The following is a 43,449-nucleotide window of genomic DNA, read 5'->3' on the forward strand; positions in this document are numbered from 1 at the left end:
TTGAAAATCACCCTTATGAGATTATGGCGTATTGGATTTTTGTGAGTTTAACCATTTCCGCATCAACCACGGTATGTATTTTGCAGGCAAATAAAATTGGGGACTGCGCTAAATCAGCCGCAAATATCATGCCAAAGCTCCGGAGTGGTAGCGGCTGTTTTGGTGTTCCAAAGTTAAAACGAAACTTACCTTATTTCAAAAACAAGTGAAAAAATTTCCGGTAAATTTTGTTACATTTGCGTAAGGCACAAGCTTGCTTTTTTTGGTGTGGTTTGCCATGACCGTATCAACCTTGCCGAAATGCTTGAGAATGCCGAAAACCACTACTTTGCCTGCCGCACTTTTTTACGCTTGCTGCCGAAGCAGTTCTCATCCAACCCTGCTGAGCCCTCAAAAAACTGATCTGTTTCCCAAGCTACATGATGGCTGATAATGAGACGGTTTGTGTAGTCAATAAAAAAGAATAGCCGTATTGGGCCGACTATCTAGAATGCCGGCAGCCGCATGTGCGGTGGCCTCCGGTACAAAATATCCAAGTCATTTTCTTGGATACTCTTTTGTTATCGTATGTTATATTCATTTTCGCAACCTGTCGCGATTGCCGATCTGCGTTCTCTCATTTAAATGAGATGCATGCAGACTTCAGTTATGCAAAATTTGGCCGATGTTCTGCTTTTGGTTTGGGTCGGTAGCCTAGACTTACACTTTTTTCGGTAATTTCATCATATTTATTTTTATTGAGTTAGTCGGGACGCTTCCTGGTGGGCGGCTGAGATACCCGTGAACCTGATACGGCAAATACCGGCGTAGGAAACTATAAATGGCAACCATTTTTTTGCAGCCGCGGCAACCGAGGCCGTCTGAAACGGCATGGGGTGCGGCTGTTTGTTTTCCTGCTCTGTTTTGGCAACAGCAAGGTTGCGAAGGAGTGGGGCTGTGTTGTTTTGTTATTTGACCAAAGATATAATAAAACTTACTTATCCCCAAATGGATGGAAGAAAATTTAATACAAAGGATTTATATTCAAACCTAAATTATTTTCTTACTATTGTTATCATTATTCTAATGAATTTGTTTGTAAAACATATGAAAAGTATAGGAGATAATATTGAAGCGAAAATTGAAACCCATTGAGATAAATATACAAGAGTCTCTGAGCTAAATGGAATTCAGCCAGATGGTGGTGGATACTATGGAATAGTGGACTTGAAACAATGTTACTAGTGAAATAAAGTGAACGGGCAGATTGCCCGTTTTATTTTTAAAGGCCGCTTTTGAGGGATTCGATGGCGGTGTCAATGAGTTTCTTTTCGGCACTGGGTTGGAGTCGGCCCGCTCCATTGATGGGTAAGCAGGGGTGTGTCGGAATGTTTACAGATTTTACTTTACGGAATCCTCCACCTGCAGCGGAAAAACTCAATATGGTTTCTTTTCGGCTTCGATTTTACCGCCGAAGTAGTGGATGGTGGCATATTTTTTACTACTGCCGATACGGGCAAAGTCGTTTCCGATCTGGGTGCTGATGCCGGCGGCGATCCGGCCGGATAATTGCAGGGTTTTGCCGCCGTTGTCGGCAACACGCCGGCTTCTCTTCCATTTTTGCCCACCCCAGCTTTCACTCTCAAAGTTGTCTTCCGTGAGTGAGACCATTTCGGTAGCGATGGCACGCATCACGGGGCGGGTGTCGGAGGCGTTTTTTCGGCAATCGGTCGGGGGGCGTGTTCGAATTCGCGGCCATCTAAACTGATCTCAAGCATTTTGTCCTGCTTGCCCCGGCATGACCCTCCGACCGCCTGCCGGCGTTTCGTTTTGCATGAATCCCTCAAATCTGAAGGCCGGTTGGGGCAATATGGGCAATCGGTAATACGGCCGAACCTGATGCGGGTATGGCTTGGTTAGCGGGTTTAAAATCGATGGCGGCTCTACGCGCCGGTTTGCCAAAAGCCCCGTCAGACCAATCAAAGTCAGAAGCTGCTGCTTTTTTCGGTTAACACCAAATTCAGCTATGTTTACCCTTTCGGTAAATCCAACCCCCAAGCCAGCGCGGCTTTGGGCAGGCGGTTTTGGAACATTTGTCTGCTGCCGGCTCTTTCATGGCGGTACGGGCGATGTCGGGGTGGGCGGCCCGGGCTTTTTCGGCAGCCACCCGCGTCATGCGGCTGAGCATGGCTTTTCCCTGATTGGCATTGAAGCCGGCGTTGGGGGCAACGAAGGTGCTGTTGATGCGGATGACGGTGCGTTGGGCATAGCGCGCTTCGCCGGTGTATTCGTTAGTGCCGATATCGGCTGTCGTTTCGAGTTTGGGGCTCGGCAGCACTTTGGCCGCACCGCGCGCTTCGGAGAGCGGTTTGACGCGGCAGCGGTAGTCGAGCGGCGGGTAAAGGGTGTGCCACACGGGGTCGGTGGCGGCATACACCTTGCCGTGCAGCAGGCGGTGGCTTTCGCGGGTGCACTCATCGTTTATGGCCACATACTCCCAATACGGGTGGGTGTCGGTGCTCTTCATCATTGTCGCCCCGCCTTTCCGACAAGTCGAATTTGATATTCTCTACGGCGAAGGCATCAGTTGGGAAGGCGAACTTGTGGATTTGGGCGTGAAATACGGCATCGTTGAAAAATCCGGCACATGGCATGCCTACAACGGCGCCAAAATCGGCCAAGATAAAGACAATGTGCGCGTGTGGCTGAAAGAAAACCCCACAGTGGTCGATGAAGTCGATGCCGCAGTCTGCACTAAAGCGGGCATCAACGTTCGGCATAGCGGTGGCCATGTAGGCCGACTGCATATTGGTTAAGTAGATGGTTTTGAGCCGGTGCGGGCTGCCGAGCGTGGCCGTCTGAAAGCCGCACAGCAGCGGCTCAACGGTGTCTATATCGAAAACGAGCCCTGGGAAAAATGCTTCAAACGCTACGACCGCGAGCATATCTTCTTCTATGCCGACCCGCCGTATTGGCAGCTTGCAGGCTATGACCGCGCCTTGATTGGGCGCAGTATGAGCGGCGGGCCAAAGTGATGGCGGAGAGTAAAGGCAAAGTTATGCTCTCCATCAACGACCACCCGGATATTCTCGAGCTGTTTAAGGATTTCAGCATCACCCGTTTGGAGCTGGCGTATTCGGTCGGCCGCGACAAAACGCAAAAGACCAGCGGCGAGCTGGTCATCTGCAATGACTGAACGGGGTAAAATTCCCGATATCGGGAATTTTGCCTTACCGGGCGACCAAAACCGCAATCAAGCCGTGCAGGTATGGTGTGGTTTGCGGCAGGCCGGTTTCCCGGGCAAGGCGGCGATCGAAAGTCCATGCGGCTCCACTTGCCGGTTTCTGCCGTTACCGCTTCTTGACGGCTCAAGCCGTTGTGCAGGCCGTTTAAAACATCATCTGCAAAATGACGGCCGTGGCGGCTGTCCAAAAACAAAGCCACGTCTTCAGCGTGTTCGCGGGTAGCTTTGCAAATTTCGCTCACGGCCAGTTTCCAAAACTCCTGCGGGGCGTGATGCAGGCCGATGGTGCCGAAAAAGCCGTAGTCTTCATTTTGAGGGGCGGGGATAATCATGATGTTTTTCCTTCGGTGTTTGTTTATTCGATAAACACATGATGCCGTACTCTGCAAAAAGAGCCCAGCAATCCCAGCACGTAGTTTCGGATGATACAAAAAATCCTGCCTTTGTGTGGCAGGATTTGAAACAATGTTGCACGGTGTGAAACAAAATCAAAAACGCTTTATCTCAAAAATCGAGCCGATTTATCGCGGCTTCAAGAGAGACAGGCAGGTAATATGCCCCTATTTTCAATGGATCGGCTATCGTTTGATAAATTTTCATGTGCAGGTGGTTTTCAGGCGGCTTTTTTCAGGCGGACTTGGGCTCATGGGCGTGGTATGGAGGCCGTCTGTAATTAAACGATGGGGGCGGATATCTGCCGGTTTTAATGCAGGCTGTCGTAGATTTTTTCGGCGAGTGCGCGGCTGATGCCTTCTACTTGCGCGAGATCTTCTACGCTGGCGGCGGTGATACCGCGCAGGCCGCCGAAACGGGTGAGCAGGGCTTGGCGGCGTTTGCTGCCGATGCCGGGAATGCCGCTCAATGAGGAGGTGATGCGGGCTTTTTCGCGTTTTTTGCGGTGGCCGGTGATGGCGAAGCGGTGGGCTTCATCGCGCACGGTCTGTAAAAGATGCAGGGCGGGGCTGTGGGGCGGAAGGCGGAAGGTGCGGCCGGAAAAGGGCAGAATCAGTTCTTCCAGGCCGGCTTTGCGTTCAATGCCTTTGGCGATGCCGACCAGCGGAATGGTCAGCCCCAATTCTTCCCACACTGCTACTGCTACGTTGATTTGGCCTTTGCCGCCATCGATTAACACAGCATCGGGCCATTTGACGCTTTCGCCGTTGGCTTGGGCTTCGGCCATTTTGCTGTAGCGGCGGGTGAGCACTTCGCGCATGGCGGCGTAGTCGTCGCCTGCTTTGGCGGTGGTGATGTTGTAGCGGCGGTATTGGGAGGGTTGGATGTTGTTTTCATCGTATACCACGCAGGAGGCAACGGTGGCTTCGCCCTGGGTGTGGCTGATGTCGAAGCATTCGAGCCTTTGTAGGCCGTCTGAATCGATTTCGAGTATGTGCGCGAGTGCTTCGGTGCGGTTTTGCCGGCTGCTGTGTTGCAGGTGGTGTTGGTTGATGGCGATGCGGGCGTTTTGCTCGGCCATTTTCAGCCACACTTTGCGCTCTCCTATGGTTTTGGTGATGAATTGAATTTGTCTGCCGTGTTCTTGGTTTAAGGCCGTCTGAAGCACTTGGGGCAGGGGAAAGTTGCTGATGATGACATCGGGCTTGCTTTTTCCTAAATAATGTTGTGCGATAAAGGCTTCGGCGTAGTCTTGGCCGTTGGGTTCGGGGTCGTGGCGCACATCGGGAAAGAAGCTTTTGTCGCCCACGTGCCGCCCGCCGCGTATGCTCACCCAATGGATGCACACGCTGCCGCCCTCCACGGCCAGTGCCAGCAGGTCGATATCGTTGGGGCTGTCGGGGTTTTTGCTGTCGATAAACTGTCGGCTCTGCACCAGGCCGAGTGCTTGAATCTGATCGCGGTAGCGGGCGGCTTCTTCAAAGTCGAGCCGTTCGGCAGCCTGCTGCATTTTATGGTGCAAAACTTGGGTGAGCTCGCCGGTTTTGCCGTTGAGAAAGGTTACGGCTTCGCGCACGCAGGCCTGATAGTCTTCTCGACTGATGTGGCCGGCGCAGGGGCCGGAGCAGCGGCGGATTTGGTAAAGCAGGCAGGCGCGGTCGCGGTGTTCGAACACGCTGTCTTCACAGGTGCGCAGACGGAATACTTTCTGCAACACCTGTATGCTGTCGCGCACGGCGTAACCGTTGGGGTAGGGGCCGAAATATTGGTTGGTTTTTTTGAGCGTGCCGCGGTAATAGGCCATCTGCGGGAAGGCGTGGCCGCTGAGCATGAGGTAGGGGTAGGATTTGTCGTCGCGGAACAGAATATTGTATTTGGGCGAGAGGGCTTTGATTAAATTATTTTCGAGAATCAGCGCCTCGGCTTCGGAGCGGGTAACGGTGGTTTCGATGGTGCAAACTTGCTTCACCATCAGCGTAATGCGCGGCGAATGGCCGCTTTTTTGAAAATAGCCCGAAACGCGCCGTTTCAGATTGACGGCTTTGCCCACATAAAGCACCCGGGCGTTTTTATCGAGCATACGGTATACGCCCGGCAGGTTGGGCAGGTTTTTCAGAAAAATATCCAGATCAAAGGTTGCAGACACGGCGGAACAATCGGGTTTTCAGACGGCCGGATTATAGTGGATTCAATGAATTTTCGGTATCAGGCAGCAAGCCGGAGACACTGCAAACAGTACGGAACCGATTCTGTTGCCGCTTTAGCGGTTTACAAAATCGTTCTCTTTGAGTTAAGGTGCAGCAACGCTGTAACGGGGTAAGTAGATTCGCTATATGCGGGAAAAGGCTGCGGTCGGTGCTGTCTCGGCCGCCTCAGTGTTTCAATGTCAGCACCAGCACGCCCGCCGTTACCAGCCCCAAACCCAGCCATGCTTGGGCGGATGGGCGTTCGTCTAAAAACACCGCCGCCATCAGCGCCGCCAGCACCAGGCTGAATTTGTCCGCCGGCGCCACCTGCGAAGCATTGCCCAACTGTAAAGCCTTGAAATAGGCCAGCCACGATGCGCTCGCGGTCAGGCCGGACAACACCAGAAACAGCCGGTTTTTACCCGTGAATCCGGCCGCATTCTGCCATTTTCCCGTGTAGCTCAAAAAAGCCGCCAGCGCGGCGATAATCACCAATGTGCGGATAAAGGTGGCGAAGTCCGAATCGATGCCTTGCAGGCCTGCTTTGGCGAAAATTGCCGTGAGCGCGGCAAAACAGGCCAAAGCCAATGCCCAGTAAAACCATGAATAAGCCATTGCGGCACCTTTTGTGAAAACAGGGTAAAACCCGATAAAAGCGATACGGCACGGCCCTTTTGCCGTGCCATAGTGAATTTGTAACCATCAGCACAAGGCGGCGTGGAGCGGGCAATATAAGCGGCACGGTGTATTTTCAAGCGGATTGGAACGGGCGGTATTTATGCCGTTGCTGCGGTTTAGTTTATTGTGTTTCACCGTGCCGGCGGCGTTTCAGACGGCCTGAAGGGCAGATGGGCGGCAAAAATTGCAGTATAGCAAGCGCGCTGCGGCAAGGCCGTCTGAAAGTTTTGTCTGCAAGCGGGCATTATTTCGCCGTTACACCTATTATAATAATAACGCTGTTTCATTGTTTACAGGAAAGTCAGGAGCGCACCATGAGTTACAAAACCGATGCTGAAATCGCCCAATCCGCCACCATGCGGCCGATAGTCGAAATCGCTGCCAAAATCGGCCTGAAGCCCGAGCAAATCGAGCCGTACGGCCATTATAAAGCCAAAATCAACCCTGCCGACACCGCCGCACTGCCGCCCAAACAAGGCAGGCTGGTGCTGGTTACCGCCATCAACCCCACGCCGGCCGGCGAAGGCAAAACCACCGTTACCATCGGCTTGGCCGATGCACTCAACCGCATCGGCAAACAAACCATTATCGCCCTGCGGGAGCCTTCGCTGGGGCCTGTGTTCGGCGTGAAAGGCGGTGCGGCGGGCGGCGGCTATGCGCAAGTGCTGCCGATGGAAGACATCAACCTGCATTTCACCGGCGATTTTCACGCCATCGGCGCGGCCAATAATCTGTTGGCGGCCATGCTCGACAACCATATCTATCAGGGCAATGCGCTCGATATCGACCCCAAGCGCGTATTGTGGCGGCGCGCGGTTGATATGAACGACCGCCAGTTGCGCAATATTATCGGCGGCATGGGCAAGCCGGTTGACGGGGTGATGCGCCCAGACGGTTTCGACATCACCGTAGCCTCCGAAGTGATGGCGGTGTTCTGTCTGGCCAAAGATTTGGCCGACCTTAAACAGCGTTTGGGCAATATTTTGGTTGCCTACGCCAAAGACGGCAGCCCCGTTTATGCGCGCGATCTCAAAGCCCACGGCGCGATGGCGGCCTTGCTGAAAGATGCCGTCAAACCCAATCTGGTGCAAACCATCGAGGGCACGCCCGCGCTGGTGCATGGCGGCCCCTTTGCCAATATCGCACACGGCTGCAATTCGGTGATTGCCACCCGCACTGCCCGCCACCTCGGCGATTACACCGTAACCGAAGCAGGCTTCGGCGCGGATTTGGGCGCTGAAAAGTTCTGCGACATCAAATGCCGCCTTGCCGGTTTGAAACCCGATGCCGCCGTGGTGGTGGCCACCGTGCGCGCGCTCAAATACAACGGCGGCGCCGAACGCGCCAAACTGGGCGAAGAAAACCTGGGTGCGCTGGAGAAGGGCCTGCCCAACCTGCTCAAACACATCGACAATCTGAAAAACGTGTTCGGCCTGCCGGTGGTGGTGGCACTCAACCGTTTCGTGTCCGACACCGATGCCGAGCTGAAAATGATTCAGACGGCCTGTGCGCAGCAGGGTGTGGAAGTGTCGCTGACCGAAGTGTGGGGCAGGGGCGGGGCAGGCGGCGAAGATTTGGCGCGCAAAGTGGTGGAAGCAGTCGAAACCCGGCCCAACCATTTTCAGTTTGCCTACGATACCGGGCTGCCGGTTCAGGAAAAAATCCGCACCGTTGCGCAGAAGGTTTACGGTGCCGCCGGTGTCGAATTCAGTGCCGAAGCCGCTGCCGAAATCGCTTCGCTCGAAAAACTGGGCTTGGACAAACTGCCTGTGTGTATGGCCAAAACCCAATATTCACTCAGCGATGATGCCAAACTTTTGGGCAGACCCGAAGGCTTCACCATCCATGTGCGCGGCATCACCGTGTCGGCCGGTGCAGGCTTTATCGTTGCCCTGTGCGGCAATATGATGAAAATGCCCGGCCTGCCCAAAGCGCCTGCTGCCGAAAAAATCGATGTGGACGAAAACGGCGTGATTCACGGCCTGTTTTAAACCATCGGATTGCATTGCTTGAAAATCAGGCCGTCTGAAAAACAGTTTTCAGACGGCCTGTTTATTATCCCGATAAAATCAGATGGTAAAATAGATTGAATTGAATAAAGGCAAAGATTGGGCTGCAGAAAACATTGCCGAACGTTTGAAAATCACACAGTCTTGCCCTGCTTGGTAGGGGCTGTGTTGTTTGCATCCCGCCGCGTTGTAATGATGGTGAGCGGTGGCTGTCAGCATGCCTATCCGCTTTATATTTATTCCGCTACGGCATTGCGACAGTTTGCGGTTTTTTATAGAAAAATAAATGCAAACCGGGATAGGTTTTAGAGCGTCTCTTTTCATTTCCGTTACAGCATTGCTGCGTTTTAGTTCAAAGAGCGATTGTGCAAGCCACTGAAGCGGCAACAGAGTTGGTTCCATACTGTCTGCGGTTTTGCCTTGTGCCGAAATGAAGGGGTTCACGATAGCCGGGGTTTTTGGGCCGCTTTTTGTTTCGGGGTGGGTAAAAGTTTCAGGCCGTCTGAAAAATAATCCCGCCCCGTGCAGGCAGACGCGGCCTGTGCAGCGTTGTTAGCGCATTTGCTGAAACAGCTGCCCCTGCACATCTTCCAACCGCATGCCGGGGTGCACGCCGTGGCGTTTGAAGCAGCCCCGGTGCATTTCAAGCACATAGGCAACGGGCTTGGTTGAGCAGTGGTTTTGCCCGCTAAACGGCTGCATATCGGCCAAATTGACGATGGTGCCGTCTGCCGCCACAAAAGCCGCCGTTAAAGGCAGGGGTGTGTTCTTCATCCAAAAGCATTGTATGGCCGTTTGCGGAAAAACAAACAGCATACCTTCATCGGCAGGCATGTCTGTGCGGTGCATCAGACCGGTTTGGCGCCGGTGGTAGGTGCTTGCCAGCTGCCCTCCATGTAGGCTTTGCCGGCCTGCAAGCGGGTGTGCGGCAAATTTTTTGCGGCACGACTGTGGCAACCGCTTGCGCCCGGGCAGGCGGCGGCTACTGCTGCAGAGGCCAGCATGCAGGCGGCAAGCCCTGCGATGCGTGCATAGCCCTCCGGGGTTTGGAGGAACAGGCTTTGCAGGTTTTTGTATACATGGGAAGCTGCCCGTCTCTATCTTGAATGCAATATGTACCGAACAGCGGCTGAAAGCTTCCTGCACAGCCGGCAGCCGCACGGTTGGGGGTGGGGGGATTATAAGAGCCTGTTTGCTGTTTCGGTGCAGGTTTGCGGCGTTTGGCAACGCTATGTTACGGAGCCGCTTTTTGCTGTTTGGCCGATTCGGCTTTGCGGCGCGCGCACGGTGTGTCGCAATCGCAGACTTTTTCCATGCCGAGTGCGGAAATGCCGCCGCAACTGCCTTTGATTTCGCGGCGAGTGAATATGTAGCCCAGTGCCATGCCGAGAATCACCAGCAGAAAAAAGCAGAAGGTGATGAAGAAGATTGTCATGGTGTGATCCTTTTTGTGGGGGCTTTGTTATGGCCTTTGCAGGCGGCTATTTTACTATTTCTTTGAAAGCGGGGGACATTTCGGTTTTAAAACCATCGGCGGTTTTGATGATCAGAAACACCGCCCAACGGTTTTTTTCGGCAATGGCCAGCGCTTTTTCTTCGCCTAACACAAAAAGGCCGGTGGCGAGGCCGTCGGCGGTAACGGCGTTGTCGGCCACCACGCTCACCGAGGCCAGATGATGGCGGACGGGCTGTTTGCTTTCGGGGTCGATGATGTGCGAAAGCCGCTTGCCCGCTGCGTCGGTGCGGAAGTTGCGGTAGTCGCCCGAGGTGGCAAGCGAGCGGTTGTTTAACGGCACAATAATTTGCGCGGCCTGCTGCCGGGCAAACTGCGGCTGCTCGATGCCCACGCTCCAAGCTTTGTTGTTTTGATTTCTGCCTCTGGCGCGCAATTCTCCGCCGATTTCGACCAGATAGTTTTCGATGCCGGCGTTATCGAGATACTGCGCCAGTTTGTCCACGGCGAAGCCTTTGGCAATGGCAGACAAGTCCAGATAACCCCCATCGGCCTGTTTGCTTAAATAGGCGTTGTTTTCAGACGGCCTGTTGGTTTCCAGCCGGATTTTGTCTATGCCCACCTGCTGTTTTGCGGTGCTGATTTGTTGGGCAGTCGGCGCACGGATCACGCTTTTGTCCGGCCCGAATCCCCACAGATTCACCAGCGGGCCGATGGTTACATCGAGGCCGCCTTCGGTGAGGGCGTGCAGGCGCAATGCTTCCTTAACCACGGTGGCAAAGTCGGCGGAAACCGCCATGCCTTCGCCGGCTTTGAGGCGGTTGAAGCGGCTGATTTCGGAGCCGGCCAAATAGGTGGACATCTGCCGGTTGATTTCCTGCAGAATCTTGTTGCAGCCGGCTTGGATTTGTTGCGGGTCGGGCAGAGGCCCTTTGGAATCGGCAAGGTATTTGACCGTGTAGGTGGTGCCCATGGTTTCTCCGCTCACGGTGGCTGTTGTTGGTGCCGGTGCCCCGCCGCAGGCGGAAAGGGCACCCAGCGTAACCAGCAGCCCGAGCAGCCGGAGAATAGATTTTTTGGTATGGCAAAGCATGGTGGTTTCTTTAAGGTAGAAAAATGATACAGGCCGTCTGAAATATTTTCAGACGGCCTGATAGGTTTGCTGCCGTATGGCAACTTTAGCCGCCGAAGTCGTCTAACAAGATGTTTTCGTCTTCCACGCCTAAATCTTTCAGCATTTTAATCACTGAGGCATTCATAATCGGCGGGCCGCACATATAGAATTCGCAGTCTTCCGGGGCTTCGTGGTTTTTGAGGTAGTTTTCATAAATCACGTTGTGGATAAAGCCGGTGTAGCCGTCCCAATCATCGCCGGGTTGCGGGTCGGAAAGGGCAACGTGCCATTGGAAGTTGTCGTTTTCGGCTTGCAGCGTGTTGAAATCTTCCACATAAAACATTTCGCGTTTGGAGCGGGCACCATACCAAAAACTGATTTTACGCTTGGATTTCAAACGTTTGAGCTGGTCGAAAATATGCGAGCGCATCGGAGCCATGCCCGCGCCACCGCCGATAAACACCATTTCGGCATCGGTGTCTTTGGCGAAAAATTCGCCGAAGGGGCCGGAAATAATCACTTTGTCGCCGGGTTTGAGCGACCAGATATAAGACGACATTTGGCCGGGCGGCACATCGGGGTTGTTGGGCGGCGGGGTGGCAATCCGCACATTGAGCATGATGATGCCTTTTTCTTCGGGATAGGAAGCCATCGAATAGGCGCGGACAATCGGCTCGTTTACTTTGGAAACATAGCGCCACAGGTTGAATTTGTTCCAATCTTCGTGATATTGCTCGGGAATGTCGAAGTCTTTATAGGCCACAGTGTGCGGTTCGGCTTCGATTTGGATATAGCCGCCGGCGCGGAAGGGCACTTCTTCGCCTTCGGGAATCGCCAGTTTCAGCTCTTTGATGAAAGTGGCCGTGTTGTCGTTGGAAATAACGGTGCATTCCCATTTTTTCACGCCGAACACTTCCTCGGGCAGGGCGATGTCCATATCGCTCTTCACATTGACCTGGCACGACAGCCGGCAGCCTTCTTTGGCTTCGCGCTTGCTGATATGGGAAAGTTCGGTGGGGAGAATGTCGCCGCCTCCGCTTTTGACCACCACTTTGCATTGACCGCAGGAACCGCCTCCGCCGCATGCGGACGACACGAAAATGCCTTTGCCCGACAGCGCGCCCAGCAGTTTGCCGCCGGCTGGAACAGTGATGGTTTTGTCATCTTCACCGTTGATGGTGATGGTGATGTCGCCCGAGCTCACCAGTTTGGATTTGGCCAGCAGAATCATCACGGCCAAGGCCAAAATGATGACGGTGAACATCACGATGCCTAAAATGATTTCCATGCGCGCCGCTCCTTATAACTGTATGCCGGAAAATGACAGGAAACCCAAAGCCATCAGGCCGGCGCTGATAAACGTGATGCCGAGTCCGCGCAGCCCTTTGGGCACATCGGCGTATTTCAGTTTTTCGGTGATGCCGGCCAGCGCCACAATCGCCAGCATCCAGCCCAAGCCCGCGCCGGTGCCGTAAACGATGGATTCGGTGAAGTTGTAGTCGCGCTGAACCATAAACGACACGCCGCCGAAAATGGCGCAGTTTACCGTAATCAGCGGCAGAAAAATCCCCAACGCGTTATAGAGTGCGGGAAAGTATTTGTCCAAAACCATTTCCAAAATCTGCACAATGGCGGCAATCACGCCGATAAAGGTGATAAAGCGCAGAAAGGTTAGGTCTACACCCGGCATGAGGGCACCGTCTTTCAGCACCAGTGAATAGACCAATTGGTTGGCCGGCACCGAAATCGCCAGCACCACGGTAACGGCTACGCCCAAACCGAAAGCGGTGGAGATTTTTTTGGATACGGCTAAAAACGTACACATGCCCAAGAAAAAGGAGAGCGCCATATTTTCGATAAATATGGATTTCACAAAAATGCTCAGATAGTGTTCCATGAATTATTCCTCCGCCTGTTCGGGTTTCCAAGTGCGCAGACCCCAGATAATGAAGGCGATGATAAAGAATGCGCTGGGTGCAAGCAGAAACAGGCCGTTGGCCTGATACCAGCCGCCGTCTTGAACGGTTTGCATGATGGTGGTGCCGAACAGCTTGCCCGAACCTACCAGCTCGCGGATAACGGCCACAATCACCAAAATCACGCCGTAGCCGAAGCCGTTGCCCAAGCCGTCAATCAGGCTTTCGAGCGGCGGCTCTTTCATGGCGAAGGCTTCGGCGCGCCCCATCACGATGCAGTTGGTGATAATCAGGCCGACAAACACCGACAGCTGTTTGGACAATTCATAGGCAAAAGCCTGCAACACTTGGTCGACCAGCGTAACCAGCGAAGCGATAATGGCCATCTGAACGATGATGCGCACGCTGTTGGGAATGTAGTTGCGGATGAGTGAAATGAAAAAGCTCGAAAAACCGGTTACCAACGCTACTGAAATTGCCATTACCACGGCGGTTTCCAGCTTGGTGGTTACGGCCAGCGCGGAACATACGCCGAGAATCTGTAAGGCAATCGGGTTGTTTTTCACAACCGGAGAAAACATGAGTTCTTTCAAACGTTTTGTATCAGCCATGATTATTCTCCTGCTTTGATTTTAGCCAGATAGGGGCCGAAGCCGTTTTGACCGAACCAATAATGAAACGAACCCTGCACGCCTTTGGTGGTCATGGTGGCGCCGGAGAGACCGTCCACACCGTGTTCTTTGTCGGAAGAGGCACCTTTGCCGATGCGGATGGCGACACCGCCCTGATCGTTATACAGTTTTTTGCCTGCAAAATGCTTTTGCCACAGCGGATTGGCAATTTCGCCGCCCAAGCCTGCGGTTTCGCCCTGCTCGTAATAGGTGAGGCCGTTAATGGTGTTGCCGTCCGGGCGGACTGCAACAAAGCCGTACATCACCGACCATAAACCGCTGCCATGCATGGGCAGGACGATTTGGCCGGTTTTGCCGGAATCGTCTTTAATCAAATACACTTCGGCGTATTTGGCGCGGGTTTGAATGCCTGCCGAATCTTCTTCGGGCTTGATTTTTATACTGTGCTGCGGATCTTTGGCGGCGGCGCGGGCATCGAAATCTTTCATGCCTTCTACATACTCGCCGGTAGCCAAATCTACGATGCGCGGCTCGACACGCTCGGCATACACTTTAGGCACATCGAGGCCGTCTGAAAGCAGGCCGGCGGCGCCCAAAATATTTCTCTGTTTGTCGAGCAGCTTTTTCTCGTTTTGGGCGGGTTTCAAACCCACCGCGGCACCTGCCACGATAACCGAACACAGCAGGCTGACGGCAACCACCACCGCCAGCGTGCCGCCGAAGCTGTCTTTATCAAACTTGGCCATTGCGGATCCTCCTGCGTTTGATATTTGCCTGGGCAACAAAATAATCCAAAATCGGCGCGAACAGGTTGGCAAACAGAATAGCCAACATCATGCCTTCGGGATAGGCGGGGTTGACCACGCGGATCAAAACGCACATCATGCCGATAAGGCCGCCGTACCACCATTTGCCGGCATTGGTAAACGAAGCGGAAACCGGGTCGGTGGCCATAAACAGCATACCGATGGCAAAGCCGCCCAATACCATATGCCAATACCACGGCATAGAAAACATCGGGTTGGTGTCTGAGCCGATGGCATTAAACAGCAGCGAAGTGGCTACCATGCCGATCATCACGCCGGCAATGATGCGCCAAGATGCAATACGGCAAAACACAATCATCAGGCCGCCGATAATCAGTGCCAATGTGGAGACTTCGCCCATCGAGCCGGGCAGATTGCCGATAAAGGCATCCATCCAGGCAAGCGGCTCTCCGGTGATTTCGTTTTTCAGGCCGTCTGAACCCGCAACTGCCCATTGGGAAAGCGCGGTCGCTCCCGAAAAACCGTCTGCCGCCGTCCAAACGGCATCGCCGGAAATCTGGGCGGGATAGGCGAAAAACAGAAAGGCGCGGCCGGCCAGTGCGGGATTCATAAAGTTTTTACCCGTGCCGCCGAACACTTCCTTGGCCACAACCACACCGAACGTGATGCCCAGCGCAGCCTGCCACAGCGGCAGGGTGGGCGGCACGATTAGGGCAAACAGGATTGAGGTAACGAAAAAGCCCTCGTTGATTTCGTGTTTGCGGATAACGGAAAACAGGACCTCCCAAAAACCGCCCACGGCGAACACCACCGCATAAATCGGCAGAAAGAATACCGCACCCAGCGAGAGTTTGCTGAAAATGCCGGCATCGGCACCCAAATTGATGCCCAGCCAATGCGCCAGCGCATAATGCCAGTCGGCGGCGATGTTTTGTTCCAGCAGCCCCATATGGTTGACGGCGGCAACCGATTGCGCACCAACGTTATACATGCCGTAGAACATGGCCGGAAACAGTGCAATCCACACCATAATCATCATGCGCTTTGAGTCGAGTGCATCGCGGATATGCGAGGATTTGCGCGTTACCGTGCCGGGCGTGTATAACAGGGTGGCCACTGCCTCATAGAGCGGATACCATTTTTCGAGTTTGCCGCCCGGCAGGAAATCGGGTTCGATTTTTTCAAAAAAATGTTTCAATCCCATATTCAGCCTTCTTTCTCAATCTTATCCAGCACAGTGCGCAGCAGCGTGCCGTATTCGTATTTGCCCGGGCAGACGAAACTGCACAGTGCCAAATCTTCCTCGTCCAGCTCCAAACAACCCAAAGCCTGTGCGCTGTCGGTATCGCCGACAATCAAATCGCGCAGCAGCAGGGTAGGCAGGATATCCAGCGGCATCACGCGCTCGTAGGTGCCGATGGGCACCATCGCACGTTTGCCGCCATTGACGGCCGATGTGAAATCAAACAGCTTGTTTTTTAAGAAATGGCCGAGAGTGGTGCGGGTAACCGTGTATTTGCCGGCACTGGGCACCACCCAGCCGAACAGCTCTTTGGTACGGCCTTCGGCAATCACCGAAATCTGGTTGTGGTAGCGACCCAGATAATCGTGCGCTCCGACGGCGGCAGCGCCGCTGAGCACCGAGCCGGAGATCACGCGGTTTTCGCCGTCTTTCAATTCACCCGCCGTCAGTTCGGAAATTTTTGCACCCGACACGGTGCGCAAGAGGCGCGGCTGTCTGACTTGCGGGCCGGCCAGCGACACCACGCGCGAAACATCCAATTCGCCGGTGGCAAACAGATGGCTGATGGCGATAACGTCTTGATAGTTTACCGTCCACACTGTTTTGCCGGCACCAACCGGTTCAATAAAGTGGATATGGGTGCCCGGCAAGCCGGCCGGATGCGGGCCGCCGAATTCGTGAACGGCGATATTGCGGCCGTCTGAAACCGGAATATCGGCGCCGGCGGCTTTGCAGACATGGATTTTGTTGGCGGTGAGGCGGCTCAGAACCAATAAGCCGCGGGTGAAATCATCGGCGCGTTCCCGAATCACGATTTGCGGGTCGGCACAGAGCGGGTTGGTGTCCATCGCATTGACGAAAATAGCGGCAGGCTCGGCATCGGCGGCAGGCACTTTGCTGAAAGGGCGGGTGCGCAATGCCGTCCATAAGCCTGAGGCAAGCAGGTTGCGGCGGATTTCTTCACCGCTCAAACGCTCGAGGGCTTCGGGGGAATAGTGGTCGAATGAAACCTGCTCATCGCCCTCCACGGCAATCACCACCGATTGCAATACCCGTTTTTCGCCGCGGTGGATGGAGGCAACTGTGCCCGAGGCCGGAGCGGTAAACACCACGCCCGGGTTTTTCTTATCCTCAAACAGCACTTGGCCTTTCTTAACTTTGTCGCCTTCCTGAACCTTCATAGAAGGGCGCATACCCACATATTCTTCGCCGAGTACGGCCACTTCGCTGACGGCGGCGCCCGGGTAGATGGTTTGTTCCGGCCGGCCTGCAATCGGCAGATCCAGCCCTTTTTTAATTCTAATCATGGTTTCGCACCAACGTTGTATCAGATTGATGAAACACGGGCCGGGATGGTGAATCCGCCTGCTCCGCTGCGGTGTTGCTGCGCCTTAGCTTAAAAGAGCACCATTATGCAGGCTCCTAAAACGGCAGCCAAACCGGTTTTGGCAACTGCTGCCGGCTGCGGCTTGCGCCCTGCATGGAAAATGCGTGAACGGCTCATTACCGGGCAGAAAGGGATTGGGAGGCCGTCTGAAAACCAACCTGCAACCGCCCGATAAAATACAACTGCCAAAGCCGCCGTTGTCGGCACCTTTATTGATTCCGAGCTGCGGCAAAACCGCCGTATGCCGTGTATTTCCGCCCCGTTTGCCGCGCTGTATCGGGAAATCCGGCGGTTTGGTAAAGGCTGCTTTCTGTTAAAATGTAAACAGGAAAGCATTTTGATTTTACCTAAATCATACACTTGTTACCACGGTTTTCATTGGAAAAATTTATTTTTCTATAAAAATCAAAATTTTGATTGAAATATTTTATCTTTTCAGACGGCCTTCGATACCATGTTTCCCGAACAGTTTGCCAATCATTGCAATCTTTATTTAAATACGCTGGCGCAGCAGGGGAAGTCGCCGCACACCGTGGCTGCCTACCGCCGCGACCTGATACAGCTTCAAAAACTGCTGCCGCCCGATGCAGGCGGTGAGACCCTGCACCGCCGCTATTTTGTTGCGGCTTTGAAAAAATTGTCGCAACTGGGCGCACACCAGCGCAGCATAGCGCGCAAACTGTCGGTTTGGCGGCAGTATTGCGGCTGGTTGGAGCAGCAGGGTTTGCTGGCGGCAGACCCCACAGAAGGTTTGAAAGCCCCCCGGCAGCCGGAGCGTCTGCCTAAGGCGGTCGAGCAGGAAACGCTCAACACCCTGCTCGACAACGGTTGCGGCGAGGGGCTGTTAAGCGTGCGCGATCATGCTTTGTTCGAGCTGATGTATGGTAGCGGCCTGCGCGTGGCCGAGGTGCACGGATTGGATATGCAGGATATTCTGCTGGAAGAGGGCTGGGTGGGGGTAACCGGGAAGGGCGGCAAACAGCGCCGCGTGCCTTTGGGCAGTAAAAGTATCGAAGCCGTTCGGGCATATCTGCCGCAGCGGGCGGCAGCAGGCGGCGAAACCGCGCTGTTTACCGGCAGAACAGGCCGCCGCCTGAGCATACGCCAGATTCAAAACCGCCTGCGCGATTGGGCGTTGCGCCACGGCAGCCCGCAGCATATTTCGCCGCATATGCTGCGCCACAGTTTCGCCAGCCATCTGCTGCAGTCGGCACAGGATATCCGCGCAGTACAGGAACTGCTCGGCCACAGCCGCTTATCGACCACGCAAATCTACACCAAACTCGATTTCGATCATTTGGCCAAAGTTTACGATGGCGCGCATCCGAGGGCGAAGCGTAAATTAAATAAAGCGTGATGCAGCGTTGTTTGATGGGAAATTTTTTCACCATCAAACAACCAAAGATAGTGTGTGAAAGTGTCAATGCCATTGATGTATTCTTTCGGCAACAACCAAGCCGTGCCCTGCTTTTGCGGGGCATTTTTCTGTTTGAAATTGTTAATTTATGCTGTTAATCCGTAACGGGTTTTGTCGTATTCCGTTTGGTTTTTCAAAATGTAGAAAGCGATGGTTACCAGCTTTCTCATAATTGCAACAATAGATGAGTTTCGGCGGTTTTTTCCCGGCTTTCAGACGGCCGATAAAGGCGGGAAAGGCGTTCATGCGGTAGGCGGCCAATGCGGGCATGTATAGGGCTGCCCTTAAGTCGGACTTGCCTACCTTTGAAATCCGTTCTTTGCCGTTTACGCTTGTTCCCGGCTGATGCCGTTTTGGACCCAAACCGAAATAGGCGGCCAGTTGGGCAGCGGTATCAAAGCGTGATGTTATGGTCGAGAGCAAAACGGCGGCGGTGTTTTCGCCTATGCCCGTTATGGTTTTCAGGCGTTGGCGGTTTTCGCTGTATCGCGGGTTTGATGAATAGAACGCCTGCAAATCTGCCTTTACCTGTTGTATTTGGCTGGTCAGATTCTCAATCGTTTGCTGTATATGGCCTTTCAGGTAACCGGGGGGCGGTTTGCCGCTTGTTTTGTTCGGCGGCGCGCAAACGCTTCAGTCTCGATAGGTAGCGTGTCAGTTCCTGCAGGTGTCTTTGTTCGGAAGGCTGCGGCTGCCATGCTTCGGGATTCATGGCCTTGCAGTATCGGGCGATGAGTTTTGCGTCTTGTTTGTCGGTTTTGCTTCTTTGCAATACGGCGTTTGCGAAGCCGTCTGAAACAGCTTTTTCAGACGGCCTTTGGTTGTTTTGTGTCCGGCAGAATGCCATCGGTTGCCTGGTTTGGCAAAACTCTCTTTCATTTCTGTAACGGCAGTGCCGCACATCAGTTTAAAGGGAATGATGCCGCAAGCCGTCCGAGCGCCGCAGAACCGCTGCAGAACCGCTGCAGAACCGCAGAAGCAGTACCGTATCGCCGGTGCGGTTTTCTGCTTGCTGCCCGTGCCGGCAATGAAAGGAGGGGATAGCCGCCCTGTAGAAACCGGTGCCGTGCGTGCAGTGGCGGATATAAATAAAGCAAGTAAGGCGGGCAGGTGCCGCCATGATTTTCCAACGGGGGTGGCAGCAGCGTTTCAGACGGCCTTAAGTTAAGATAAGAGCAATGTGTTTACGCAAATATTTCTTTATAAATTTTATCGACATCATTATTAAAAGCAATGGAGCGTTAAATTATTGATGTTGCGCAAATCCGATGGGCAACGACACTTTTATACTGCCTGCAACCATAAGCCCATTATGGCGAAAAAAAGCATAACCAAAATAATTGTTAAAAAAGGAATCACCATGAAACATGTTCTCAAAAAAGGCGGGCTGGCGTTGGCTGTATTGCTGGCGCTTGCGGCCTGCCAGGGAGAAGGGCAGCAGGGGCAGGCTTCGGCACCGGAATCTGCTGCGGCTGCGGCTTCCTCAGTTTCCGCTGCCGCCGCGCCCGACAACAGCAACGCATCGCCTGAAGACCAAGAGCTGTTAAAGCAGGCGCAGTCGCTGTTCCAACCGTTGCCCGATGAGGCGGAAATGCAGAAGGCACACCCGTTTACCGCAGAGCAGGTGAAGCTCGGCCGCCAGCTTTGGTATGAACCGCGTCTGTCGCGCGGCAACACGGTAAGCTGTAACTCTTGCCATAACCTGGCCACGGCAGGTGTGGACAATCTGCCCACCAGCCCCGGCCACAAAGGTACATTTGGTGTGCGCAATTCTCCCACGGCTTTGAATGCCGCGCTGCTGGGCAGCCAGTTTTGGGACGGGCGTGCCGCCACAGTGGAAGAGCAGGCCGGCGGCCCGCTGCTCAATCCGGTGGAAATGGCCAATACCGATGAAGCATCGGTCGAGAAAAAAATTGCCGCAATTCCCGAATACCGCGATATGTTTAAAGAAGTTTATGCGCAAACAGACGGCGCGGTAACGTTTAAAAACATCACAGAAGCCATTGCCGCTTTCGAGCGTACGCTGCTTACGCCTACCAAATGGGACGATTATCTCAAAGGCAATATCAACGCACTTAACGAAACCGAGCGCAAGGGTGTGCGTTCGTTTATCAATAACGGCTGTATCGCCTGCCATAAAGGTGTGTCGCTGGGCGGCGATTCGTTCCAGAAATTCGGCCTGGTTAAGAGCCCGTATTGGCAGTTTACCGGCAGCAAAAACCAAGATGAAGGCCGCTTTGAAGTAACCAAGTCAGAAAACGACAAATTCGTGTTCCGCGTTCCCGGCCTGCGCAATGTTGCCCGCACCTATCCTTATTTCCACGATGGCAGCGTGTGGGAGTTGGATAAAGCAGTCAGCATCATGGGCGAAGCACAACTGGGTAAACAACTTCCAAAAGAAGATGTTGATGCCATTGTGGCGTTTTTGAACACCCTGTCCGGATCGGTGCCCGAGTCTGCCCGCACCGTGCCCGAGCTGCCTGCACACAGCGCGCTGGAAGGCCGTCCGAACAACCAATAATCTGAGCAGCCGTAAGCACTCAAACCGAAAGGCCGTCTGAAACGTTTCAGACGGCCTTGGTTTGTTTTTTATATGTTATACTATAACAAAATCTTTCCTGTCTATATTTTCAACCAAGCGAGAAAACTATGAAAAAAACAGCCTTATTTGCCTTGATGGCGTTGTTTTGCTCAACTGCCGCCCAAGCCCACCGCGTGTGGGTGGAAACTGCGCATACGCACGGCGGCGAAATCCTGAAGGCCGAATTGGGATACGGTGAGTTCCCCGATATGGAGCCGATTGCCCAAGAGCGCCTGCACATTTTCAGCAAACCTATGCAGCTTATCACCGAGAAAGGAAAAGAAGATTTGGTGCAGAAAGGGCAGTATAACTATCAATACCAAAGCAAAAAGCCCGTGAAAGAGGGCAGCTATTTGGTTACCGCCGAATACCGGCCTACTTTTTGGTCGAAAAATAAAGCCGGTTGGAAGCAGGCCAGTATCAGAGAAATGTCTGATGCCGATTATTGCGAACAAACGCGTATGTATGGCAAAAATATTGTCAATGTCGGCCATGAAAGCGCCGATACTAAAATCATCACCCGCCCGGTGGGACAGGGTTTGGAGATTGTGCCGCTGGACAACCCCGCCAATGTGCATGTGGGCGGGCGCTTTAAGGTGCGGGTGCTGTTTAACGGCGAACCGCTGCCGGGTGCTGCTGTTACCGCCACGTTTGACGGCTTTGACACCGGTAGCCGCAGCAACCATAAAGTGGAAGCACAGGCGTTTTACGATAAAACCGGCGATGACGGCAGTGTAGATATTATCCCGCTGCGCCAAGGTTTCTGGAAAGCCAGTGTTGAGCATAAAATTGATTTTCCTGATCCGAAAATCTGCGGGAAACAGGCAAGCTATACTACGCTCACATTCCAAATCGGTCATCAGGCACACTAAACGCAGCATGATTGCCGGCCACAACCGTTTTCAGACGGCCTCTGTTTTAAGAAACATTTGGAGGCCGTCTGAAATCCTTTATAATGAGTTAATATTGATCGATATAAATGTTATCTAGATGAACAATAACGAAAACCGCTTTGTTCCGCCCGACTTCGGCAACCACAGCCCGCTCACCTGGTATCAGGCCGCCTCGGAGCAGCCCGCGTTTATCCGTAATGCAGCCCAAGCCAAAGCCATCGAATATCTCGACCGGTTGTGGACCGAATTAATGATGTTCAAACGCAAACGCAACCGTTTTTTGGGCCGCAGCCTGCGCTCGCCGCAACTGCCCAAGGGGCTGTATTTTTATGGCGGAGTGGGGCGCGGCAAGAGTTTTCTGATGGATGTGTTTTACGGCTGCCTGCCTTACCGCCGCAAACGCCGCGTACACTTCCACGCCTTTATGGCTGAAGTGCACCGGCGTATGAAAGCCTTGAAAAGCGAAACGAACCCGCTCAAAGCTGTGGCTGCGGAAATTGCCGGAGAAACCCGTGTGTTGTGTTTCGATGAATTTCACGTCAGCGATATTGCCGATGCCATGATTTTGGGGCGTTTGCTGGAAAGTCTGTTTGAAGGCGGCGTGGTGTTGGTGGCAACCTCCAACTACGCACCTTCCGAACTTTATCCGCAAGGGCAAAACCGTAGCAGCTTTCTGCCCACTATTGCGCTGATTGAAAGCAAACTCACGGTTCTCAATGTGGACGGCGGCGAAGACTACCGCCTGCGCACTTTAAAACCCGCCGAGGTGTTTTATGTGCCCGACAACGGAGAAAACGAAGGCAGGCTGGCCTCGCTGTTTGCCCGAGTGGCGCACGGAAAAGCCAAAAATCCCCGCCCGATTACCATAAACGGGCGCGAACTGATGTGTAACGCGCAAGACGGCAAAGCCATCTGGTTCGACTTTCGCGCCCTGTGTTTCGGGCCCCGCTCGCAGGCCGATTATCTTTATTTGGCCGAACGCTACGAAATGGTGTTTGTGTCGGGCATCGAAAAGCTGAGCGAAGCCGAAAAAGCAGAGGCACGCCGCCTCACTTGGCTGATAGACGTGTTATACGACTTCCGCGTTAAATTTTGCGCTACCAGCGAAGTTCCCGCCGAAGAGATCTATGTGGAAGGCGACTTCGCCCATGAATTCGTGCGCACTGTCAGCCGTATGGTGGAAATGCAGTCGGAAGAATATCTGGCGCTGCCCCATTTAACGCTCGGCAAAAAAAATGCCGGTATTTAACAAAATATTGGCAGAGTTTGATAAAATACGCGCCCCGATTTTTGTTTAAATCAATCAAGAATAAAAAAAGCAGGCGTTTCTGTCTGTTGGGAAATTTCATTAATTAAAGGATTTTTCATGGCTATCGAACGTACCATTTCCATCATCAAACCCGATGCAGTTGCTAAAGATGTGATCGGCCAAATCTACAGCCGTTTTGAAAACAACGGTCTGCGTATCATTGCCGCCAAAATGAAACACTTAAGTACCAAAGAAGCCCAAGATTTCTACGCTGTGCATAAAGACCGCCCGTTCTTTGCCGACCTAGTTGCCTTCATGACCGGCGGCCCCGTGATGATTCAGGTGCTCGAAGGTGAAAACGCCGTAGTTAAAAACCGCGAACTGATGGGCGCCACCAACCCGAAAGAAGCAGCAGCCGGCACCATCCGTGCCGATTTCGCCGAATCTATCGATGCCAATGCCGTGCACGGTTCCGACAGCCTGGAAAACGCCGCTAAAGAAATTGCCTATTTCTTCAGCGAAAGCGAAATCTGCACCCGCTAAGCGGACATGCAACTCTTTGGGCTGTCTGAATATTTTCAGACGGCCTGAAGTTTAGCTTTTAAATGGCAGCTTTCTGCAGAGCTTGCCGAAAAGTTATGATAAAGCTTTCATTTAAAAGCCTGTGGCGAACATGAAAACCAATCTGCTGAATTTCGATTTAAACGGGCTGACCGAACATTTCGCAAAAATGGGCGAGAAGCCTTTCCGTGCCAAACAGGTGATGCGCTGGATACATCAGGCCGGCGCTGCCGGTTTTGATGACATGACCGACCTGGCGAAATCTTTACGCATCAAGCTGCAAGAGCAGGCCGAAGTGGCTGTACCTGCTTTAATGGCCGCTCAAGAATCTTCAGACGGCACCCGGAAATGGCTGCTTGATGTAGGAACCGGCAACGGTGTGGAAACTGTGTTTATTCCTGAAGCCGACCGCGGCACTTTGTGTGTTTCATCGCAAGTAGGCTGTGCATTGGAATGCACGTTTTGTTCAACCGGCAGGCAGGGGTTCAACCGCAACCTGAGTACCGCCGAAATCATCGGCCAATTGTGGTGGGCAAACAAAGCCATGGGCATCACCCCGAAAAATGAGCGGGTGATTTCGAATGTGGTGATGATGGGGATGGGCGAGCCTTTGGCCAATTTCGACAACGTAATTACCGCATTGGGCATTATGCTGGACGACCACGGCTACGGATTGTCGCGCCGGAGGGTAACGGTATCTACTTCAGGCATGGTGCCGCAGATGGACAGATTGCGCGATGTGATGCCGGTGGCACTGGCCGTGTCGCTGCACGCCTCTAACGATGCTGTGCGCAACGAAATTGTGCCTCTGAATAAAAAATACCCGTTAAAAGAATTGATGGCAGCCTGCAGCCGCTATCTTGATAAGGCTCCGCGCGATTTCATTACGTTTGAATATGTGATGCTCGATGGTATTAACGACAAGGCACAGCATGCAAGGGAATTAATCGAACTGGTACGCAACGTGCCGTGCAAATTCAACCTGATACCGTTCAACCCGTTTCCGAATTCGGGTTACGAGCGTTCGAGCAACGAAAACATCCGCGTATTTCGCGATATCCTGCAACAGGCAGGGCTTGTAGTTACCGTGCGCAAAACCCGCGGCGACGATATCGATGCCGCCTGCGGGCAGCTTGCCGGCCAAGTGAAGGATAAAACGCGCCGCCGGGAAAAATGGCAGCAGATTACCATACAATCTAAGGGAATTTTAAGGGGCTGATATGAATACCAAAACAACAGCGGGAATTATGGCAATAATGCTGGTATTGAGTGCCTGCGCGGGCGGGGCATCGCAACCGACAGCACGTGAACGGGCAGGGCAGATATCGAACATTAAAACACAGTTGGCTGTGGAATATTTGCGCGGAAAAGATTACCGCCAGGCAGTCGGCAGTATTGATGAAGCATTGAAGGCCAATCCGAAAAACGAGAATGCTTGGCTGATTCGCGCCCAAATCTACCAATACTTGAAAGTGAACGACAAAGCGCAGGAGAGCTTTCAAAAAGCATTGTCGATTAAACCGAACAGTGCGGAAATCAATAACAATTACGGCTGGTTTCTCTGCAGTATTCAAAATCGTCCGAATGATGCACTGCCTTATTTCGATAAGGCTTTGGCCGATCCCACTTACCCTAACCCGCATATCGCCAATCTCAATAAAGGCATATGCAGCACCAAAATGGGGCAGTATTCCCTGGCAGAGGCTTATTTTGAACGGGCTTTGGCGGCCGATGCGCAGTTTTATCCCGTTTTGAAGGAAATGGCGCGTACCAAAATGCTGGCCGGCAATCTGAGCGGTGCCGACTATTATTTCCGCCAATATCAAAGCAAGGTTGATGCTTTGGGGGCAGACGACCTGCTTTTGGGTTGGCGTCTGTATAATACTTTAGGCAACACGCAGGCAGCCTACGAATACGAAGCGCAATTGCGTGCCAATTATCCCTATTCCGATGAACTGCAAACAATTACAACAGGACGTTTGTAATGACCGATAACCAGCAATTAGAACAACACCCCTCCAACAACGCTGCCGCCGAACTGGGTTTGAAGTTACGCCAAGTGCGCGAGCAGAAAGGTTATTCGATAGGAGAGGTTGCCGAACGCTTGAAGCTGTCGGCCCGCCAAATCGAAGGCTTGGAAAGCGGCAACTACGAAATGATGCCCGAGCTGGTGTTTGTGCGTGGTTTTTTGCGGACCTATGGTCGTTTTTTGGATTTAGACGATAACGAAGTCGCTGCATTTTTAGACCGAATCATGCCGCAGAACCGCAATAATCTGTATGCAGTTGACCGTAGCGGCAGCCATACTATGAATTATCGGCAAACCGAGGTAAAAAAATCGTTTCCCGCCTGGATTTTAGGAGTGCTGGCAGCGGTGGCTGTCGGCGGCGGTATTTATGCGTGGCAGAGCAAATCCAATCAGGAATATGCCAAACAGAGCGATCATATGGAACGTCCGGAGCCGGCAGGATCGGCAGCCGGCAATCTTCAGGCCGGCAATATTTCAGTGGTAGCAATGGACGGTGATGCTGCGATCTCTGCGGCCTCCGCTGCTTCTGCTCCGGCAACAGCCCAAGACAGTGTTGCGGATTCGGAGCCTGCTCCTGCTTCCGGTGTAGTGCCGGTTGCCGCCGATGAATTGATGGTTAAGGTTTTATACCGCTCCAACCTGGTTATCAAAGACAAAAACGGTGCATTCGTTATCAACCGCATTGTGCCTGCAGGCAGCGAACACCGCTTCAGGGGCGGTGCGCCGTATGAAGTTTGGATTGGTTATTCTCTCGGTGCTACTGCCAATTACGGTGGGCGGGAAATCGCCGTGCGCCGGCACTTAACCGGTAAAACCACGTCATCTTTTACCGCAGGACAGCAATGAGCACCCCGACACTTATCCGCCGTCCAACCCACCAGGTCCGTATCGATCATGTAACCGTAGGTTCCGATGCGTCTGTTGTGGTGCAGTCGATGACCAACACCGACACTGCTGATGCCCAGAGTACGGCGCAGCAAGTGAAAGAATTGAGTGATGCCGGTTCGGAAATGGTGCGGATTACCGTAAACAGCCCTGAAGCTGCCGCCAAAGTGGCGGAAATCAGAAGCCGTTTGGATGATATGGGCTGCGATACACCATTGGTGGGGGATTTTCATTTTAACGGCGAGCGGCTGCTGCAAGAATTTCCCCATTGTGCCCGCGCGTTGTCAAAATACCGCATCAATCCCGGCAATGTAGGCAAAGGCGCGAAAGGGGACGAAAAATTTGCCTATATGATACGTACTGCCGCCGAACACGATAAGGCCGTGCGCATCGGCGTAAACTGGGGTTCGCTCGACCAAAGTCTTGCCCGGCGCATGATGGATGCCAATTCGGCCTCTGCTTCACCCAAGCCGTCTGAAGAGGTTATGAAAGAGGCACTGATTGTATCGGCATTGGAATCTGCCCAAAAGGCGGTAGATTTGGGCTTACCTGAAAACAAAATCATCTTGTCGTGCAAGGTCAGTGCTGTACAGGATTTGATTCAGGTTTACCGCGATTTGGGCGCACGTTGCGCTTATCCTTTGCATTTAGGCCTAACCGAAGCAGGCATGGGCAGTAAAGGCATTGTTGCCTCGACTGCCGCGCTTGCGGTGTTGTTGCAGGAAGGCATAGGCGACACCATCCGTATTTCGCTCACCCCCGAGCCGGGCAGCCCGCGCACGCAGGAAGTGGTGGTGGCTCAGGAAATTCTGCAAACCATGGGGCTGCGTTCGTTTACGCCCATGGTTACCGCCTGTCCGGGCTGCGGACGTACCACCAGCACGGTATTTCAAGAGCTGGCGCGCGATATCCAGCAGTATTTGCGCGAAAGCATGACGGTTTGGCGCAACCGTTATCCTGGCGTAGAGTCGTTAAATGTTGCGGTGATGGGCTGCGTGGTTAACGGCCCCGGTGAGAGTAAGCTGGCCGATATCGGCATCAGTCTGCCCGGTACGGGCGAAACGCCCGTTGCCCCCGTGTATGTGGATGGCGAACGCAAAGTTACGCTCAAAGGCGACAATATGGCCGCCGAATTCTTAGCTATTGTGCAGGAATATGTGGAAACCAATTATGGCGAAGGCGGTAAAAAACGTAACGGGAGCCGGGTGATTCCCATTCTATCGGTATAAAACCTGCCGTTATATTTTCAGACGGCCTCCAATATTCAAACAAAGCGAAGTGAAAGATGGCACCCGATTTACGCGAATTACTGTTAAGGCTTTATCTGCTCAACAATCCGAAAGTAGAACACAAAGTGTTTATCTACACTTATCAGGGCGTGAGCGACATGGCCGTGAACCCGTTTCAATTTGTGGGCGCAGATTTGCTCGACAATGTTAAAAAAAGCCTGATTTTGCAGAACCTGCCTTCCGGCGAGATGATACAGGCTTTTGTTTCGCCTGCCGTATCAGGCAGGAAACAGGTTTGGGAAATTGAAAACACCATGCTTTACGGCAATAAAAGCGGTGTGTTGGTTTCTGTCGATTTGGATAAAGAAAGCGGCCAGTCCGAAAAATACAGACAATTTGCCGGTTTGACCACCAGTATGCTGCGCCAGTTTACCAACAGCGGCATCGAATAACAGGCCGTCTGAAAAGAATGCGGATATCGAAATACTATGGGACAAAAAATCCAAGCCGTTAAAGGCATGAACGACCTTCTGCCGGTGGAGCAGAAAGATTTCAAACTCACTGCCGCCTTTTGGCAGGCATTTGAAGACACCGTTACCCGCTGGGCGCGCCGCTACGGTTACAGCCAAATCCGCACCCCCATTGTGGAGCAAACCGGCCTGTTTGTGCGCTCCATCGGCGAAGAAACCGATGTGGTCGGCAAAGAGATGTATAGCTTTGCCGATTCCAACGATAAGCTCAGCCTGAGTTTGCGCCCCGAAGGTACGGCATCCTGCCTGCGTGCGGTGGTCGAACACAACCTGCTGTATAACGGCCCGCAAAAATTATGGTATATGGGGCCGATGTTCCGCCGCGAACGCCCGCAGAAAGGGCGTTACCGCCAGTTTCACCAGGTGGGCGTGGAAGCCCTGGGTTTCGAAGGTCCCGATATCGATGCCGAAATCATTGCTATGTCGGCAGACTTATGGAACGAATTGGGCATACGCGACTATCTGGTTTTGGAAATCAACAGCCTGGGCAACCGCGAAGAGCGCGCCGCCCACCGTGCGGCGCTGGTGTCTTATCTGGGCAGCCACAAAGACAAGCTCGATGAAGACAGCAAACGCCGTCTGTACACCAACCCCCTGCGTGTGCTCGACAGCAAAAACCCCGATTTGCAGGCAATCTGCAATAACGCACCGCACTTGACCGAATATCTGGGCGGAGCATCGCGTGCGCACTATGCCTCATTTAAAACCATGCTCGAGGGCTTGGATATTGCCTACACGGAAAACCCCCGTTTAGTTCGCGGTTTGGACTACTACAACCAAACCGTGTTCGAATGGACAACCGACAAGCTTGGCGCACAGGCCACCGTTTGCGGCGGTGGCCGTTATGACGGTCTGATTGAAGAGCTGGGCGGCAAACCTGCGCCGTCTATCGGCTTTGCCATGGGGGTGGAACGCCTGCTGCTGCTGGTGCGGGAATACGGCGCACTGGCTTATCGGGCCGCACCAGATGTTTACGCCATGCACCAAGGCGAAGGCACCGCTTTGCAAGTGATGAAACATGCCCAAACCCTGCGCGATGCCGGATTCGATGTGCTGCAACACACCGGCAGCCAAAGCCTGAAAGCACAGATGAAAAAAGCCGATGCCGGCGGTGCACGCTTCGCCCTGATTGTGGCTCAGAACGAGCTTTCAGACGGCACGGTTACCCTTAAAGACCTACAGGGTACCCACGGCCAAACCACCCTTGATGCCGCCCTGTTGGTTTCCACCCTACAACAATGGAAGAATGCTTAAATGGCTGCACATATCCAAGAGCAGGAAGAGCTCGAAAATTTCAAATATTTCTGGAAAAGCTGGGGGCGTTGGCTGTTTGCCGCATTGGTGGCCGCCGCCTTAGGTTATTTGGGTTATGTGGTTTATCAAAACCATCAGGTAAAAAAAGACCAAGAGGCCGCAGCCGTACTGACGCAGCTGGTTGAAAAAGCGCAAAGCAACGCCGATGCCAAAGCAGTAAACGCTGATTTACGCAATCTCCAGCAGAATTACAGCGGCACGACTGCTGCCGCACAGGCCGCGTTTATGGTGGCCGGCACAGAGTTCGACAAAGGCAGCTATGACACCGCCGCCAACCATTTGAACTGGGTGCTAGACAACCAGAAAGACCCGGTTGTGCAGGCAATGGCTGCCCAGCGTTTGGCAGTTGTACGTTTGCAGCAAAACCAATATGAAGAAGCTCTCGCCGCCTCAAACACCAAAGTTGCCCCCGCTTTCGAACCCCTGCTTTTGGAAACCAAAGGCGATATTTATTTGGCACAGGGCAAAAACAAAGAAGCCTTGCAGGCTTACGGGCAGGCTTTGGCGCAGCTGCCCAAAGATGCCGCCAATAGGGAGTCGGTGCAGTTTAAGGCCGACCAATTAAAATAAAGGCCAAGACCTTTGCAAAATCCGTTTAGGCCGTCTGAAACATCCGATTGTCGTCATTCCCGTGTAGGCGGGAATCCGGCCTTTTAAAATTAACTGTTGTTTGATTTCAACGACTTGTGAAAATTGTATTGGATTCCTGCCTACGAGAAAATGGCGGAGCACAAACGTTTTCAAGTTTAAATTGGTTTTTTTGCAAAGGTTTCAGGCCGTCTGAAAACAGTAGGCTTGCAGGAAGCTTTCTGCAAGCCCTTTTGTTTGACGGCGTATCATCTCAAACCCCTGTGCTGCAGAATACAGCCGGCCCACTTTAAAAACGGCAAACTAACGCCGTAATGATTTTAAAGAGGGGTGTCCATACAGCACCTGCTTGTCGCCTGCAACTTTTCAGACGGCCTGACACAGAAAGCAAAAATATGAAACCCACCATCGCCCTAGTCGGCCGCCCCAATGTGGGCAAATCCACCTTGTTCAACCGCCTCACGCGCAGTAGGGATGCTTTGGTGCACGACCTGCCCGGCCTCACCCGCGACCGCCACTACGGCCACGGCAGGGGGGGCAGCAAACCTTATCTGGTTATCGATACAGGCGGCTTCGAGCCGGTGGTGGACAGCGGCATTCTGCACGAAATGGCCAAGCAAACCCTGCAGGCGGTAGACGAAGCCGATGCAGTGGTATTTCTGGTTGACGGCCGCACCGGCCTGACCCCGCAAGACAAAATCATCGCCGACCGCCTGCGCCAAAGCCCGCGCCCTGTGTATCTGGCCGTGAACAAAGGCGAGGGTGCCGACCGGGCCGTGTTGGCCGCCGAATTTTACGAGTTGGCTTTGGGGGAGCCGTATGTAGTTTCCGGCGCACACGGCGATGGTGTGTATGACCTGATAGAAGCGGTTTTGGAACATTTTCCCGATGTCGAAGAAGAAACCGCTGCGCCCAAACACCCCGTGTTTGCCGTTATCGGCCGCCCCAACGTGGGCAAATCCACGCTGGTAAACGCCATTCTCGGCGAAGAGCGCGTGATTGCCTTTGACATGGCCGGCACCACCCGCGACAGCATCCACATCGATTTTGAGCGTGCCGGCAAACCGTTTACCATCATCGACACCGCAGGCGTGCGCCGGCGCGGCAAAGTGGAAGAAGCGGTTGAGAAATTTTCGGTGATTAAAGCCATGCAGGCCGTTGAGGCAGCCAACGTGGCCGTGCTGGTGTTGGATGCGCAGCAGGACATCGCCGACCAAGATGCCACCATTGCCGGTTTCGCCCTCGAAGCGGGCAGGGCGCTGGTGGTGGCGGTAAACAAATGGGACGGCATCAGCCAGGAGCGGCGCGAACAAGTGAAGCGCGATATTGCCCGCAAACTCTATTTTCTCGATTTCGCCAAGTTCCACTATATTTCCGCGCTGAAAGAGCGCGGCATCGACAGCCTGTTTGAGAGCATCCAATCGGCCTACAACGCCGCTATGATGAAAATGCCCACACCGAAAATCACCCGCGTTCTGCAGGCGGCACTCGAACGCCAAGCCCCGCCGCGAGCCGGTTTGGTGCGCCCGAAAATGCGCTATGCCCATCAGGGCGGCATGAATCCGCCCGTTATCGTGATACACGGCAATTCATTGCAGGCCGTTTCCGACAGCTACACCCGCTATCTCACCCAAACCTTCCGCAAAGCCTTCAATCTGCAGGGCACGCCGCTGCGCATCCAATACAATGTGTCGGAAAATCCCTACGAAGAAGCGCAAGACAAACCCAAGAAAAAACCGCTGCGCCGTGCGGCGTTGAGCAACCGCATCGAAAAACGCGAAGGGCGCAAAGAAACAAAAAACCGCTTGAAAAAGAAGGCCAAAGTGAGTGTGAAAAAGCTGCACAACAAATAAACAGATCCACCCGTGTTGTTACAAAATACGTTTAGGCCGTCTGAAAAGCGCATGCCGCAAAAGCCGCCCGTTTTTCAGACGGCCTCGGTTTAATCATAATCGTTACAGCGAACCCTGCTTTAATAGTGAATCCCACTTTTTTCCGACACAAGGCAGCAAGCCGCAGACAGTACAGACAATACCAAACCGATTCTGCCGCCACACAGGCGGCCGGCAAAACCGTTCCCTTTGGCTGAGGCACAGAAATGCCGCAACGGAAACAAAGTGGGTTCACTATGCCGGCGAATACCCGAATACTGCCGAAGAATGCAGAATCGATGGCGGTTTCGGGTTACAATACAGGCCGTCTGAAAACACCAACCAAAATACCATGCAATATATCATTGTGAAACACAGCCATATGCTGTTTGCGGCCGTTACCGTGCTGCTGTTCAACCTGCGCTTTTGGCTGCGCGCCGCCAAACCCGCCAAACCACTGCCGAAAATCCTGAAAATCCTCCCTCATTTCAACGACACGCTGCTGCTGTTTACCGGCCTGTGGCTGATGAAAATCACCCATTTCACCCCGTTTGGCAATGCAAACTGGCTGGGCGTGAAACTGCTGCTGCTGTTGGGTTATATCGGTTTGGGCATGATAACCGTGCGCGCGCAGCCGAAAACCGGCAAAGCATGGGCGGGATATGGTTTATCGATGCTGTGCGTGGCGGCAATCATTTATCTGGCGCGTTACAAACCACTTTGACAGGCCGTCTGAAACATGATATCCAACACCGCCGTCATTGCGTTGGGCAGCAATCTGAACAATCCCAAACAGCAGATAAAAACAGCCTTGCAAATCATTGCAGGGCATCCGCAGATTGAACTGCTGCGCACATCTTCACTCTATATTACCGCGCCCGTGGGCTATGCTGACCAGCCCGACTTTATTAACGCCGTCTGCATCGTGTCTACCCGTTTGGACGCGGAGCAGCTGCTGGCTGTGTTAAACAGTATCGAAAGCAGCTTCGGGCGCGAGCGCAGCTTCCGCAATGCCCCGCGCACGCTCGATTTGGACATCATCGACTACAACGGTGAATCCGGCAGCACACCCTGTCTCACCCTGCCGCACCCGCGCGCCCACGAGCGCAGTTTCGTGATGCGCCCGCTGGCCGAAATCGCCCCCGATTTCCGGCTGGGCAACCACGGCCGCGCGGCAGATTTGGCAGAACGATTGGGCAGCGGCGGCATCGCCGTAACCGAAGCCGCGCCCGTGTTTTCAGACGGCCGCAAACAGGCCGTCTGAAACTTAACCGGCAACCACCCGACACCACGGAGAGACCATCCATCATGCACCACCGTTATATCGTAGTAGAAGGTTCCATCGGCAGCGGCAAATCCGAGCTGAGCCGCCGCCTGGCAGAATATTTCGATGCCCTGCATTTAACCGAAAGCCCCGAGCGCAACCCCTTTTTGGAACAGTTTTATCTGAATGCCGCCAACCACGGCCTGGCCACCGAGCTGTATTTTCTGATGCGCCGCACCGAAGCAGTGGAGCTGATTAACACCGAAGAAGAAAAAAACGAGCGCATCATCGCCGATTTTCTGCTTGAAAAAGACCAGATTTTCGTGCCGGTCGTGCTCAAAGGCAGCGACCCGGCCAACGAACAAACCCTGTTTTGGCAGATGAAGCGCAAGATTATGCCCGAATACCCGGTGCCCGATTTGGTGATCTATTTGCAGACTTCAGATGAAAACGCGCAAAAACGCCTGCAAAAACGGCAAGGCAGCATGATGAATGTTTTTCCGCCGGGTTATCTGGGGCAGATTCAAGACGAATACCGCCGCTTTTTCCATCTCTATCAAAACTCACCGCTCTTGATTGCCAATGCCGATGAGCTGGATTTCATCAACAATGATGACCACTTCGAAATGCTGTTGCGCGCCATGAGCGATATGCAGGGCAGCCGCCATTATCTGAATCTGAACGAAGTGTAATTATCGGGTTAGGCATAGAGAAAGAATCACAGGCCGTCTGAAACATTTTCAGACGGCCTGTGATTATGTCGAGAATCCACTTTATTTTCGGCACCGGGCAGTACGCCCGGCAACGTAACGGAAATAAAGCGGGTTCACGATAACGGCTTCAAATGCTTAGGCAAACACCAGTTTGCCGCCCTCGGCTTGCACACGAATCTCACTGTCGGGCCGGTAAGCGCCTTCCAACAGTTTGACCGACAACGGGTTTTCGATTTCTGCCTGAATCGCGCGTTTGAGCGGGCGGGCGCCGTACACCGGGTCGAAGCCGGCTTGGGCAATCACATCGAGCGCGGCATCGTCTACGGTTAAGCGCAGGTTCATGGCTTCGAGGCGTTTTTTCAGGCCTTCGAGCTGGATTTTGGCGATGTTGCGGATATTGGCCTGATCCAAACCGTGGAACACCACCACTTCATCGATGCGGTTGATCATTTCGGGGCGGAAATGTTCTTTCACGTCTTCCATCACCACGTCTTTCACCGCTTCGTAATCGGCGGTGCCGAGTTTTTGGATATGCTGGCTGCCGATGTTGGAAGTCATCACAATTACGGTGTTTTTGAAATCGACCGTGCGGCCCTGTCCATCGGTGAGGCGGCCGTCATCGAGTACTTGCAGCAGAATGTTGAACACATCGGGGTGGGCTTTTTCCACTTCATCGAGCAGAATCACGCTGTAGGGTTTGCGGCGCACCTGTTCGGTGAGATAGCCGCCTTCTTCGTAGCCCACATAGCCCGGGGGCGCACCGATTAAGCGGGCAACGGCGTGTTTTTCCATGTATTCCGACATATCGATGCGGATTAAATGGTCTTCGCTGTCAAACAGGAAATTGGCCAGTGCTTTGCACAATTCGGTTTTGCCCACGCCGGTGGGGCCTAAAAACAGGAAGCTGCCGTAAGGTTTGCCGGGGTCGGCCAAACCGCTGCGGCTGCGGCGGATGGCGTTGGACACGGCGCGCACGGCCTGGTCTTGGCCGACCACGCGTTTGTGCAGCACTTCTTCCATTTTCAACAGTTTGTCGCGCTCGCCTTCCATCATTTTGGCCACGGGAATGCCGGTCATGCGCGAAACGATTTCGGCCACTTCGTCTGCGCCGACTTTGGTGCGGAAGAGTTTGTTGGCCTGTTTCGCTTCGGGGTTGCTCTCGATGGCCTGCAACTGCCGGCCGAGCTTGGGCAGCTCGCCGTATTCCAATTCGGAGGCGCGGGCGAAATCGCCTTGGCGTTTGGCCTGCTCGATTTTCACCTTGATTTCATCGATTTGTTTTTTGATGTCGGCCGTGCCGGCGGAAGAGGCTTTTTCGGCTTTCCAAATCTCGTCTAAATCGGCGTATTCTTTTTGCAGACCGCCGATTTCTTCATCGATTAACTCCAAGCGTTTTTTGCTGGCGTCATCGTTTTCTTTTTCAACGTGCATCCGCTCCATTTTCAATTGAATGATGCGGCGGTCGAGCTTGTCCATCTGCTCGGGTTTGGAATCCAGCTCCATTTTGATGCGGCTGGCGGCTTCATCGATTAAGTCGATTGCTTTGTCGGGCAGGAAGCGGTCGGTGATGTAGCGGTTGCTCAATTCTGCCGCCGCAACGATTGCCGGGTCGGTGATGTCGATGCCGTGGTGGATTTCGTAACGCTCCTGCAAACCGCGCAGAATGGCAATGGTGTCTTCAACACTCGGTTCGCCCACCAGCACTTTTTGAAAGCGGCGCTCCAGTGCGGCATCTTTTTCGATGTATTGGCGGTATTCGTCCAAAGTGGTGGCACCGATGCAGTGCAACTCGCCGCGCGCCAATGCGGGTTTGAGCATATTGCCCGCATCCATTGCGCCGTCGGCTTTGCCCGCGCCCACCAAAGTGTGGATTTCATCGATGAAAATCAATGTGTTGCCATCGTCTTTTGCCAAATCGTTGAGCACGCCTTTGAGGCGTTCTTCAAATTCGCCGCGGTATTTGGCACCGGCGATTAATGCAGCCAAATCAAGCACCAGCAGGCGTTTGTTGCGCAGGCTCTCGGGCACTTCGCCGTCAACGATGCGCTGCGCCAAACCTTCAACGATAGCGGTTTTGCCCACACCGGGTTCGCCGATGAGCACGGGGTTGTTTTTGGTGCGCCGCTGCAACACCTGAACGGCACGGCGGATTTCATCATCGCGGCCGATAACGGGGTCGAGTTTGCCTTCGCGGGCGCGTTGGGTTAAATCAAGGGTGTATTTTTTCAGGGCTTCGCGCTGGTCTTCGGCGTTCGGGCCGTCCACAGCCGCGCCGCCGCGCACCGCATCGATGGCAGCGTTGATGCTCTGCTCGGTGGCACCGGCATTTTTCAGGATTTTGCCGGTGGCGTCATTCTGCTGCACCAGCGCAAGCGGAAACAGCTCGCTGGCAATATAGGCATCACCGCGTTTGGCAGCGGCTTTATCCATCAGGTTCAGTACGGCCTGCAATTCGCGGCCGGGAAGGATTTCACCGCCCTGACCGGACACTTTCGGTAGGCTGTTTAAGGTTTGCTGCAACTGCTGTTTCACTTGGGCGACATTCACGCCGGCGTGGGCGAGCAGGGCGGTGATGCCGCCGTTGTCGTCAAGCAGGGCTTTGAGCACATGGCCGGCTTCGAGATAGCCGTTGTCGGCAGCCAGTGCCAGGCTTTGACCGTCTGAAAGAGCCTGCTGGAATTTTGCGGTTAGTTTGTCGAATCTCATCTTTCGGTTTCCTTTGGTTTGATATTACGTTAACGGCTATATAGGGATTCCTGTGGATAACTCAAGACAGAAAGTCGGTTTTTGTAGCATGATTGTTATATATATTTTCTTTATAAAAATAAATTTTTTAAAAGTCTGTGAATAAATCGCTTATACAGTTTAAAAAGGTCGTCTGAAAACGGCTTTTCAGACGACCTGGCTTTGATACAGCCTACTTAAGTAAGTGGAAATTACAGAAAGACCTGTTCTACCTAACGCTGAAAATATTCCAAACAACATTGAAAGATCTGAAAATCAAATTCAACGTTCAGTTCGATTAAACCAGCGCAGCAGTATCCCTGTTACGAACATACTGATAGAAATTTGCCAATAAAACATATCTTTATTGGGAAAAAGATATTTTATTCCCAGTGTTATAACGGCTGTGGATATAGCTATACACAGTATTGGCGAAACATATCTTGCCCATATTTTCATTTTTAAAAATATGGACTTCCGATTCTTGTGCCTACTGCGCTGGTCGTAAACGCGCCACCTGCCGTTAAAGCTGCAGAACGTATTCTGTTTACTGGGCTGAATAATCCACTAACACCTCCCAATGCCACGGCTCCAAGAAATCTATTTGGATCCTTTCCTCCTCTTGCAAGATAGCCGTATCCTGCTCCATCAGCTCCGACAATTCCACCTATGGCATTGGCAATCCAACCACCTGATACATTTTGGATCTCAGTTGTATTTAACGTTTTAATCATTGTAAATGTCTCCTATGGAATGAAGTTAAAATGATTAAGAGTTTTGAGCAAGATATTTAATTGCAAGAAATTATTAATTTAATGGATTAATATGTTTGATAAGAGTTTTTGTTAAAATGAATTTATGTGTTAAATTACATGTTAAATTATTGGTTGTATATGTTAATTATTTAAATTGGATTTCTTGTTTGTCAAATAGGTTTACATGATGTCTTCAGAACCCTAAAAAAATATTCAATTATGTAAATCTGTATTGATTAGCCGCTTTACCGATGCGGGCATCGACACCAACAGGGAGGCGGTGGCATCAAACGAAGGCGGCGGCTTGGGCATGAGCGCGCTCGAGCAGGCGCGTGTCGATGCGGAACGCCTGCCCGATTTCGGCTCGTTTGTGCCGTCTGAAAACGGGGAACTCAACACACCCGACAACCGTGGCTTTATCCGTGATTTTGTCGGCAGCATGCCTACTACCGTACAGGCGCAGATGGTGGGGGCGGACGGTCAATTAAGCCAAGACGGCGTAAGGCGGTTGCGCAATGCCCTGCTGTATCGCGCGTATGGCAACAGCCCCGCATTGAGCCGCATGGTGGAAAGCACCGATGCAGGGCTGAAAAACATGGTAAACGCCATGATGCAGGCCGCGCCCGCTATTGCGAAAGCCAAAAACTACATCAAAGACGGCGCAATGCACGATGCCGATATTTCGGCAGACATTGTGTCCGCCGTGGAAAAGATAAACGAGATACACGAGCGCGGCGGCAGCGTGGCCGATTATCTCGCCCAACATGGCATGTTTGAAGACGATTTATCGCCCGTTGCGCGTGATTTAGTAGCATTTTTTGATGAGCATAAACGAAGCGCAAAAGCCATTTCCGCCCTGCTGAAAAACTATTATGATTTGCTCGCCGCACAAGGCAACCCTGCCGAAGCCGACATGTTCGGCGGCGTGCGGACACCCGACAAACAGCAACTACTTCAAGAAAGCATAAAGAACTATGAGCAGCAACACGGCAGACAAGAACAGCGTGGAATCTTTGACAGAGCAGAACCGACAGACACAGACGCAGCAGAGCGGCGACCCGCTGGTGAATCTGTTTCAGACACTCAACCGCAACCCGAAAGCGGCAGCGTTGATGAAGCAGGCATTGGCGAAAACGCAGGCGGAATTGGAGAGCGGCAAAGAGTAGCCAATCAAGATTTAGACGGCCTGAAGCAGCAACGCCCCGCAGCGGGGCGCGGCAGCGTAAGGCCGTCTGAAAAGAAGATATTCGAATCAACAGACAAACTCGGGTTTGCAGACCAAAACGGCATCAACACCGTGCGCACCGTCAGCGGGCGCGAAACCCTGCCGATGCCCGACCATTATCAAAACCGCGAATATCAAACCGAAAACGCATTGGGCCGCGCCATTTCCAAATATTGGAAAGCGTGGGATATGTGGCTGATGCGGGAAGCCTTTACCGAAGCGCAGGCCAACCGCGATACGGTAAACGCGCGGGTATTCAAACGCAACTACAACAAAGCCGCCAACGAAAAGAAAGGTTACGCGTTTTCATCACGCGGATCCGTTTTGTCGGAATCAGACAGAGAAACCGCAACCAACTATCTTTTTAAAGACGGGCTGATTAACCGCGACCCGTTTTACGAAGATGTGGAACTGGAAGACGGCGGCGGGAAATTCAGCCGCAGCGCGATGAAAGATATTCAGGCGAATATCAGGCGCGGGCGGGAAGCAATGAACCGTGCCATCTTGGAAAAGGCCGACCAACACCGGGCCATGTACCGCAACGACATCGGCTGGATTGATTTTGTGTGGGGAAGCGAAGGCAGCACGCTGGAAAACGGCAAAACACGCGGCGCAATGGGCATTGCGCATATTATTGACAAGCGTATGCGTGTTGATGGAATGAGCCGAAGCGATACGGTAGAGATGCTTACCGGCCGTGTAGTTGAAACCATTGCCAAAGGAGATGTGTTGCGCCGCGTTGAAAGCGGCAAGGCAATCAGACTTGAGATTGCCCATAACGGTAATATTGCACAAATGGTTAAAAGAAGCGGCAGCAACGGTTGGCTGCTTACCGCTTATGATAATCAGACGGCGGAACAAGTGCGGGGTGCGACGCAGCAAGCCCTACGCAATCACGCCCCTACACGTTCTCGTGGCGGATTGGGAGCGTCTGATACGGAAACCAATATACCACAATCAGACCAAAAACACATCGAAACAATTCAACAGGCAATCACAGATGCACTTGGTGCGCAACACGCCCGCCTGATTGATGTGGTATCCCTTGCAGACGTATCCCGCCCCGACAATGCCGAAGACCTGCTTAGCGCGCAGGGCTGGTATGACACCCAAACGGGGCGCATCACCCTGATTGCCGACAACCTGCCCAATGCCGACACGGCAAAGTTTGTGGCATGGCACGAATTGGCACACAGAAAAATCCATGTAGAAGGCTTGGCCAAATGGAGCGCGTTATTGCGGCAGGCAGACGGAAACACGGCGGTTAAAAGCCTTGCCGATGCGGTGATGAAGCAGCGGCGCGGCTATCAGGATACCGCAGCCGCAAACCGCATGGCGGCGGTGGAAGAAGCCATAGCCGAGCTTTACGCGTCCAAGCAGGAAAACAACCTTGAAGCATTGGAGCGCAAATACGGCATTTCCCTGCCCGCAGCGTTTAAAGACGGCTTGGGCGGGTATTTTGCGCGCGTTGCCGAGCGCATCAGGAATATTCTGAGAGATGTGCTGGGCATCGGGCGCGATGCGTTTTCAGACGGCCAAGTGTTCGGCCTGCTGCGCCGTATCGATGCGGGCAAGCCGTCTGAAAAAGGGGCGGAACCCCTTGCAGGCGATACCCGCTACAGCCTGAGCGAAGATGCGCAATCGGATTTCGCGCAGGCGGTTGATGATGTGGCAGCGGGAAGAAAGCCCGAACGGCAATATATCCCGATGGGAACAACGCCCGAAGCATTTCAACTGGCGGGCATGCCCGATGCCAAAGTTACGATGCGGCAAGACGTATTAAACAAAGTGATGGGCGGCAAACACCATATCACGCCCGAAATGCTGAAGCGTCTGCCCGAACAGTTAAACGACCCCGTGGCCGTGATGAAGTCTGCCCCGCAGGCCACACGGCAAGGCTATGTTGCGCTGACCGAACTTCAGGAGCAGGGCGAACCGGTGATTGCCGCGCTGCATTTGAACCGTACGGCAAAAGGCGTAGAAGTTGTGAACATTGCCAGCGTTTACGGCAAGAACCTGCACGGCCTGCAAAATATGCTGAACCATGATTTGGTTTACTGGCATACGGAAAAAGGCCGAAACCTTGTGTCGTCTTTTGGGCTCCGATTGCCCGCTAATGTCGACTCACAAGGCCGCAGCCTTTCCAGCAGCAATATTAAAACAGAAGCTGATTTGGCGCAATATGAATCTAAATTCAACCGCTATTCGGACGGCAAGGCCGATATGGGCAAGAAAGAGCGCGGCTGGTTTAACGAGATGGGCGAGTTGAATGCAGGCTTGGCCGCATATAACAAGTTGTCTGAAACTATCAAGACGGCTGCCGAATCGGTAGGGTTAGCAAGGCATCATTGGATTTTTACTTGAAAAACAAACCTATTGATATGATGGATATGAAGTGCCCGCCGCTGAAACATCTGACCGCCAAAAAAAGTCGTTTGCCGGCGCGCGCAAACATATCGTGGAACAAATCCGCAAGCAGCTGTACTTTGTAAATATTGTTCCGATATCCAGGCAACTAATTGAAATAATTAATATTTATAAATCGCACCAACCGGAGAATAATCTGGCTTCGTTTCATCTGTTTCAGGTTCAAGATACACGGCAGCTTCCAGCGCATCGGCAAAATCTTGATTGCGGGTGAAAATATCGTCCACCCAAAAAGCGTTTTAGTTCTTCATGCCGTACGTAAAAGATGGCCAAATTATTTGCAGCCAATATTTACTTTGCCACATTTTTGTGGTTAAAGTGAGTTTAAATGGCGGCAAATACTAGGATGGTGTTGTTTGTAAGGGAAAGATTTATACTATTCCAGTAATTTACAATTTCTATTCTTGCAATGCGAACTGTTTTTATTTATATTTAAGTCTAATAATAAAATTACTTCTCTCGAAGCTAATTTTTATGTGAGAAGTGCAAAACAAGGAGTATTAAAATGTTTGTCTGCATTTGCAATGCCATTACCGACCGCCAAATTCAAGAAATCGTTGCCGCCGGAGCTTGTAGTTTGAACGATTTGCAGGCGCAGTTAGGTGTTGCTACTTGTTGCGGCTGTTGTAGCGATTTGGCAGCTTCTTATTTAACTGGGAGTGGTGCTCAAAGCCAAAGCATGGTTACTGCAGGCATTCATTAATGTGCAAAGCTGACTTGTTCCTATACATCCCCCTAAATTTTCATTTCAATTGAAATATTCATTAGAGGTTAGATCTAGTTTAAGAATAAAACACTTGGCGTTTCGCAGCCAAGTGTTTTTCTTTGCCGGTGGCCCTGCGCATCCGCACCCCATCCGATCCCTGCGTATCTCTCAATGGTTGGTATTGTGCGAGTCCGTTTATTTTAACCAAGAGTTTTCCCCAGCCAGCAGTTGATTCCCCTTGCTACCTTAATCTGTCTGCCCCCTTTGTTGAAATCTGTTCCTTTTGGAAAGTATCGGCGTATCAGCCCGCTTGCGCTCTCCGCCAACCCTTTTCCCAAGAGGGCGCTGGCGGCAGGGGCGAGGTTCTTGCGTCTCCGATGCTTGGGCTAACGGCAGAAGCAGAGCTGTGCTTTCAGATAATCGGTTCTGTAACAGTTTGTTGGACGGCATCCATTATTTTCAGTGCGGTTTGTTTCGCTTTTTTTTGGGTGGCTATACTAGATAAGTAGTCATGTTAAACTGTAAAAATTCAGCCATCGTTTGACTCTTAAAGCAGATCCAAACTGCCTGTTATTACTATTTTCCGTGCCGACTGTTTGGATAGTCGTGATGTTGGATATAAGCGGTTTTATCCATCAGCACATCCATCATGGCAGGTTGTTTGCAGACAAACAAAACCATATCAACGGCATCGAAAACTTCTGAAATCGGGCAAAGCGCACTCTGCGAAAATACAATGGAATCAACTGTCAACCTTTTCCGTTATTGTTGAAAGAATGCAGGAAAAGACTTTCGGTCGATTCCGTTGTATTTGCGCAGCACACGCTTGGCCTGATTCCAAAAATTCCCAATGCCGCTGATGTGGTTTTGCCTCTAGGCAAATGTCTTGCCGTGGTTAATCCTATGGTGGTGAAAACCGCCGACATCCGGGACATCATCGCTGCTTAAACTGTCGGTATACACCACACTGCCCGGCATGATTTTCTTCGCAATAACAGGCAACAAACTCTCTTTTTTGGCGTTATCCACGACCACGGTATAAACCTTGCCGCCATGTTTGAGGATACCGAAAACCACCACTTTGCCTGCGGCTCCTGTGCCGCGTTTTCCTTTGCGCTTACCGCCGGAGCAGCGCTCATCTGACTTTACGGAACCTTCAAAAACCTGATCGGCCTCCAAGGCCGAATGACGGCTGATGACGAGGCGGATTTTGCGGTAAAAGAGTATGGCGGTGTTGGGCCGGATACCCAAGTGTTAAATATCGTGCAAAACTGAGCCAGGGAAACGGGGAGTTGTGCTCCAAAATTGAGCCACTCTCCGTTTGTTATAAACTGCTCCGCTTTATCACACAGCGGAGCCCAACCTGGATGTTATGCATGGAAACCATCGCAAAAGTGCACCGGCTTTTTCACCGACAGAAACTCTCACAACGTGAAATCGCCAAACAACTCAAACTCTCCCGCAATACAGTCGCCAAATATCTGCAG

General features: G+C 52.7%; 40 protein-coding genes, 5 pseudogenes and 1 riboswitch. Of the genes and pseudogenes, 24 read left to right on the forward strand and 21 right to left on the reverse strand.

The window, feature by feature from the left end:
* Positions 1-190: 190 nt before the first annotated feature.
* The 3 genes and pseudogenes from IR141_RS13280 to IR141_RS01520 all read right to left on the reverse strand — a co-directional run.
* Positions 191-564: pseudogene (locus tag IR141_RS13280) on the reverse strand (hypothetical protein).
* 173 nt (positions 565-737) lie between these two features.
* Positions 738-830: riboswitch (TPP riboswitch) on the forward strand.
* A 586-nt stretch (positions 831-1,416) separates the two neighbouring features.
* The gene (locus IR141_RS13285; RefSeq protein ID WP_228068111.1) at positions 1,417-1,671 is read right to left on the reverse strand and encodes a phage virion morphogenesis protein; all 255 of its coding nucleotides are present in this window, start codon (positions 1,669-1,671) and stop codon (positions 1,417-1,419) included.
* A gap of 338 nt (positions 1,672-2,009) precedes the next feature.
* Positions 2,010-2,515, reverse strand: a pseudogene (locus IR141_RS01520) (minor capsid protein); the annotation flags it as partial.
* Here IR141_RS01520 and recA point away from each other — a divergent pair.
* The 3 genes and pseudogenes from recA to IR141_RS13295 form a co-directional block, all read left to right on the forward strand.
* A pseudogene (gene recA / locus IR141_RS01525) lies at positions 2,511-2,795 on the forward strand (recombinase RecA); the annotation flags it as partial. The pseudogenes IR141_RS01520 and recA overlap by 5 nt on opposite strands.
* Before the next feature lie 18 nt (positions 2,796-2,813).
* Positions 2,814-3,014 (forward strand): hypothetical protein, encoded by a 201-nt coding sequence (locus IR141_RS13290; protein ID WP_228068112.1) that lies wholly within the window; start codon positions 2,814-2,816, stop codon positions 3,012-3,014.
* A 23-nt stretch (positions 3,015-3,037) separates the two neighbouring features.
* Positions 3,038-3,175: a hypothetical protein gene (locus IR141_RS13295; RefSeq protein ID WP_228068113.1), complete on the forward strand. Its 138-nt coding sequence runs from the start codon at positions 3,038-3,040 to the stop codon at positions 3,173-3,175.
* Between the two features lie 751 nt (positions 3,176-3,926).
* Here IR141_RS13295 and uvrC read toward each other — a convergent pair.
* Together uvrC and IR141_RS01540 are read right to left on the reverse strand one after the other, a co-directional pair.
* On the reverse strand, positions 3,927-5,762 hold the full coding sequence (gene uvrC, locus IR141_RS01535; protein ID WP_135033931.1) for an excinuclease ABC subunit UvrC: 1,836 nt from the start codon (positions 5,760-5,762) through the stop codon (positions 3,927-3,929).
* A 226-nt stretch (positions 5,763-5,988) separates the two neighbouring features.
* The gene (locus tag IR141_RS01540; RefSeq protein WP_135033932.1) at positions 5,989-6,417 is read right to left on the reverse strand and encodes an EamA family transporter; all 429 of its coding nucleotides are present in this window, start codon (positions 6,415-6,417) and stop codon (positions 5,989-5,991) included.
* 377 nt (positions 6,418-6,794) lie between these two features.
* Between IR141_RS01540 and IR141_RS01545 the strand changes: the two genes are divergently transcribed.
* On the forward strand, positions 6,795-8,471 hold the full coding sequence (locus tag IR141_RS01545; RefSeq protein WP_135033933.1) for a formate--tetrahydrofolate ligase: 1,677 nt from the start codon (positions 6,795-6,797) through the stop codon (positions 8,469-8,471).
* A 78-nt stretch (positions 8,472-8,549) separates the two neighbouring features.
* On the opposite strand, the gene IR141_RS01550 is transcribed toward IR141_RS01545, so the two are convergent.
* The 10 genes from IR141_RS01550 to IR141_RS01595 all read right to left on the reverse strand — a co-directional run bounded on the left by IR141_RS01550 (position 8,550) and on the right by IR141_RS01595 (position 16,921).
* Entirely contained in the window at positions 8,550-8,891 is a 342-nt protein-coding gene (locus IR141_RS01550; protein ID WP_135033934.1) for a hypothetical protein, read from the reverse strand.
* Between the two features lie 150 nt (positions 8,892-9,041).
* Positions 9,042-9,650 (reverse strand): DUF192 domain-containing protein, encoded by a 609-nt coding sequence (locus tag IR141_RS01555; RefSeq protein ID WP_368665544.1) that lies wholly within the window; start codon positions 9,648-9,650, stop codon positions 9,042-9,044.
* A gap of 73 nt (positions 9,651-9,723) precedes the next feature.
* Complete coding sequence (nqrM, locus tag IR141_RS01560) at positions 9,724-9,924, reverse strand: (Na+)-NQR maturation NqrM (protein WP_135033935.1); 201 nt, start codon at positions 9,922-9,924, stop codon at positions 9,724-9,726.
* Between the two features lie 46 nt (positions 9,925-9,970).
* On the reverse strand, positions 9,971-11,035 hold the full coding sequence (locus tag IR141_RS01565; protein ID WP_135033936.1) for an FAD:protein FMN transferase: 1,065 nt from the start codon (positions 11,033-11,035) through the stop codon (positions 9,971-9,973).
* An 85-nt stretch (positions 11,036-11,120) separates the two neighbouring features.
* Positions 11,121-12,344, reverse strand: coding sequence for an NADH:ubiquinone reductase (Na(+)-transporting) subunit F (gene nqrF, locus IR141_RS01570; protein WP_135033937.1), 1,224 nt, complete (start codon positions 12,342-12,344; stop codon positions 11,121-11,123).
* Between the two features lie 12 nt (positions 12,345-12,356).
* Entirely contained in the window at positions 12,357-12,953 is a 597-nt protein-coding gene (nqrE, locus tag IR141_RS01575) for an NADH:ubiquinone reductase (Na(+)-transporting) subunit E (RefSeq protein ID WP_135033938.1), read from the reverse strand.
* 3 nt (positions 12,954-12,956) lie between these two features.
* A complete protein-coding gene (locus tag IR141_RS01580; protein ID WP_135033939.1) occupies positions 12,957-13,583 on the reverse strand; it encodes an NADH:ubiquinone reductase (Na(+)-transporting) subunit D in 627 nt (208 codons plus the stop codon).
* A 2-nt stretch (positions 13,584-13,585) separates the two neighbouring features.
* On the reverse strand, positions 13,586-14,350 hold the full coding sequence (locus tag IR141_RS01585) for a Na(+)-translocating NADH-quinone reductase subunit C (protein ID WP_135033940.1): 765 nt from the start codon (positions 14,348-14,350) through the stop codon (positions 13,586-13,588).
* Positions 14,337-15,575, reverse strand: a complete 1,239-nt coding sequence (locus IR141_RS01590) for an NADH:ubiquinone reductase (Na(+)-transporting) subunit B (RefSeq protein ID WP_135033941.1) — start codon at positions 15,573-15,575, stop codon at positions 14,337-14,339. The genes IR141_RS01585 and IR141_RS01590 overlap by 14 nt, the downstream gene beginning before the upstream one ends.
* 2 nt (positions 15,576-15,577) lie before the next feature.
* Positions 15,578-16,921, reverse strand: a complete 1,344-nt coding sequence (locus IR141_RS01595; RefSeq protein ID WP_135033942.1) for a Na(+)-translocating NADH-quinone reductase subunit A — start codon at positions 16,919-16,921, stop codon at positions 15,578-15,580.
* A gap of 534 nt (positions 16,922-17,455) precedes the next feature.
* On the opposite strand from IR141_RS01595, the gene IR141_RS01600 reads away from it, so the two are divergent.
* The gene (locus IR141_RS01600; RefSeq protein WP_135033943.1) at positions 17,456-18,358 is read left to right on the forward strand and encodes a tyrosine-type recombinase/integrase; all 903 of its coding nucleotides are present in this window, start codon (positions 17,456-17,458) and stop codon (positions 18,356-18,358) included.
* A 141-nt stretch (positions 18,359-18,499) separates the two neighbouring features.
* Here the strand turns inward: IR141_RS01600 and IR141_RS01605 are convergent, their stop codons facing one another.
* Positions 18,500-18,934, reverse strand: a complete 435-nt coding sequence (locus IR141_RS01605; protein ID WP_167742983.1) for a transposase — start codon at positions 18,932-18,934, stop codon at positions 18,500-18,502.
* A gap of 37 nt (positions 18,935-18,971) precedes the next feature.
* Entirely contained in the window at positions 18,972-19,265 is a 294-nt protein-coding gene (locus tag IR141_RS01610) for a transposase (protein ID WP_135033945.1), read from the reverse strand.
* A 513-nt stretch (positions 19,266-19,778) separates the two neighbouring features.
* Here IR141_RS01610 and IR141_RS01615 point away from each other — a divergent pair.
* The 15 genes from IR141_RS01615 (at position 19,779) to IR141_RS01685 (ending at position 34,104) form a co-directional block, all read left to right on the forward strand.
* On the forward strand, positions 19,779-20,939 hold the full coding sequence (locus IR141_RS01615; protein WP_135033946.1) for a cytochrome-c peroxidase: 1,161 nt from the start codon (positions 19,779-19,781) through the stop codon (positions 20,937-20,939).
* Positions 20,940-21,067: 128 nt separating this feature from the next.
* A complete protein-coding gene (locus tag IR141_RS01620; RefSeq protein WP_135033947.1) occupies positions 21,068-21,871 on the forward strand; it encodes a DUF4198 domain-containing protein in 804 nt (267 codons plus the stop codon).
* Between the two features lie 118 nt (positions 21,872-21,989).
* Positions 21,990-23,141 carry a cell division protein ZapE gene (zapE, locus tag IR141_RS01625; RefSeq protein ID WP_135033948.1) on the forward strand — a complete coding sequence of 384 codons (1,152 nt, stop codon included), beginning with the start codon at positions 21,990-21,992 and terminating at the stop codon, positions 23,139-23,141.
* Positions 23,142-23,258: 117 nt separating this feature from the next.
* Positions 23,259-23,684 carry a nucleoside-diphosphate kinase gene (gene ndk, locus IR141_RS01630; protein ID WP_135033949.1) on the forward strand — a complete coding sequence of 142 codons (426 nt, stop codon included), beginning with the start codon at positions 23,259-23,261 and terminating at the stop codon, positions 23,682-23,684.
* 130 nt (positions 23,685-23,814) lie between these two features.
* Positions 23,815-24,921, forward strand: coding sequence for a 23S rRNA (adenine(2503)-C(2))-methyltransferase RlmN (gene rlmN / locus IR141_RS01635; protein ID WP_135033950.1), 1,107 nt, complete (start codon positions 23,815-23,817; stop codon positions 24,919-24,921).
* A 1-nt stretch (position 24,922) separates the two neighbouring features.
* On the forward strand, positions 24,923-25,687 hold the full coding sequence (gene pilW, locus IR141_RS01640) for a type IV pilus biogenesis/stability protein PilW (RefSeq protein WP_135033951.1): 765 nt from the start codon (positions 24,923-24,925) through the stop codon (positions 25,685-25,687).
* Complete coding sequence (locus IR141_RS01645) at positions 25,687-26,577, forward strand: helix-turn-helix domain-containing protein (RefSeq protein ID WP_135033952.1); 891 nt, start codon at positions 25,687-25,689, stop codon at positions 26,575-26,577. Before pilW ends, IR141_RS01645 begins: the two co-directional genes overlap by 1 nt.
* Entirely contained in the window at positions 26,574-27,845 is a 1,272-nt protein-coding gene (gene ispG / locus IR141_RS01650) for a flavodoxin-dependent (E)-4-hydroxy-3-methylbut-2-enyl-diphosphate synthase (protein ID WP_135033953.1), read from the forward strand. Before IR141_RS01645 ends, ispG begins: the two co-directional genes overlap by 4 nt.
* Positions 27,846-27,901: 56 nt before the next feature.
* Positions 27,902-28,297, forward strand: a complete 396-nt coding sequence (locus IR141_RS01655) for a hypothetical protein (RefSeq protein ID WP_135033954.1) — start codon at positions 27,902-27,904, stop codon at positions 28,295-28,297.
* Positions 28,298-28,333: 36 nt separating this feature from the next.
* A complete protein-coding gene (gene hisS / locus IR141_RS01660; protein ID WP_135033955.1) occupies positions 28,334-29,629 on the forward strand; it encodes a histidine--tRNA ligase in 1,296 nt (431 codons plus the stop codon).
* The gene (locus IR141_RS01665) at positions 29,630-30,259 is read left to right on the forward strand and encodes a tetratricopeptide repeat protein (RefSeq protein WP_135033956.1); all 630 of its coding nucleotides are present in this window, start codon (positions 29,630-29,632) and stop codon (positions 30,257-30,259) included. It begins immediately after the preceding gene.
* A gap of 413 nt (positions 30,260-30,672) precedes the next feature.
* Entirely contained in the window at positions 30,673-32,130 is a 1,458-nt protein-coding gene (der, locus tag IR141_RS01670; RefSeq protein ID WP_135033957.1) for a ribosome biogenesis GTPase Der, read from the forward strand.
* A gap of 370 nt (positions 32,131-32,500) precedes the next feature.
* On the forward strand, positions 32,501-32,872 hold the full coding sequence (locus tag IR141_RS01675) for a SirB2 family protein (protein WP_135033958.1): 372 nt from the start codon (positions 32,501-32,503) through the stop codon (positions 32,870-32,872).
* Positions 32,873-32,887: 15 nt separating this feature from the next.
* Positions 32,888-33,412: a 2-amino-4-hydroxy-6-hydroxymethyldihydropteridine diphosphokinase gene (gene folK / locus IR141_RS01680; RefSeq protein ID WP_135033959.1), complete on the forward strand. Its 525-nt coding sequence runs from the start codon at positions 32,888-32,890 to the stop codon at positions 33,410-33,412.
* Positions 33,413-33,456: 44 nt separating this feature from the next.
* Entirely contained in the window at positions 33,457-34,104 is a 648-nt protein-coding gene (locus tag IR141_RS01685; protein WP_135033960.1) for a deoxynucleoside kinase, read from the forward strand.
* A gap of 156 nt (positions 34,105-34,260) precedes the next feature.
* On the opposite strand, the gene clpB is transcribed toward IR141_RS01685, so the two are convergent.
* Together clpB and IR141_RS01695 are read right to left on the reverse strand one after the other, a co-directional pair.
* Positions 34,261-36,831 (reverse strand): ATP-dependent chaperone ClpB, encoded by a 2,571-nt coding sequence (clpB, locus tag IR141_RS01690; RefSeq protein ID WP_135033961.1) that lies wholly within the window; start codon positions 36,829-36,831, stop codon positions 34,261-34,263.
* A 479-nt stretch (positions 36,832-37,310) separates the two neighbouring features.
* Positions 37,311-37,583 (reverse strand): hypothetical protein, encoded by a 273-nt coding sequence (locus IR141_RS01695; RefSeq protein ID WP_135033962.1) that lies wholly within the window; start codon positions 37,581-37,583, stop codon positions 37,311-37,313.
* Positions 37,584-37,836: 253 nt separating this feature from the next.
* Here IR141_RS01695 and IR141_RS01700 point away from each other — a divergent pair, with 253 nt between their 5' ends.
* Positions 37,837-41,193 (forward strand): hypothetical protein, encoded by a 3,357-nt coding sequence (locus IR141_RS01700; RefSeq protein WP_135033963.1) that lies wholly within the window; start codon positions 37,837-37,839, stop codon positions 41,191-41,193.
* Positions 41,194-41,357: 164 nt separating this feature from the next.
* Here IR141_RS01700 and IR141_RS13750 read toward each other — a convergent pair whose 3' ends face one another.
* A complete protein-coding gene (locus IR141_RS13750; protein ID WP_255518783.1) occupies positions 41,358-41,483 on the reverse strand; it encodes a hypothetical protein in 126 nt (41 codons plus the stop codon).
* Positions 41,484-41,761: 278 nt separating this feature from the next.
* On the opposite strand from IR141_RS13750, the gene IR141_RS01705 reads away from it, so the two are divergent.
* Both IR141_RS01705 and IR141_RS01710 read left to right on the forward strand, forming a co-directional pair.
* A complete protein-coding gene (locus IR141_RS01705) occupies positions 41,762-41,959 on the forward strand; it encodes a (2Fe-2S)-binding protein (RefSeq protein WP_135033964.1) in 198 nt (65 codons plus the stop codon).
* Between the two features lie 615 nt (positions 41,960-42,574).
* A pseudogene (locus IR141_RS01710) lies at positions 42,575-42,742 on the forward strand (IS1595 family transposase); the annotation flags it as partial.
* Here IR141_RS01710 and IR141_RS01715 read toward each other — a convergent pair.
* Positions 42,725-43,213: pseudogene (locus IR141_RS01715) on the reverse strand (IS1595 family transposase); the annotation flags it as partial. The pseudogenes IR141_RS01710 and IR141_RS01715 overlap by 18 nt on opposite strands.
* Before the next feature lie 116 nt (positions 43,214-43,329).
* On the opposite strand from IR141_RS01715, the gene IR141_RS01720 reads away from it, so the two are divergent.
* Positions 43,330-43,449: winged helix-turn-helix transcriptional regulator (locus IR141_RS01720; RefSeq protein ID WP_135033893.1), on the forward strand; the 120-nt coding region annotated here is incomplete at its 3' end.

The organism is Neisseria sp. 19428wB4_WF04 (genome assembly GCF_015235335.1).
Classification (GTDB): Bacteria; Pseudomonadota; Gammaproteobacteria; order Burkholderiales; family Neisseriaceae; genus Neisseria; species Neisseria musculi.

Excerpts from the sequence above, each read along its gene's own strand:
- IR141_RS01545 (WP_135033933.1), top strand. The coding sequence starts at position 6,795 with ATGAGTTACAAAACCGATGCTGAAATCGCCCAATCCGCCACCATGCGG.
- IR141_RS01645 (WP_135033952.1), top strand. The coding sequence starts at position 25,687 with ATGACCGATAACCAGCAATTAGAACAACACCCCTCCAACAACGCTGCC.
- IR141_RS13285 (WP_228068111.1), bottom strand. The coding sequence starts at position 1,671 with ATGCGTGCCATCGCTACCGAAATGGTCTCACTCACGGAAGACAACTTT.
- IR141_RS01705 (WP_135033964.1), top strand. The coding sequence starts at position 41,762 with ATGTTTGTCTGCATTTGCAATGCCATTACCGACCGCCAAATTCAAGAA.
- IR141_RS01595 (WP_135033942.1), bottom strand. The coding sequence starts at position 16,921 with ATGATTAGAATTAAAAAAGGGCTGGATCTGCCGATTGCAGGCCGGCCG.
- IR141_RS01600 (WP_135033943.1), top strand. The coding sequence starts at position 17,456 with ATGTTTCCCGAACAGTTTGCCAATCATTGCAATCTTTATTTAAATACG.
- IR141_RS01695 (WP_135033962.1), bottom strand. The coding sequence starts at position 37,583 with ATGATTAAAACGTTAAATACAACTGAGATCCAAAATGTATCAGGTGGT.
- rlmN (WP_135033950.1), top strand. The coding sequence starts at position 23,815 with ATGAAAACCAATCTGCTGAATTTCGATTTAAACGGGCTGACCGAACAT.
- IR141_RS01550 (WP_135033934.1), bottom strand. The coding sequence starts at position 8,891 with ATGGAACCAACTCTGTTGCCGCTTCAGTGGCTTGCACAATCGCTCTTT.
- IR141_RS01675 (WP_135033958.1), top strand. The coding sequence starts at position 32,501 with ATGCAATATATCATTGTGAAACACAGCCATATGCTGTTTGCGGCCGTT.
- folK (WP_135033959.1), top strand. The coding sequence starts at position 32,888 with ATGATATCCAACACCGCCGTCATTGCGTTGGGCAGCAATCTGAACAAT.
- IR141_RS13295 (WP_228068113.1), top strand. The coding sequence starts at position 3,038 with ATGCTCTCCATCAACGACCACCCGGATATTCTCGAGCTGTTTAAGGAT.
- nqrF (WP_135033937.1), bottom strand. The coding sequence starts at position 12,344 with ATGGAAATCATTTTAGGCATCGTGATGTTCACCGTCATCATTTTGGCC.
- IR141_RS01620 (WP_135033947.1), top strand. The coding sequence starts at position 21,068 with ATGAAAAAAACAGCCTTATTTGCCTTGATGGCGTTGTTTTGCTCAACT.
- ndk (WP_135033949.1), top strand. The coding sequence starts at position 23,259 with ATGGCTATCGAACGTACCATTTCCATCATCAAACCCGATGCAGTTGCT.
- IR141_RS01685 (WP_135033960.1), top strand. The coding sequence starts at position 33,457 with ATGCACCACCGTTATATCGTAGTAGAAGGTTCCATCGGCAGCGGCAAA.
- nqrE (WP_135033938.1), bottom strand. The coding sequence starts at position 12,953 with ATGGAACACTATCTGAGCATTTTTGTGAAATCCATATTTATCGAAAAT.
- nqrM (WP_135033935.1), bottom strand. The coding sequence starts at position 9,924 with ATGACAATCTTCTTCATCACCTTCTGCTTTTTTCTGCTGGTGATTCTC.
- IR141_RS01665 (WP_135033956.1), top strand. The coding sequence starts at position 29,630 with ATGGCTGCACATATCCAAGAGCAGGAAGAGCTCGAAAATTTCAAATAT.
- IR141_RS01540 (WP_135033932.1), bottom strand. The coding sequence starts at position 6,417 with ATGGCTTATTCATGGTTTTACTGGGCATTGGCTTTGGCCTGTTTTGCC.
- ispG (WP_135033953.1), top strand. The coding sequence starts at position 26,574 with ATGAGCACCCCGACACTTATCCGCCGTCCAACCCACCAGGTCCGTATC.
- pilW (WP_135033951.1), top strand. The coding sequence starts at position 24,923 with ATGAATACCAAAACAACAGCGGGAATTATGGCAATAATGCTGGTATTG.
- IR141_RS01655 (WP_135033954.1), top strand. The coding sequence starts at position 27,902 with ATGGCACCCGATTTACGCGAATTACTGTTAAGGCTTTATCTGCTCAAC.
- IR141_RS01585 (WP_135033940.1), bottom strand. The coding sequence starts at position 14,350 with ATGGCCAAGTTTGATAAAGACAGCTTCGGCGGCACGCTGGCGGTGGTG.
- der (WP_135033957.1), top strand. The coding sequence starts at position 30,673 with ATGAAACCCACCATCGCCCTAGTCGGCCGCCCCAATGTGGGCAAATCC.
- IR141_RS01610 (WP_135033945.1), bottom strand. The coding sequence starts at position 19,265 with ATGGCATTCTGCCGGACACAAAACAACCAAAGGCCGTCTGAAAAAGCT.
- zapE (WP_135033948.1), top strand. The coding sequence starts at position 21,990 with ATGAACAATAACGAAAACCGCTTTGTTCCGCCCGACTTCGGCAACCAC.
- clpB (WP_135033961.1), bottom strand. The coding sequence starts at position 36,831 with ATGAGATTCGACAAACTAACCGCAAAATTCCAGCAGGCTCTTTCAGAC.
- IR141_RS01590 (WP_135033941.1), bottom strand. The coding sequence starts at position 15,575 with ATGGGATTGAAACATTTTTTTGAAAAAATCGAACCCGATTTCCTGCCG.
- IR141_RS01565 (WP_135033936.1), bottom strand. The coding sequence starts at position 11,035 with ATGCTTTGCCATACCAAAAAATCTATTCTCCGGCTGCTCGGGCTGCTG.
- hisS (WP_135033955.1), top strand. The coding sequence starts at position 28,334 with ATGGGACAAAAAATCCAAGCCGTTAAAGGCATGAACGACCTTCTGCCG.
- IR141_RS01580 (WP_135033939.1), bottom strand. The coding sequence starts at position 13,583 with ATGGCTGATACAAAACGTTTGAAAGAACTCATGTTTTCTCCGGTTGTG.
- IR141_RS01615 (WP_135033946.1), top strand. The coding sequence starts at position 19,779 with ATGAAACATGTTCTCAAAAAAGGCGGGCTGGCGTTGGCTGTATTGCTG.